General features: G+C 59.7%; 52 protein-coding genes and 1 tRNA gene (1 of these 53 cut by a window edge). 20 read left to right on the top strand and 33 right to left on the bottom strand.

All coding sequences use genetic code 11. From position 1 onward, the window contains the following. The 6 genes from ED655_RS07580 to ED655_RS07550 all read left to right on the top strand — a co-directional run. Window positions 1-1,280 carry the 3' portion of a carbohydrate porin gene (locus ED655_RS07580; protein WP_240993557.1) on the top strand. It extends 190 nt beyond the left edge of the window, so only the last 1,280 of its 1,470 coding nucleotides appear in the window; the start codon falls outside the window, past its left edge; the stop codon is at window positions 1,278-1,280. 50 nt (window positions 1,281-1,330) lie between these two features. Beyond that, a complete protein-coding gene (locus tag ED655_RS07575) occupies window positions 1,331-2,272 on the top strand; it encodes a LysR family transcriptional regulator (RefSeq protein ID WP_122049648.1) in 942 nt (313 codons plus the stop codon). A 94-nt stretch (window positions 2,273-2,366) separates the two neighbouring features. Then, window positions 2,367-3,356, top strand: coding sequence for a sugar phosphate isomerase/epimerase family protein (locus ED655_RS07570; RefSeq protein WP_122049647.1), 990 nt, complete (start codon window positions 2,367-2,369; stop codon window positions 3,354-3,356). Window positions 3,357-3,687: 331 nt separating this feature from the next. Next, on the top strand, window positions 3,688-4,449 hold the full coding sequence (locus ED655_RS07560) for an L-rhamnose 1-dehydrogenase Lra1 (RefSeq protein WP_122049645.1): 762 nt from the start codon (window positions 3,688-3,690) through the stop codon (window positions 4,447-4,449). 112 nt (window positions 4,450-4,561) lie between these two features. Continuing rightward, a complete protein-coding gene (locus ED655_RS07555) occupies window positions 4,562-5,158 on the top strand; it encodes a DedA family protein (protein WP_122049644.1) in 597 nt (198 codons plus the stop codon). Between the two features lie 61 nt (window positions 5,159-5,219). Continuing rightward, on the top strand, window positions 5,220-6,320 hold the full coding sequence (locus ED655_RS07550) for a D-alanine--D-alanine ligase (protein ID WP_122049699.1): 1,101 nt from the start codon (window positions 5,220-5,222) through the stop codon (window positions 6,318-6,320). 201 nt (window positions 6,321-6,521) lie between these two features. On the opposite strand, the gene ED655_RS07545 is transcribed toward ED655_RS07550, so the two are convergent. Continuing rightward, window positions 6,522-6,974, bottom strand: a complete 453-nt coding sequence (locus ED655_RS07545) for an MlaD family protein (protein ID WP_122049643.1) — start codon at window positions 6,972-6,974, stop codon at window positions 6,522-6,524. Window positions 6,975-7,102: 128 nt separating this feature from the next. Between ED655_RS07545 and ED655_RS07540 the strand changes: the two genes are divergently transcribed. Continuing rightward, the gene (locus ED655_RS07540) at window positions 7,103-7,948 is read left to right on the top strand and encodes an undecaprenyl-diphosphate phosphatase (RefSeq protein ID WP_023977273.1); all 846 of its coding nucleotides are present in this window, start codon (window positions 7,103-7,105) and stop codon (window positions 7,946-7,948) included. Window positions 7,949-8,147: 199 nt separating this feature from the next. Further along, complete coding sequence (locus tag ED655_RS07535; RefSeq protein WP_122049642.1) at window positions 8,148-9,566, top strand: amino acid permease; 1,419 nt, start codon at window positions 8,148-8,150, stop codon at window positions 9,564-9,566. Between the two features lie 209 nt (window positions 9,567-9,775). Here ED655_RS07535 and ED655_RS07530 read toward each other — a convergent pair whose 3' ends face one another. From ED655_RS07530 to ED655_RS07485, 10 genes are all read right to left on the bottom strand, one after another. Next, the gene (locus tag ED655_RS07530) at window positions 9,776-11,497 is read right to left on the bottom strand and encodes a dihydroxyacetone kinase family protein (protein WP_122049641.1); all 1,722 of its coding nucleotides are present in this window, start codon (window positions 11,495-11,497) and stop codon (window positions 9,776-9,778) included. 61 nt (window positions 11,498-11,558) lie between these two features. Further along, window positions 11,559-12,581, bottom strand: a complete 1,023-nt coding sequence (locus ED655_RS07525) for an ABC transporter permease (RefSeq protein WP_122049640.1) — start codon at window positions 12,579-12,581, stop codon at window positions 11,559-11,561. Further along, window positions 12,571-14,076, bottom strand: a complete 1,506-nt coding sequence (locus ED655_RS07520) for a sugar ABC transporter ATP-binding protein (protein WP_122049639.1) — start codon at window positions 14,074-14,076, stop codon at window positions 12,571-12,573. The genes ED655_RS07525 and ED655_RS07520 overlap by 11 nt, the downstream gene beginning before the upstream one ends. A 17-nt stretch (window positions 14,077-14,093) precedes the next feature. Then, window positions 14,094-15,020, bottom strand: coding sequence for a substrate-binding domain-containing protein (locus ED655_RS07515; protein ID WP_031239860.1), 927 nt, complete (start codon window positions 15,018-15,020; stop codon window positions 14,094-14,096). Between the two features lie 32 nt (window positions 15,021-15,052). Beyond that, entirely contained in the window at window positions 15,053-15,520 is a 468-nt protein-coding gene (locus ED655_RS07510; RefSeq protein ID WP_122049638.1) for an RpiB/LacA/LacB family sugar-phosphate isomerase, read from the bottom strand. A gap of 22 nt (window positions 15,521-15,542) precedes the next feature. Beyond that, window positions 15,543-16,370, bottom strand: a complete 828-nt coding sequence (locus ED655_RS07505; protein WP_122049637.1) for a DeoR/GlpR family DNA-binding transcription regulator — start codon at window positions 16,368-16,370, stop codon at window positions 15,543-15,545. Then, the gene (locus ED655_RS07500) at window positions 16,367-17,131 is read right to left on the bottom strand and encodes a triose-phosphate isomerase (protein WP_122049636.1); all 765 of its coding nucleotides are present in this window, start codon (window positions 17,129-17,131) and stop codon (window positions 16,367-16,369) included. The genes ED655_RS07505 and ED655_RS07500 overlap by 4 nt, the downstream gene beginning before the upstream one ends. 189 nt (window positions 17,132-17,320) lie before the next feature. Then, window positions 17,321-18,277, bottom strand: a complete 957-nt coding sequence (locus ED655_RS07495; RefSeq protein ID WP_122049635.1) for a hypothetical protein — start codon at window positions 18,275-18,277, stop codon at window positions 17,321-17,323. 38 nt (window positions 18,278-18,315) lie between these two features. Continuing rightward, a complete protein-coding gene (locus tag ED655_RS07490) occupies window positions 18,316-19,998 on the bottom strand; it encodes a glycerol-3-phosphate dehydrogenase/oxidase (RefSeq protein ID WP_122049634.1) in 1,683 nt (560 codons plus the stop codon). A gap of 73 nt (window positions 19,999-20,071) precedes the next feature. Beyond that, window positions 20,072-21,793 (bottom strand): FGGY-family carbohydrate kinase, encoded by a 1,722-nt coding sequence (locus ED655_RS07485; protein WP_122049633.1) that lies wholly within the window; start codon window positions 21,791-21,793, stop codon window positions 20,072-20,074. Between the two features lie 294 nt (window positions 21,794-22,087). Between ED655_RS07485 and ED655_RS07480 the strand changes: the two genes are divergently transcribed. Further along, window positions 22,088-22,903, top strand: a complete 816-nt coding sequence (locus tag ED655_RS07480; RefSeq protein WP_122049632.1) for a DeoR/GlpR family DNA-binding transcription regulator — start codon at window positions 22,088-22,090, stop codon at window positions 22,901-22,903. Between the two features lie 92 nt (window positions 22,904-22,995). Here the strand turns inward: ED655_RS07480 and ED655_RS07475 are convergent, their stop codons facing one another. The 8 genes from ED655_RS07475 to ED655_RS07440 form a co-directional block, all read right to left on the bottom strand. Further along, window positions 22,996-24,048 carry an NAD(P)-dependent alcohol dehydrogenase gene (locus ED655_RS07475; RefSeq protein ID WP_023977261.1) on the bottom strand — a complete coding sequence of 351 codons (1,053 nt, stop codon included), beginning with the start codon at window positions 24,046-24,048 and terminating at the stop codon, window positions 22,996-22,998. 143 nt (window positions 24,049-24,191) lie between these two features. Next, window positions 24,192-27,344 (bottom strand): efflux RND transporter permease subunit, encoded by a 3,153-nt coding sequence (locus ED655_RS07470; protein WP_122049631.1) that lies wholly within the window; start codon window positions 27,342-27,344, stop codon window positions 24,192-24,194. A gap of 2 nt (window positions 27,345-27,346) precedes the next feature. Beyond that, window positions 27,347-28,636, bottom strand: a complete 1,290-nt coding sequence (locus ED655_RS07465; protein WP_122049630.1) for an efflux RND transporter periplasmic adaptor subunit — start codon at window positions 28,634-28,636, stop codon at window positions 27,347-27,349. Beyond that, the gene (locus ED655_RS07460; protein WP_122049629.1) at window positions 28,633-29,919 is read right to left on the bottom strand and encodes a TolC family protein; all 1,287 of its coding nucleotides are present in this window, start codon (window positions 29,917-29,919) and stop codon (window positions 28,633-28,635) included. Before ED655_RS07460 ends, ED655_RS07465 begins: the two co-directional genes overlap by 4 nt. A gap of 185 nt (window positions 29,920-30,104) precedes the next feature. After that, window positions 30,105-30,386 carry a hypothetical protein gene (locus tag ED655_RS07455; protein WP_051395777.1) on the bottom strand — a complete coding sequence of 94 codons (282 nt, stop codon included), beginning with the start codon at window positions 30,384-30,386 and terminating at the stop codon, window positions 30,105-30,107. Between the two features lie 76 nt (window positions 30,387-30,462). After that, on the bottom strand, window positions 30,463-31,947 hold the full coding sequence (locus ED655_RS07450; protein ID WP_122049628.1) for an efflux transporter outer membrane subunit: 1,485 nt from the start codon (window positions 31,945-31,947) through the stop codon (window positions 30,463-30,465). Then, a complete protein-coding gene (locus ED655_RS07445; RefSeq protein ID WP_122049627.1) occupies window positions 31,944-35,099 on the bottom strand; it encodes an efflux RND transporter permease subunit in 3,156 nt (1,051 codons plus the stop codon). The genes ED655_RS07450 and ED655_RS07445 overlap by 4 nt, the downstream gene beginning before the upstream one ends. A 9-nt stretch (window positions 35,100-35,108) precedes the next feature. Then, window positions 35,109-36,344, bottom strand: coding sequence for an efflux RND transporter periplasmic adaptor subunit (locus ED655_RS07440; RefSeq protein WP_122049698.1), 1,236 nt, complete (start codon window positions 36,342-36,344; stop codon window positions 35,109-35,111). A gap of 170 nt (window positions 36,345-36,514) precedes the next feature. Here ED655_RS07440 and ED655_RS07435 point away from each other — a divergent pair, with 170 nt between their 5' ends. Beyond that, a complete protein-coding gene (locus tag ED655_RS07435) occupies window positions 36,515-37,207 on the top strand; it encodes a TetR/AcrR family transcriptional regulator (protein WP_122049626.1) in 693 nt (230 codons plus the stop codon). 18 nt (window positions 37,208-37,225) lie between these two features. Here the strand turns inward: ED655_RS07435 and purF are convergent, their stop codons facing one another. From purF to ED655_RS07405, 6 genes are all read right to left on the bottom strand, one after another. Beyond that, entirely contained in the window at window positions 37,226-38,656 is a 1,431-nt protein-coding gene (gene purF / locus ED655_RS07430) for an amidophosphoribosyltransferase (protein WP_122049625.1), read from the bottom strand. A gap of 105 nt (window positions 38,657-38,761) precedes the next feature. Next, a complete protein-coding gene (locus ED655_RS07425) occupies window positions 38,762-39,289 on the bottom strand; it encodes a CvpA family protein (RefSeq protein WP_122049624.1) in 528 nt (175 codons plus the stop codon). A gap of 22 nt (window positions 39,290-39,311) precedes the next feature. Then, window positions 39,312-39,794 carry a hypothetical protein gene (locus ED655_RS07420; protein WP_122049623.1) on the bottom strand — a complete coding sequence of 161 codons (483 nt, stop codon included), beginning with the start codon at window positions 39,792-39,794 and terminating at the stop codon, window positions 39,312-39,314. A 90-nt stretch (window positions 39,795-39,884) separates the two neighbouring features. Further along, window positions 39,885-40,214: a DMT family transporter gene (locus ED655_RS07415; RefSeq protein ID WP_122049622.1), complete on the bottom strand. Its 330-nt coding sequence runs from the start codon at window positions 40,212-40,214 to the stop codon at window positions 39,885-39,887. Between the two features lie 273 nt (window positions 40,215-40,487). After that, on the bottom strand, window positions 40,488-42,359 hold the full coding sequence (gene thiC / locus ED655_RS07410) for a phosphomethylpyrimidine synthase ThiC (protein ID WP_240993556.1): 1,872 nt from the start codon (window positions 42,357-42,359) through the stop codon (window positions 40,488-40,490). A 318-nt stretch (window positions 42,360-42,677) separates the two neighbouring features. Next, window positions 42,678-42,926 carry a hypothetical protein gene (locus tag ED655_RS07405; protein ID WP_023977247.1) on the bottom strand — a complete coding sequence of 83 codons (249 nt, stop codon included), beginning with the start codon at window positions 42,924-42,926 and terminating at the stop codon, window positions 42,678-42,680. Window positions 42,927-43,203: 277 nt separating this feature from the next. Here ED655_RS07405 and ED655_RS07400 point away from each other — a divergent pair, with 277 nt between their 5' ends. Further along, window positions 43,204-44,277, top strand: a complete 1,074-nt coding sequence (locus tag ED655_RS07400) for a quinone-dependent dihydroorotate dehydrogenase (RefSeq protein ID WP_122049621.1) — start codon at window positions 43,204-43,206, stop codon at window positions 44,275-44,277. A 90-nt stretch (window positions 44,278-44,367) separates the two neighbouring features. Next, window positions 44,368-46,734: a mechanosensitive ion channel domain-containing protein gene (locus ED655_RS07395; RefSeq protein ID WP_162993430.1), complete on the top strand. Its 2,367-nt coding sequence runs from the start codon at window positions 44,368-44,370 to the stop codon at window positions 46,732-46,734. A 97-nt stretch (window positions 46,735-46,831) separates the two neighbouring features. Here the strand turns inward: ED655_RS07395 and ubiM are convergent, their stop codons facing one another. Together ubiM and ED655_RS07385 are read right to left on the bottom strand one after the other, a co-directional pair. Beyond that, entirely contained in the window at window positions 46,832-48,070 is a 1,239-nt protein-coding gene (gene ubiM / locus ED655_RS07390; RefSeq protein WP_122049619.1) for a 5-demethoxyubiquinol-8 5-hydroxylase UbiM, read from the bottom strand. Next, window positions 48,067-48,675 (bottom strand): nitroreductase family protein, encoded by a 609-nt coding sequence (locus ED655_RS07385; RefSeq protein ID WP_062164548.1) that lies wholly within the window; start codon window positions 48,673-48,675, stop codon window positions 48,067-48,069. Before ED655_RS07385 ends, ubiM begins: the two co-directional genes overlap by 4 nt. 78 nt (window positions 48,676-48,753) lie before the next feature. On the opposite strand from ED655_RS07385, the gene hisB reads away from it, so the two are divergent. The 8 genes from hisB (at window position 48,754) to ED655_RS07345 (ending at window position 53,459) form a co-directional block, all read left to right on the top strand. Beyond that, the gene (gene hisB, locus ED655_RS07380) at window positions 48,754-49,350 is read left to right on the top strand and encodes an imidazoleglycerol-phosphate dehydratase HisB (protein ID WP_062165762.1); all 597 of its coding nucleotides are present in this window, start codon (window positions 48,754-48,756) and stop codon (window positions 49,348-49,350) included. After that, window positions 49,347-49,694 carry a hypothetical protein gene (locus ED655_RS07375; RefSeq protein ID WP_122049618.1) on the top strand — a complete coding sequence of 116 codons (348 nt, stop codon included), beginning with the start codon at window positions 49,347-49,349 and terminating at the stop codon, window positions 49,692-49,694. The genes hisB and ED655_RS07375 overlap by 4 nt, the downstream gene beginning before the upstream one ends. After that, window positions 49,691-50,332 (top strand): imidazole glycerol phosphate synthase subunit HisH, encoded by a 642-nt coding sequence (gene hisH, locus ED655_RS07370; RefSeq protein WP_122049617.1) that lies wholly within the window; start codon window positions 49,691-49,693, stop codon window positions 50,330-50,332. Before ED655_RS07375 ends, hisH begins: the two co-directional genes overlap by 4 nt. A 41-nt stretch (window positions 50,333-50,373) precedes the next feature. After that, window positions 50,374-51,669 carry a 1-(5-phosphoribosyl)-5-[(5-phosphoribosylamino)methylideneamino]imidazole-4-carboxamide isomerase gene (gene hisA / locus ED655_RS07365; RefSeq protein WP_240993564.1) on the top strand — a complete coding sequence of 432 codons (1,296 nt, stop codon included), beginning with the start codon at window positions 50,374-50,376 and terminating at the stop codon, window positions 51,667-51,669. Continuing rightward, a complete protein-coding gene (hisF, locus tag ED655_RS07360; protein ID WP_122049615.1) occupies window positions 51,663-52,424 on the top strand; it encodes an imidazole glycerol phosphate synthase subunit HisF in 762 nt (253 codons plus the stop codon). Before hisA ends, hisF begins: the two co-directional genes overlap by 7 nt. A 38-nt stretch (window positions 52,425-52,462) precedes the next feature. Beyond that, complete coding sequence (locus ED655_RS07355) at window positions 52,463-52,945, top strand: phosphoribosyl-ATP diphosphatase (protein WP_122049614.1); 483 nt, start codon at window positions 52,463-52,465, stop codon at window positions 52,943-52,945. Window positions 52,946-52,948: 3 nt separating this feature from the next. Further along, window positions 52,949-53,326 carry an HIT domain-containing protein gene (locus tag ED655_RS07350; protein ID WP_122049613.1) on the top strand — a complete coding sequence of 126 codons (378 nt, stop codon included), beginning with the start codon at window positions 52,949-52,951 and terminating at the stop codon, window positions 53,324-53,326. Window positions 53,327-53,383: 57 nt separating this feature from the next. Further along, window positions 53,384-53,459 (top strand) — tRNA-Glu (locus ED655_RS07345). 58 nt (window positions 53,460-53,517) lie between these two features. On the opposite strand, the gene ED655_RS07340 is transcribed toward ED655_RS07345, so the two are convergent. From ED655_RS07340 to ED655_RS07310, 6 genes are all read right to left on the bottom strand, one after another. Further along, a complete protein-coding gene (locus ED655_RS07340; RefSeq protein WP_162993429.1) occupies window positions 53,518-54,282 on the bottom strand; it encodes a tyrosine-type recombinase/integrase in 765 nt (254 codons plus the stop codon). A gap of 122 nt (window positions 54,283-54,404) precedes the next feature. Then, window positions 54,405-54,701 (bottom strand): helix-turn-helix domain-containing protein, encoded by a 297-nt coding sequence (locus ED655_RS16055; RefSeq protein WP_408735661.1) that lies wholly within the window; start codon window positions 54,699-54,701, stop codon window positions 54,405-54,407. A gap of 4 nt (window positions 54,702-54,705) precedes the next feature. Continuing rightward, entirely contained in the window at window positions 54,706-54,963 is a 258-nt protein-coding gene (locus ED655_RS07330) for a helix-turn-helix domain-containing protein (RefSeq protein WP_122049610.1), read from the bottom strand. Beyond that, window positions 54,956-55,816: a hypothetical protein gene (locus ED655_RS07325; RefSeq protein WP_122049609.1), complete on the bottom strand. Its 861-nt coding sequence runs from the start codon at window positions 55,814-55,816 to the stop codon at window positions 54,956-54,958. The genes ED655_RS07330 and ED655_RS07325 overlap by 8 nt, the downstream gene beginning before the upstream one ends. Window positions 55,817-55,819: 3 nt before the next feature. Beyond that, window positions 55,820-56,494, bottom strand: coding sequence for a YdhT family protein (locus tag ED655_RS07320; protein WP_162993427.1), 675 nt, complete (start codon window positions 56,492-56,494; stop codon window positions 55,820-55,822). Between the two features lie 210 nt (window positions 56,495-56,704). Further along, complete coding sequence (locus tag ED655_RS07310) at window positions 56,705-57,295, bottom strand: 3'-5' exonuclease (RefSeq protein ID WP_122049606.1); 591 nt, start codon at window positions 57,293-57,295, stop codon at window positions 56,705-56,707. Window positions 57,296-57,442 lie beyond the last annotated feature (147 nt).

The raw sequence follows: 57,442 nt of genomic DNA, 5'->3' as shown, positions 1-57,442 counted from the left end.
CTTCTTACGCCAATACGGCGTTTACGCCCCCGGTTGAAAGCGTGGTTCTGCCGTGGGAACGGCTGATCAAGCGCCTCAATCGCAAAGGCATTGGCATTGTAGCTGATTATACCAGCGAAAGTGCCATGGTGCTCAATGCCGGTCATGCGGGTGATGCGGGCTACGCCCATCAGATTGGCGTTGAGCTTGATCTCGACTGGTCCAGACTTGTTGGATGGAAAGGCTTCATTACTCATGCAGTCATCGTCAATCGTGCCGGGCATAATCTGGCGTCAGATCTTGGCGAACGTTCGTTAAACGGGTTTCAGGAAATCTATGGCGGCGGCGGCAATGTCGGGGTGCATCTTGTCTACGTCTATGGCACGCAGGATTTGCTGCACAACCGCATGCAGATTGCGCTGGGCAAGATGCCCGTCAATATCGACTTCGCCAATTCACCCCTGTTCTGCACCTTCATGAACAAATCCAATTGCGGCATTCCGAAATCGCTGACGCGCACAGCCGCAGGCTATGGCACCTATCCTGGCTCGACCTGGGGAACGCGTGTGCGTTACTGGCCGCTGCACGGCATTTATGTTCAGTCGGGGTTATACGGCGTCAATCCGTATCTCAATTCCAACCAGTATGACCGCACGGGTTTCCGGATGGGTACAGAGCTCTATACCGGCGTTTATGTGCCCACAGAGATCGGTCTGATCCCGTCTTTTGGCAAAAACCAGCTTGTCGGGCATTACAAGTTTGGCGTGGCCTATGATTCCTCGAACTATCGCGATCTCTATTACGATAACAATATGAATGCCGCTGCCGCAACGGGTCAGCCCTATAGATGGACCAATGGCAAGACGCAGATCTGGCTGCAAGGTGACCAGATGCTCATACGCAATGGCCATGGCCCTTTGCAGGGACTCTATGCGCTCGCGGGTGCAACGAAAAGCGAGGGCCAGAACAGTGTGTATGACTGGCAGGTTTATGCCGGGATTGTCGATCGCGGGATCATTCCGTCACGCCCGAAAGATACGTTTGGCCTCGAGTGGTCAGAGACCTTCGCCAGTCGCCAGCTTGTGGCGTCACAATGGATACGATATCGGCGCGGACTTTCCCTGCCGGGTTCTGCCACCTACCCGCAAAGCCATCTGATGACGTTCGAGGCGACCTACAGCATTCATGCTTTCCGTGGGCTTTCGATCCAGCCTGACTATCAGCATATCTGGCGCACCAATCTGCAGGCGGACAAACCGCAGGTCGATGCAATCGGCCTCAAGATTCATGCCGTGCTCTGACGGTAAGGTTGTGAGGTGACAGAGGGCAGCAAAGCCGTCACCCTCTGCTCATGATGGACGCGCTTATCTTCCGGCTGAAATTCAGGCAGCTCCTGCTTCTGCAGCAGATCAGCCTTGAGCCGTCTCTCAATCGTGCAGCGCGCTCACTCAACCTGTCACAGCCAACCGCATCGAAACTGTTGCAGGATATGGAGGATGACCTCGGGGCACAGCTCTTTGAGCGGCATTCCCACGGTCTGACCCCAACTGCCGCCGGACGGGTTGCGATACGTCACGCCGAGAAAATTCTGGCTGATCTCGGGCGCCTGCGCGAGGATCTCCATGCCGTCAAACGCGGGCTGACAGGGACTGTCAGTATCGGTGCGATTGGCGCCGCGCTCCATGAAATTGCGACCCCGGTTCTTGCGTCAACAACGCGTAGCCACCCCGAAATCAGTCTTACCCTCAGGGTGACCACCAGCGATGATCTCATGGCCCTTCTGCAATCGGGGCGGATCGATCTCGCCTTAGGCCGCCCGACGGAAGGCATCGGCCATGATCTCCTCACCATTGAGGAGATATCTGATGAGCCGCTCCTGGTAGTTGCAGGGTGCGGCAATATCCTGTTCCAGGCAGAGGCGCTCGACCTCGATGCGCTGATACAGCAGCGATGGATCGTGCAGATGCAGCCCAGCCCGCTCCGCCGTGCATTCGAGGGCATATTCACGATGGCGCGATTGCCCATGCCCCAGCGCCTGACCGAACTCTCCTCTGTTCTCGCGACAATCGACCTGCTTACGCAATCCGACATGGTCTCGGTCCTGCCCCGCTCGCTTTACAGGATGTTCGAAAAGACGGGCATGATTGGCGAATTACCGGTTTCGCTGCCTGATATCATCGGGCCCTATCATCTCATCCGGATGCGAGACCGTGCCCTGTCACCCGCAGCACAGTTCGTATGGGAGGCTCTAAAGGAGCGGGCTATCGGAAAAGCCGATAGCGGCATCGGATAACTCTGATCGACAAGGCCATCTGCACCGTCTTTGCTTGGCCGCGTCTGGTGCCGACTTTCAATGTGCCGGACGCATCGTTGCAAGGAATGTGATCATGTCCGCCCCGGTCGAGAACGCCCCCACCCCCCAATCCACAGCAACAGACAACAAATCAGAACACCGCTACAACGCGAAAAACTGGCCGATCGCCGCGGCCATGATCCAGTATCCCGCCGTTCTGGCAGATGGCAGCTCGGTGCAGGATCAATCCGCCGAGGGTTGGGCCAAGGCGATATCGGAAGTGTCCCGTGCAGGATTCACGGAAATCGACCCGACGGATAGCTGGCTGCGTGTGGCAGACCTGACGCCAGCACGCCGACGCGAGTTTCTGGCGCTCTGCACCAATGCCGGCCTGACCATCCCAGCAATCTCGACCTCGCGACGCTCAGTGATCGATCCTGACCCGACGAAAGCCGATGCCTATCTGGCCTATATCCATCGGGTGATCGATGTGGCGCCGGAGATGGGCGCAAGCGAAATCGCGGTTGGCTTCGCAACAGCACTGAACGATGCCCAGAAGAAGGCACTCTGGTTCTGGACCGCTCAGGGTCATCGTGACCCGGAAGATAAGGCTGTGTGGCAAAAGGCGGTTTCACGTATCCGCGAACTTGCCGACCATGCAGCAAGCGTGGGCGTGACGCTTTCACTCGAAATGTACGAGGACACCTATCTCGGGACGGCTGATTCCAGCGTTCGCTTTATTCAGGATGTCGATCACCCGGCCTGCGGGATCAATGCTGATATTGGCAACCTTGTGCGGCTGCATCGTCCGGTCGAGCACTGGCACAGCATGATGGTCAAGCTCGCCCCCTATCTGCGCTACTGGCATGTGAAGAACTACCTGCGTACCGAAGATGCGACGACCGGGATGATCGTTACCGCGCCAGCGCCGATGGAGCAGGGTGTGATCAGCTACCGGGCTGCCATCGCGATGGCTCTGGAATATGGGTACTCAAGCCCGTTCCTGGTCGAGCATTATGGCGGTGACGGCCTGAGTGTTGCGGCCCGTAACCGCGACTATCTGCGCCAGATCCTGCCGCTCTAGGTTTGGCACAGGGGAACTGGGCCGGTCGGGCGGTATGGCCCCTCTCCGGAGTAGCCAATGATCAGCATTGCTTTTCCCTTAAGAGTGTCGTGTCCATCGCCTTTGGGGCTCGCGCAGAGCTGAATTGAGCATGGTGCTTTGCCGCCGCTACAACGCGGTTTGAGGGAGCCCCCCGTCTGGCTCGCAAGGGCCAATCCAGAACCTGGTCCATCAAACGTAAGTCGGGGTTAAGGGGGGCATTGAGGTATGGTTGGGCCGCAGCGCGATTTGCTTCCGTCAAGGCCAGAGCGTGCAGGCTCAACATGCGACCGGATAGAAGGAGACGAAGCTCATGCTGCTTGAAGGTAAGGTATTCGCGATTACAGGTGGCGCTTCAGGCATCGGCAAGGCGGCGGCCCTGGAAGCAGCGCGGCAGGGCGCTGACGTCGCCATAACCGACATCGTGGCCCCCGAGACTGTTCGCAGTCTTCTCGATGAGATCGAGGTAACCGGGCGGCGCGCCTTGTACCTGCAGGGCGATGTGGCCGAGCCGGAAACGGCAGTCCGTTTCATGAGCGCTATCGAGTCACAACTGGGCGGTCTGGACGTTTTTGTCAGCAATGCCGGGATCTGCCCGTTCCACGCCTTTCTCGACCTGCCGCCGGACGTGTTGAAGAAGACAATCGGCGTCAATCTGCTCGGGGCCTATTTCATGGTGCAGGCTGCGGCCAATCAGATGGTCAGACAGGGGCGCGGCGGGGCGATCATTGCGGTGTCGTCCATCTCGGCTCTGGTTGGAGGGGAGTTCCAGACGCATTATACGCCTACCAAGGCGGGCGTTCACTCGCTCATGCAGTCCACAGCCATTGCTCTGGGGCCACATAACATTCGCTGCAATTCAGTGTTGCCCGGCACGATAAGGACGCCGATCAATCAGGAGGATCTGGCCGATGAAGGGAAGGCCAGCGCAATGATCGCGCGCATCCCGCTCGGCAGGCTGGGCGAGCCGGAAGATCTGGCAGGGCCAATCGTCTTTCTGGGCTCGTCACTTGCCAGCTATGTCACGGGTGCCGCCCTGCTGGTCGATGGCGGCTGCTTTGTAAATCTCCAATAGGTTACGGCGTCGTCGCTCCGCCTCAGGGCGTTACAATCGGATCCTGCAAGTCAGGAGCGATTCGCAATTGCCCTGTTGGCGTTTTGGGGTTTGCCGTGGCACATGATGCGCCATGTCCGATGGCACCCCTCTTCATACCAGTTCGCTCTACCACCTCCTCTCGATTGCCGGTGCGGCGTGGTGGTCCAAGGGACTGGCTGTCATCATCGGCACATTCATCCTTGAGGATGCCACGACCATGATTGCGGCCATGGCGGTGGATGATGGTCGTCTCAGCGTCGCGCTGGCGCTTGTCTCCCTTTATATCGGCGTGGCTGTGGGCGATCTCGGGCTCTACGGCCTGGGTGCCGTGGGCGCGAAATGGCCCCCTGCCCGGCGCTGGCTGACCATGCCGCGCCATGACAAGGGGCGCAGCTGGTTTCACCGTAACGTCGTACGCACCGTCGTGATAAGCCGTTTCATCCCGGGGGCCCGTCTGCCGCTCTATACGGCTTGCGGGTTTTTCCGGGCACCATTCGGCGCGTTTGCTGCCAGCGCGGTAGTCGCTACATTGATCTGGACCTCGCTCCTTTTCAGCGTGTCGTTGCATGTGGGTGGCTGGATGTCGGTCCATTTGGCGAGCTGGCGCTGGTTTGGGATCGCGGGGTTCATACTGACCATCCTTTTCGTCGGGCGTCTGATTGCCCGGTTTCAGACTTTCAGTGACTGAGTGGCAGATGCTTCAGACGACACACGGATTCCCCGACTCTTCCGATTGCGATGACACCGGCATGGGCGCAGAGACCGCAACCAGGCAAGGAGAAACAAAGAAGGAGCCGCATCCACTCTCGTTGTTCGAGTTTTGGCCCGGGTCGATTTTCTATACGCCGATCGTTCTGTACTGGATCGGTCTCGGTCTGCGATATGGCGATTTCAGCGTACCCAGTGCGGCGAACCCCCTGATCGAAACGGGCGGGCTCTGTGGCGAAAGCAAGAGCGGTATTCTCGATCTGGCCGGTCCGGTCGCTACACGCTGGATCGCGCCCTATGTCACGCAGATGTTGCGTAAGGGACGCCGCAAGGACGATGCGCGTGAACTGGTCGCCGCCATGAGGACGAAGGGCATCGATTTTCCAGCCGTGATCAAGCCGGATATCGGGTGCAACGGAACCGGGGTGAAGCTCGTCCAGAGTGAGGACGCGCTGCTCGGGGTGCTCGAGACGTTCCCTTCCAATGTGCGTATCATGGCGCAGGCACTCGCCACCGGGCCTGTCGAGGCCGGGCTGTTCTACATCCGTGAGCCGGGCGCTTCCTCAGGGCGCATCACCTCGATCACCTACAAGGAAGCGCCGATCGTTGAGGGAGATGGTGCTGCGACCATACGCGAGCTCATTGCGCGCGATACGCGAACCAATCTGCTGCCCGACATCTATCTGCCGCGCCTCAAGGATCGTCTTGATACGGTTCCTGCCAAGGGGGAGCCGGTGCAGCTTGTCTTTACCGGCAACCATTGCAAGGGCTCTATCTTCCGCAACGGTTGCGCCGATGCCACCCCCGCGCTCACACGTCGCCTTGACGAAATCATCGGCGATATCCGCGAATTCCATTTCGGTCGTATCGACGTCAAGGCGGCCTCGATCGAGGCTTTGCGACGCGGTGAGGATTTCGAGATCATCGAACTCAACGGCGTCGGATCCGAGGCCACACATATATGGGATTCACGCACGACGCTGTGGGAGGCGTATCGCGCGCAATTCTATCACTATCGCATGGCGTTTCGTGTCGGGGCGATGAACAGGGCACGAGGCTGGAAAACCTGTGGGGCCTATACGATGCTGCGCTACTGGCGCAAGCAAAGACGCCTTCTCGCACTCTACCCCCTTAACGACTAAGGGTATTCGACAGTATCGGGCGCAAATTGATGGCTGTCGTCCCGAGCGCCGCTCCAGCTAGATGGCGTTTTGCTGAAACCGCCTTGGTCGTCTGGCCGGACAATTTTTGCGGGTGCTATGGATACGTACACAAGCCTGCGCGCGGTGCCTCAGCCCCCCTGCCCGCCTTGTTGGATCACCCCCATTCAGGGGCGATGCGGCCTACTGAATGCCGGACCCGAAGATATAGTTGCTGACCTGCTGCTCAAGCGATGTGGGCGCCTGGGTGTTGGTGATGGTGCCATCTGAGGGCAAACGCTCGCGGGACGTGCCAGGCTCGATGGTCAGAGCGTTTTCCGAGGTCATCGTCGGCGCAGCGATGGTCAGGATCGTGTCTGAAGGCAGCGACAGATGGCGGTCGATGGAGAAATCGACCTGCGCCATCTGTGTGGCCGGGTCGAGGCTGATTTTCTGGACCGTACCGACACGGACGCCTGCCAGCACGACGGCAGCGCCTGCGTCCAGCCCATTGGCAGAAACGAAGCGGGCATGAAGCTTCTGGGTGTCTCCTGACGGGCCATGCCGCTGTGCCACGGCAAAGACAGCAAAGCCCGCTGCGATAGCCAGCACCATTGTGCTGGCCAGAATCGCGCCGCCCCGGTTTTTTGCTGCCATATCTGCGTCACCTGCCTGTTATATCAGCGGAACTCTTCGCCCGAGTTGCGGTGACGGTCAAGCGCGGGCTTGCGATCCGTGCCGCAGTAAGGCAGGAGATGGAAACATTTATTTCATACTGAGCTGACATGACGCTGCTTCAAGCACTGGTTCTGGCCATCGTCCAGGGACTGACCGAACTCTTCCCCGTGAGCAGTCTCGGCCATGCAGTCCTCCTTCCCGCCCTGCTTCACTGGAATCTGGACGAGCGGAGCGAGCTGTTTCTGCCTTTTCTGACGATGCTGCATTTTGGCACGCTGGTTGCGCTCTTCTGCTTCTTCTGGCGTGACTGGCTGGCCATTTTTACCGGTGCAATCGGGATGCATGGTGCGGCCCGCCGAGAGGAAGCCATCCGTATTCTGGTGCTTCTGGTTGTGGCCACCATTCCGGTGGTCATCTTCGGTGCGGCGTTCGAGCACAAGCTGAAGGTCATTTTCGGTACGCCTGCTGCTGTGGCGATCTTCCTGATCCTGAACGGTGTGATCCTGCTCGTTACCGAGTGGATGCGGTCTTACAAGGGGCGTATGCCCCAGCGTGCCATTGCCGACATGTCGGCCCGCGATGCGGTGGTCATCGGGCTATGGCAGTGTCTGGCACTCTTCCCCGGCATCTCGCGTTCGGGTTCGACCATCAATGCGGGGCTTGTCTGTGGGCTCAATCATGAGACAGCTGCCCGGTTCTCGCTGCTCATGGCGCAGCCTGCGGTTCTGGCGGCGACCGTGCATGAGGCATGGCAGCTCCGTCATATGAGTGTCAGCCCGGACATGATCCGCATTTCCATCATCGCGGCTATCGCGGCGGGTGTGACGGCGCTCATCAGTACGGCTGTTCTGCTGCGTTATTTCCGCAATCATGAGCGCTGGGCGTTGTCGCCTTTCGCCTTCTATTGCATGGGAGCCGGTGCCGTCTCCCTCGTCGCACTCGTTCTCTTTTGATAACGAAATAATTTCCACTTTGACAGCCGATCCGGCATGATCGGCTTTTCCACTATGGGCGATTAGTATCATTCCTGACCTGGCCGAACCTCCACCCTCCGCATCGAACTCCGCAAGCCGACGCAAGACGCTCGAACAGGTCACGGCTGATTACGAAACCAACGGGCTCAAGCGCTCGCTGACGGCCACGCAGCTTGTGATGCTCGGTGTCGGCTCCACGATCGGCGCTGGCATCTATGTCATGACCGGCACAGCTGCCGCCGAGTATGCGGGGCCGTCCATTCTTGTCTCGTTCATCATCGCGGCGCTGGCCTGTCTCTTTACGGCCTTCTCCTACGGCGAACTGTCCTCCAGCCTGCCTGTGTCGGGGTCGGCCTATTCCTACGCCTATGTGTCGATGGGTGAGAAGGCCGCCTGGACGGTCGGGTGGCTGCTACTGCTCGAATACGGCATCTCCTGTGCCGCTGTCGCGTCCGGCCTGTCAGGCTATGCCACGAGCCTGCTCTCAAGCTTCAATATGCATGTCCCGGCGGCACTGAGTCAGGCAACCTTCCAGACCGTGCCGGGAAGCGGCGGCATGGCCATCACCTCGGGCTGGCGCTTTGACCTTGTCGCAACGCTGGCCATTGCGGTGGTGACGGCCTGTCTGGTGCGCGGCGTACAAGAGTCAGCACGCGTCAACACGGTGATCGTATTCATCAAGGTCGGGGTGCTTTTCCTGTTTGTCGTGTGCGGTCTTTTTGCGCTGCATCCCTCCTATTGGCACCCCTTCATTCCTGAGTATCGCGGCGGGTTCCAATACGGCATCCCCGGCATGTTCCGTGCGGCCTCGATCATCTTCTTTGCCTATGTCGGGTTTGAGGCTGTCTCGACAGCATCGGCCGAGGCGCGCAACCCGCGTCGGGATGTGCCGATCGGGATTATCGGCAGCCTTGTGATCTGCACGATCGTTTATGTGTGTGTGGCGTCCATCCTGATCGGTATCGTGCCCTACCAGCAGCTCAATGTGGCCGATCCGCTCGCAATCGCCGTGCGCGCCATGCATCAGCCGTGGCTCGCCCTGTTCGTCAATCTCGGCGCCACGATCGGGCTTTGCTCGGTATTGCTGGGCCTGCTTTACGGACAGACACGCATCTTCTTTGCAATGAGCCGCGACGGGCTGCTCCCCCCGATCTTCGCGTATGTGCACAAGCGCTACCACACGCCTTGGACCGGGACGATCCTGCTAGGTATTCTGGTGGCTCTCGCCACGGCGACATTGCCAATTGACGTGATCAGCGATCTTGTCAGCATCGGGACGGCAGCCGCCTTCGGTATTGTGTGCTTCACGGTTATCTGGCAGCGCAACAAGCACCCTGATATGCCAAGAAGCTTCAGTGTTCCGCTGGGGGGCGTCACCATCAGGGGATGGTGGATTGGCGTCACCCCGACGCTGGGCATCCTGTTCTGCCTCGTGATGATTGCGCCGCTTTTTGCCGACATGGCCCGCGCCCTGATGCACGGCAATCCGGTCCCGGCCCTGTTGCTGATCGCTTATGCGGGGCTCGGATTTGCGACCTACTGGTTCTACTCCCGGCACAACTCCCGCTTTGCCACCGGAGGATCATCCTCTCCCTGAGGCATGACGTGCGGATGTCTGACGAGGGGCCGTTTTTCCGCCGCTCATGACGTTACCCACAGATTTGGTGGATGCGTTCGTGGGCAAGCTTGTGGATAAGCTGGGCATGGGACGTGAATAAGGGGGGCATGAGAGCCCCCCTTTCCAGCTTGCTTCAATTGGTCTTGAACGCAGTGGCCTGGTGAGCCGCCGAGTTTAACCTCGCGATGTTACTTCACAGCGAGCGAGGCAAGCGCCTCACCCACGACACGGGCACTAAGCGCCATGGAAATTGCACCAGCGTCAGGATAGCCTTTGCTGCGCTCGCCATGAGTGCGTGCGCGACCCAGTCGCGGCAGGAGGTCTTTCGTCGCCTCGGCTGCGGTGGTTGATGCCTTGGCGGCTTCGTTCCAGGCTTTCGAGACATTCTCTCCCTGGCGCAGGCCCTGCTCGAAGCGTTCCACGAGGGGGACCAGAGCATCCATAAGGGTCTTGTCACCCGGCTTCGCCTTGCCAAGGGCTGTAATCTTTTCCATTGCGCGACGCAGGCCGGTCGAAAGGCTCTGGGCATCGGGCACGGCAGAATCATCGAAGGCTGTGCTGAAGGCGAACAGCCCTGCCCCCCACAAGGCGCCCGATGTGCCGCCGGCACGATCCGCCCAGGCATCTGCTGCCGCTGCGAGCACTGTCGCAGGGCCCGCCCCGGCCTCAACAGCGGCCAGTGCGGCCTTGGCCGAAGCAGCCGCCCCACGGGCCATTCCTTGTCCGTGGTCGCCATCGCCCGCGTGAGCGTCGATTTGCCCAAGCTCGGCCTCGGCCTCTGTCAGGGCGTGTGAGAGCTTGACCATGATGGAGGCCACACAGCGACCGCCATCGCGTCCGGCATCGGTAAGGGATTTCATGTAAACGGCCGGGGCATCTGTCAGCACCGACAGGGCATGATCCTGCACGCGGGTCACCGCGTTGCGGCGGAATGCCGCGCTATCCACCGGGGCACACCAGAAACGCTCGAGCTCTTCATCGAGCCATGTGATGGTCAGTGAGCATCCGGCCATATCAAGGCTGGTGATGTATTCCCCGGCGATGGGTGCGACCAGGGTATATCCGGCATTTTCGAGATAGGGGATGATCGCTTCCCACAGCACGAAAAGCTCTTCATATTTCGTCCCGCCCAAGCCATTCAGCAGCGCCGTGATGCGCGATCCCGCCTTCGGGGGTGCTTCCTTCAGCAGACGCTCGCACAGGATGGCAGCCAGCGCTTCGGGGCGCATGAGATCCTGCTCATCAATGCCCTGCTCTCCATGAACACCAAGGCCGAGCGCAACACGGCCATTCGGGACATGGAAGAGCTTCTCGGTTTCACCAGGCAAGGTGCACCCGTCGAACGCCACACCGAAAGAACGGGTACGCGCATTGGCACGCTGGCCCACCGCCTCGACCTCGTCGAGGGAGAGACCTGCCTCGGCCGCAGCCCCCGTGATCTTGAAAACAGGTACGTCGCCTGCCGTGCCACGACGTCTGCTGGCCTCCTCGGCAGGGGCGCTTGCGATGTCGTCTGTCGTGGCGATCATCCGGGCATCGATCCCCTCGGCGCGAAGGCGTTCTGCGGCGATACTGAAGTTCAGCACGTCACCAGCGTAATTGCCGTAGCCGAGGACAACGCCGCCACCCAGATTGGCCTGCCGGGCGATGCGCAAAATGGCCTGCGTAGAGGGCGAAGCAAAGACGTCGCCCGCTACAGCGGCATCCGCAAAGCCGGTGCCGACATAGCCGTTGAAGGCCGGGAAATGCCCGGACCCGCCACCGACCACCAGAGCCACCTTGCCCTTGGCACCGGGCTGACTGCGCAGTACGCCGCCACGGACCGGCTGGACGATGTCGCGATAGAGGCTGGCAAAGCCACGCAGGGCCGATGTCGCGAAATTCTCGGCGTCACCACAGATCTTGGTCATGAAGATATCCTCGATAGGGTCCGCGATGAAGGCACTGGGTGACCCCCGCAGGGGCCCCCTGTCAGGCCTCGCGGTTGAAATAGCGTCTTGCGATTGAGTCGAAGGAAATGGCGGCAACGACGATCCCGCCGCTGACGATCGATTGCCAGTAGGGCGAAATGCCGAACAGCACGATGACGTTCTCGATAATGCCTATGATGACCGCGCCCAGCACGGCACCGAATGGGCTGCCAAGGCCGCCTGTCGTGGCGACACCGCCGATAACGGCCGCTGCAATGGGGGCAAGCACCCAGGTATCGCCAATGGAAGGCTGGGCTGTCCCGAGGCGGGCAACCATCACGATACCTGCCAGTGCGGAAAGGAAGCCTGCCGTTGCGAAAGCGCAGACGCGAATGGCGTCTACCCTGATGCCAAGCATCCGTGCAGCGGCATTATTGCTGCCAATGGCATAGACATAGCGCCCCAGCGGGGTGCGGATCATGACGAAGGACACGATCGCAAGGCAGACGAGCAGGATCACGAAGGGTACGGGCAGCCCGAACATCATGCCTCGGCCAAGGAAACCGATATCACTCGGGATCCCGGTAATGGCGACGCCCTTGGTGAGCACCAGATTGGCGCCTCCATAGACACCGGCCATGCCGATGGTCAGCACCAGGGAGTGCAGGCGCAGCCTGGTGATGAGCAGGCCATTGAGCAATCCGCACCCCGTTCCGAGCGCGAGGCAGAGAATGAGGGAAAGCCACGGGTCGAGGCCTGCCTGAACCATGAGCAGGCCACCTGCCACCCCGGCGAGGCCACCAATGGCACCGACGGAGAGGTCTAGCTCACCGAGGATCATCAATATGGCCTGACCGATCGTGACGAGCCCCACGAAAGCCAGCGAGCGCGCAATGATCTTCATGTTGAACGCGGTCAGGAAGTGAGATGACAGCGAGCAGGACAGCACAAAGATGACTACCAGCGCCACGATCACACCGCAGAGCGGGTTGGCCGCCAGAGCCTTGATGCGGGCGCCCGCGCCGGGGGCTGCCGCGACCGCTGCGCCATCGGGCTGGGGAAGCGTTGAGGGTTCATGCGACATGTCTGGTCTCCGGTGAGCCAATGATCGAGGCGACCAGCGTGCTGACATCCGTCTTGTCGTGCTCGAAGGAACCGTTGATACGGCCGGAATAGAGGGTGATGATGCGCGTGGCGCAACGCTGCAATTCGTTCATTTCGGACGAGACGAGAATGATCCCGACGCCCTCTTCCGCAAGGCGTTGCATGATCCGGTAGATCTGGAACTTGGTGCCGATATCAATGCCCTTCGTCGGCTCATCGAATATGAGCAGGCGAGGCTTGCGTGCCATGGCGCGGCCGATGATTGCTTTCTGCTGGTTGCCGCCAGAAAGAAACATGATCTTCTTCGCCGCTGACGAGGTGCGGACATCGAAACGCTGGATGATCTCACGGACGATCTCTTTCTCCCGCCTGGGGGAGATCAGCCCGCCCGTGGAGATGTCATCGGTGACAGCAAGCGCGATGTTTTCGCGCACACTGAGCATCGGGAAGATACCGTGATGCTTGCGTTCTTCAGAGAGGTAGATCATCCCGGCCTTGACGGCTTTATCGGGCCTGTTGGGGGCGATGACCTTTCCATCGAGCATCACCTGGCCGCTCCGGACTTTGCGGAAACCGAACATGGCCTGCATGATTTCGGAACGGCCTGCGCCAACCAGTCCCGCAAAGCCGAGGATTTCGCCTTTTTTCAATTCGAAGGAGATATCCTCGAACCCGGGCCCGCACAAATTCTCCACTTTGAGGATTGTCTCGCCCGTGCGAGAGGCCGGATCGGACTGGAATTGTTCGTCCAGCTTGACCGTACTGCCCGACATCAGGCGGATCAGTTCGTTTTCGGTCATGCCCTCCATCGGGAAACTGCCAACGCTGCGACCATTGCGCAGCACGGTGACCGTATCGCCCAGCGAGAAGATTTCCTCCATCTTGTGGGAGACGAACACGATGGCCACGCCCCGGTCGCGCAGATCACAGACGATACGGAAAAGCTGTTCTGTCTCACGGGCTGTCAGCGATGAGGTCGGCTCATCGAGGATCATGACCCCGAAATCTTCCTGTGTGGCCGCGCGGGCAATCTGCAAGAGCTGCTGATCGGGCACGCTGATTTCGGCGACCTTCTGATCGGGGCGCGCATGAATGCCAAAACGCGCGATATACTCGGCGGCCTTGGCCTCCATGGCTTTTTCGGAAACGGTGACTGTGCCGAAGCCCGAGCGGGCGAACGGCATGAACATGTTTTCCGCAACGGTCAGGTAGGGGAAGAGATTGAGTTCCTGGGGAACATAGGCCACCCGCCGGAAAAGCCTGTGGTCGTGAAGGGCATCGGCATCGTCAATCACCAATGTCCCTTCATCGGGTCTGACCAGGCCGGAAAGAGTCTTGATGAGGGTGGATTTGCCCGCCCCGTTTTCCCCGGCAAGGATATGCACCTTGCCGGGTTCCAGGGTCAGGTCGATATGGTCAAGCGCTACGACACCCGGATAGGTCTTTCGTATGCCTGTTGCCTTGAGAAGGACCATGGCCCTGCTCCCATCGCTTACTTGGAGAGAGTCGCTTTGGTGATGATGTCGATGCCCGTATCGATGTTCTTGGGCGTCTGCTGGCCCATCGCCTTCTGCCAGGCAGCGATTACGGCCCAGTAGCCCTGCATTTCAGGGCGGCTCGATGCGGAGGAATCCACCACGCCATCCTTGATGAGCTGGAGCATGTCACTCAGGTTATCGAGCCCGACTTCCTTGACCTTGCCCACCTTGTCGCTCTCGCGAATGGCCTGGCCGATACCCACGGGGCCGGCCGCATCACAGGCGACCCAGCCGCCAAGATTGGGGTGGGCCTGCATGATGGCCGAAGCCTGCTTCTGAGCCGTTTCAATGCTGTCATTGTCGATGCCCGTAGCAACGACCTTGATGTCGGGATATTTGGCAAAAACCTTGAGTTCACAACGGGCGCGCAAGGCATGATTGGGGGCGGTTGGAACACCCATCATGATGGCGACCTCGCCCTTGTGGTCAATCAGCTTGGCCAGCCGTTCGGCGGCCAGCGTGCCCTGCTCGCAGAAATCCGCCCCGACTGCCGTGATATCCATGCCTTCGGGAGGAAGGGAGTCGAACACCGTCATCGGGATCTTCTCGTCAACCGCTTCCTGCATGGTCGAGCGATTGCCCTTCTCATCGAGAAGATCGAGGATCAGGCCATCAGGATGTGTCGCAATGGCCCGTTCGATGATGTCGTTCTGGGTCGAGACATCGGCCGTTTGCGGTGCACGATATTCCACCGTGATGGTGCGCCCGGTTGCCTTGCTGAGCAGTTGGGCAGCCGACTGGGCACCATTATTGGCCTTGTCGAACCAGGGATGCACGGCTTTCGGTATCATGACAAAACGCATCGGCCCGTTCTCCGGGGCCGCATGAGCGGCCAACGGAGCGAGAAGGAGGGATGCGGTAGCGAGCAGGACTTTTTTCATGAAATCAGACCTTATGTGGTCGTGTTAATCCATTACTTGCAGGCGTTTGGCGAATACTTCTTGTCGAGAGCATCGATGCCATCGACGTTCTTCTTGGAAGCACTCGCCGGGTCGAATTCTTTTGCAAGGAAGGAATCGACAATCGTCTTGGCCAGCTCGGCCCCGACGACACGTGCGCCCAGTGTGATGATGTGGGCATTATTCGACAGGGCGGCGCGCTCGGCCGAATACGCATCGTGAGCCTGAGCTGCGCGGATACCAGGGATCTTGTTGGCTGAAATCGCAACCCCGATACCGGTGCCGCAGCACAGGATGCCGCGCTCATATTCGCCTGAGAGAATGGCGTGACCCACGCGCTCGCTCAGTTCGGAATAGAGTTCGCTTTTCGCATCGACGGGGCGCGAGAGATCGACCGCATCGACACCCTTGGCCTTGAGATGGGCCACGATCTGCTGGGCCAGACCTTCACCGGCGCTGTCGCCACCAACTGCAATTTTCATGATCGTTTTCCTTGATCGTGTTTCAGGGGGATGGAGAATGCGAGGTGGGCACTGCGTCATCCAGATGGGCGACATGCAGGTTGATGCCAGCATCAAGCATTCGGTTCTTCTGGCTTTCGGACACACCTGAATCGGTGATCACGACATCAAAGTCAGAAAGGCTGGCCAGACGGTTCAATGCGGTAACATCGAATTTCTGGCTGTCGATCATCAGGATGCGACGATCGACAATTTCCATGAGGGCCATCTTGCACTTGACGATCTCCTGCTCCTGATGGAACGCACCGAGATCGCGCACGGCAGAGACGGACATGAAGAGCGTGTTGGCCCTGAGTGATTTGGTCCCCTGCTCGCACAGGATGCCGAGAAAGGCATCGAAGCGGGGGTGATATTTGCCGCCCAACGATATCAGGCTGATATCGCGTGCACCCGCAATCTGCGTGGCAATTCCCATGCTGTTTGTCAGCACAGTGAGAGGCATGCCCGAGGGCAGGTTTTCAGACAGGATGCGCGAGGTGGTGGAATCATCGAGTGCGATGATATCGCCAGCCTTGATAAATCCTGCAGCAAGGCGGGCAATGGCCTGTTTCTCGCGCGAGGCGCGGCGCATGCGATGGACGACGCTCGTTTCCATTACACCGCTGGCCAGCATGGTGACACCGCCATGCACCTTGCGCACCAGGCCCTGCTCGGACAGGGCATGAAGGTCGCGATGGATGGTCATGCGGCTGGTCGAGAAACGATCCACCAGTTCCTCGATCTGCGCGCCACCGTTTTCGAGCACGTAGTCCAGAATCTCGCGTCGTCTGGCCGAGACGGCCTTGCTCTCGACCCCGGTCGCGCCGCTCATGACGCAACAGACCTGATGATGGCTTCGAGCCCCGAGGGATCCCAGGCCGAACGACCGATGAAGACACCATCCACATCGCTCAGTGCCGTGTAGCGGGCGGCGTTGTCGAGCGAGACACTCCCACCGTAGAGAAGCGGCACACGTCGCGCCTGCTCTTCTCCAACGAGTTCGATCAGCACCTGGCGCAGGCGCTTATGGGCGATATCGACGAAATCCGGCTCGGCCGCCCTGCCCTTCGCGCCGATTGCCCAGACGGGCTCATAGGCAAGAAGCACTGTGGCGATTTCATTCGATGTCAGGCCGTGAAGCGCCATCTTGGTCTGACGGGCCAGGGTTTCGTGCGTCACATTGAACTCATATTCCTCGGCGCTGTCGCCGATGCAGATGAGCGGCCGCAGGCCGTGACGGATGGCGGCGCGGACCTTCAGGTTGACCGTGATATCGGTCTCGCCGAAATGCTCCCGTCTTTCGGAATGGCCCAGCTCAATCAGGTCTGCCCCGCACTCGCGCACCATGCGAGGGGAAATTTCACCTGTCCATGCGCCCTCTTCCTCCCAGTGCATGTTCTGCGCACCGACATGCCAGGCCGTGTTTTGAAGACGCGATGCTACTGTTTCGAGAGAGGTGAACGGGGGAATGACGAAGGGGGTAATCCTGTCCGGCACTAACATGTCGGCAATTCGGGCAGCCGCGTCGCGGGCAGCCCCTGGCCCCTTGTTCATCTTCCAGCTTGTTCCGACCCAGAGCGACTTTTGGGGCATTGCTTCCTCTTTCTGCACAGCACGACGGCCGGTTCGTAACGTCTTGATGTTACTCTATGGGAGGCTTTAACATTTTTATAGAGAAAATATCACTTTGATCGTTCACATTGATATGAACGGATTGACCGAAAAGGCAGATTTTGGGAGTATATTGTATTGTTTCAGCGGTTTGACGATTTATGCCTGATGTTATCTTGAAAGCCGTAATTCTGTGATCTCACAATCGTCACGGACACAAAGACGCGGTGTCATCCCTCGTTCCGCGAGGCCCTGATGGTAGAATTCCACGGCCTGAGCAGGCGTTAGAACACCATCGGTCACGCTTCTCATCATGCCGAGCATCAGTACCGGGTCTTCGGCGTGCAGGATCTTGCGACCAAAAAGCGCGGCCCTTGCCCCTGCCTGTTGCGCCTGTCCGAGTAGCTCCAGGCAGTCGCGTGTGGTGCCGCTTCCGCCTCCCATGATGCCAATCACAATACGTGGGTCGAAGCGGCACAGGGACGACAGGCTCTCCGTCGTGTTGAACGGAATTTTCAGCAGATGCGGCATCTCGTCACGACGCATTCCTGCCAGACAGCGTGTGATCATGTCGGTGAGGAAATCGCCGAAATCGTCGGGATCGATATCCGTCTGGTTGGGATTGAAGACCTCCAGAAAATACTCGAAACCCGTTTCGCGTGCTTCCCTACGAAAGGTCCGGAACTGGTCCAGAACCATGACATCGTGGCTGGCCTCGCCATTGAAGGTGAGCGAATACAGGCCGAAATGGCAGAGTGCCTGATCGAGCGTAGCGGTCCTGAAAGGCAGCGATTTCTGGCTTTCATAGGTGCCGGCGCGGATGCGCCAGAGGTCCGAGCTGTCATTGGCGCGCACGGCAAGCTGTATGTCGCGCAGCGTTGTGACGTGCGACGCCAAAAGATCCTCATGGGTGGATACCGATACCAGAACCATGTCCACCAGGTCATGCGACACGACATTCTGGATATCCGCCAGAAACTCGGCCTTGGTCATCATCCCCTGACCGGGGCGGCAGAAGGCGGACATGCCGCCGGCCATATCCGCGTCACGTGCATCGACCAGAATAAAGTCGTCGCGTGTGTCACATTGGGCCCTCATACGGGCAAGCTTCTGGCGGAACCGGTTCATGAATGTCCTCTCAAGCCGCGCATCCTACCTCAGGCGGCCTACGCGGCGATCTGGCTGTCGGTCACCCCGTGCTGTTCGCGCGCAATATGCCAGCATGTTTCAGCCTGGGTGATGCGTTCAGCCTCCGACCAGCCAAGCGGGGTGGCGATAAGCGCGCATATCTCGTCGATGACAGCGCGATTAAGCGCACCGCGCAGGGCAATTGGCGTGCGTCGGTAAACAATATCGTTGACGCCGCGCACGAGTTCTTCGTTTGCCACATAGAGAATTTCGTTGCGTGTGTATTCGGGAAGGCTCGCGAGCGGCGCATCGGGCGTTCGCGCACAATATTCCGCCACCCGTTCCGCTGTAGTGCCATAGCGTTCGAACAGCAGGGCTGCACGAGCCTCGGTCAGGCCATGTCTGCTGGCAAGCTGACGCAGATAGGCAGCTTTCTTGCGCGCGGACGGATAATTCGTCCCCCCTCCGATAGGACGCTGACGCGAAGAGCACGCTCTCTTTTTGTGCAGCATGCAGAGCGTCTTGTCGGCCACTTCTTCCGCCAATCCACGGAATGTGGTCCATTTTCCGCCAACGAGCGACAGAACAGGGGTGATGCCTGCGTAATCCGTATGGATGATGTGATCGCGGCTGATTGCACCAGGGTCATCAGCATTGCTGGCGGGGAGCGGTCTGACCCCGCAATAGCGATAGATCACATCGCTTTCATTAATGGTGAATCCGGGAAACAGTTCGCACAGCATGCGCAGCATATAGGCTTGCTCGTCCTGTGAGCACCGCGCCGTATCAGGATCCTTGACGGGGATGTCGGTTGACCCGACCAGAACGTGTCCAAGAAAGGGGTAAGCCAGGCAGATACGTCCGTCGGCCGTGCCGAAATACACCATCTGCCCGTTGAGTTCTCGCAGCAGGCCCTCGTGACGGATGACGAGGTGGGACCCCTTGGTGCCACCGATATAGCGCGTCGTCAGCCCCAGCGCGGCGTTGACGCTGTCGATCCACGCGCCACCAGCATTTACAATAAGGTCGGTCCGTACCTGCTCCTTGCTGCCGGTCAGGCGGTCGCGCAAGGTCAGAGTGCCCTCACTGAATGCTTCGACCTCGCTATAGGTCTTGATGGCGCAACCAAGATTCAGCTTGAGCGCATCCTCTACACATTCAAATCCTAGCCGCTCAGGCTGGGAAATGGCGGCGTCGTAATAGCGCCCGGTTGCGATAACCTTACGGGTCATATGTGGCCAGTTCTGCCGGACTTTCTTTCCAAGCGTGAGCGAATGGCGGGGCATCACCCTGGCCCGTCGTCCCAGGAAATCATAGATCTGCATACCGATCTCGGTAATCAGGACCCCACGATCTGCAAGCTTGCTCTTGAGGCGGAAAAACCGCTTGATTGAAGGGATGATGCCGCCAAACCATGAGTGAATCGGGATCACCGTTGGCAGGGCGGTTACCAGATGCGGGGCATTGCGAAGCAGCAGGTTTCTCTCGAGCGTCGACTGCGCCACGAGACGAAATTCCCCTGTCTCAAGATATTTGATGCCACCATGAATGAGGCGCGAAGGAGCTGCAGAGGCTCCCGCACAGATATCCTCGCGTTCGATGAGCAGGACATTCACGCCCTGAAGGGCCAGTTCACGAAAGAGGCCGACCCCGTTGATGCCAGCACCGATGATCGTCACATCGAAATGGGCTGAGTCGAGATGTTCGGCAGAATGGGTCATGGGGTGTTCGGGTCCAGTATTGTCTTGAGCATTTTCATGGTTGAGCGAAAGCGGTCGTTCGTGATCGGGTGCGTCAGTGTTGCAGAGGCATCGAACCGATCTGGACAACAGGCGCTTGCGTCGCGGCGATTGCCGCGGTCATGGTCTGTGTGATGGTTGACGCTGTTGCTGCCCCCGAGAGAGGAGGCGCAATCTTTCCGCTCCCGGGCATTGCTGGTGAGTTCGTGGCGTCAGCCGCCAGATCTTCAGGCAGCTTTTCGTGCTGGGGCTCGGCCTTCGGGTAGTCATCGCCCTGATCGCTGTGCAGGGACGGCCAGAAGGGTTCGAGCACGCGGGCTATAGCGAGGTAGCGGCCATAAACGGCGTCGTAGTATCGCGCGAGCGCGGCATCGGGCTCGAAATGACGCGGCTGCATATTCAGCGCGTCCACGGCCTCTTCCAGTGAAGGGGAGAGACCACAGGCGACGGCAGCTGTCAGGGCCGCGCCCAGGGCACCGGCCTCTCTCACGGGAGACGTCATGACGGGGCGGCCGAGGATATCGGCAAAGAGCTGGCCAATTTCCGGGCGGCGGCTGCCTCCTCCCGAAATGCCGATCTGACGCACGCCTCCCGTTTGCAGCAGATCCTCCACGTGATGGCGGTGGTTGAATATCGTGCCCTCGATCATCGCACGGAAGAGATCGGCCCTGTCGTGCCAGGACTGGACGCCGAGGAAGGAAGCGGTGGCGGGCGTCTCGAAGGGGGAGCCAAACAGGTAGGGATGGTAGAGCGGTATCTGACGCTCGGTGCGGCCCGTCGCAAACTTCGCGATGGTCGCCTCGATGAGCCTTGCAGCAGCCTCGGGGTCGTCAGGTGCCACGTAACGTGCCATCCACTCCAGATTACTGGCCGACGCAGGCGAGATCGCCATGCAGTTCCACAAGCCCTTGCGATAGCCGGCGCGGCAGGCCCACTCGGTACCGATCACCGGGCGGTCACGCAGGACCTCGTTGATGGAGAACGTTCCGGCCGTGACGGTCATGTCACCAGGGCGAACCTGACCCAACCCGACAGCGGCCGCGATTACATCATGCAGGCCAGCGGAAACGGGCGTGCCCTCAGCAAGGCCTGTCAGGGCCGCCGCCTCGGCGCTTACCGTGCCTGCCAGGGCGCATGAATCGAGCATGGGTGGCAGGGCGTCGGATATTTCCGACAGACCGAGCGCAGAGAGGATATCGGGGCTATAGGTCTGGCTGTGCAGGTCTGTGAAGGCAGTGCTGGCCTCTGTGAGATCGGTGGCGATCCCTCCGGTCAGGCAGTAACGCAGCCAGTCCTTTGCAAAAAACACGGTTCCAATCGAAGCAAAACGCTCGGGTTCGTGGCGTTTGATCCAGGCAAGCAACGTGGTGGCGGAGTACGGATAAGGGCGCTGCCCGGCTACCGGCATCAGACGATCAAGCAGCCCTTCGCGCTTCCACCCGTCATGAATACCGTAGGCGCGGCTGTCCAGCGACATGATGCCGTGACCGAGTGGCTGCCGGTCGCGGTCGAGCAGGAAGAGCCCGTCACCATGCGCAGTGATCCCTACGCCAGCGATATCGGTACCTGTCAGCCCCGCATCGGCCAGCGCATCGCATATGGTACCCGCAACGATGCGCCAGGTAGCAGACATATCACGCTCGACATGGCGCGGCGTATCGGTGATCTGGGCGACGCGCGCCTGCCCGAGACCGACGATCCTGCCATCTGTTGCGAAAATCACAGATTTGGCGCTCGACGAACCGCAATCGATCCCGATCAGATATCCTGTGCTCATGACCAGGCTCCGTTCTGGCAAGAGGGGTGGTGATCTGACTACAAGACTTAAACTGCCCCTAAATGTTTCGATAATCACAATGTAGTGCTATATATGATACAGTTCATGTCACCGAGAAGCCGATCACTGCCTGTTGAGCGTGATGACAAGTTGTTGCCCTTGTTGGGAAAGCCACGCGCAGGGGCACACCCCTCTCTTGCTGGCATGAGATATTTGTGATATTTTTGTTATCTATCGATTGGTCTGCTTGGTCCATCGGAGCAAAGCAAAATCTGTCAAAGGCAGTTCTTCAAGATGAGTGATGACCCCAAGCCAGCAGCCGCGCTCGACGGTTTTTCCGGGATCAAGCGCCAGAACCTGAAATCACGTCAGCAGCAGATTCTCGATCTGCTGTTTGAGCAGGGTAATGCGAGCATCGAGTTTCTGGCGGAGCATTTCGATGTCAGCCGTATGACCATTCATCGTGATGCCCATGCGCTGGCAAGTCAGGGGCTGATTGACAAGATTCATGGCGGCATCACGCTCAAGAACCGTGCCCGTACCGAGAAAAACGTTGCCTATCGTCAGCATCGCGCCGCCAATCTGAAGAAGGCGATCATCCAGCGTGCCGTGTCGATGATTGAGCCCGGCCAGGTCATTATTCTAGATGACTCGACCACTGTTGCCGAGATGTTGCCGTTGCTGCCTGCCCGGGCACCGCTGACGGTCATTACCAATGCGGTCGGGGTCGTTCAGGCTCTGGCCCCTTTCCCCGGTATCAAGATTATCTGTCTTGGGGGTGATTACAGCAACTCACGCAACGCGTTCTTCGGGCTGGTGTGCGAGCAGGCTGCGCGCTCACTGCGCGGCAATATCATGTTCATGTCCACCTCCGTGATCTCGGGGGACACGGCCTTCCAGAACGATCAGGATGTCGTGAAGGTCAAGCGTGCCCTGATGGATATTGCGGATAAATGCGTGCTTCTGGTGGACAGCACCAAATTCAGGCAGGGCGGTCTGCATCGCCTGACGTCGTTGCAGGAATTTGACCGTATTCTCACAGACAGCCAGATCAAATCCGATACGCTGTCAGAACTTGAAGCCGCTGGTATTCCCGTCGAAATCTGCTGAACCAGCTCATCAGGCGGCGTGCCTGGTCGCTTCAGTGTAAACCAGTGATGAAGCCGGGCGGGTAGCATCCCCGGCCCGGCCCCTTACTACAATCAGGCGTTTTCGAGCGTCGCCATATCGATGACGAAGCGATACTTCACATCCGATTTGAGCATGCGTGAATAGGCATTTTCGATCTCGTCCATCGCAATCATCTCGATATCCGAGGTGATGCCATGCTCGCCGCAGAAATCCAGCATTTCCTGTGTCTCGGCGATGCCGCCAATCAGTGAGCCGGCAAAGTTGCGGCGCTTCATGATCAGGCTGAATACGCTGACTGGAAGCGGATTCTCGGGAGCGCCTACCTGAACCAGCGTTCCCTCGCGCTTAAGCAGGTTAAGATAGGCGTTGATGTCATGATCGGCCGCCACTGCATCGAGGATGAAGTCGAAGCGACCCGTTTCCTTCGCCATCGCTTCGGGGTCCTTGGAGAGCACAACTTCATGCGCGCCAAGGCGCAGGCCATCCTCGACCTTGCTTTGCGATGTCGTGAACAGAACGACCTCGGCACCAAACGCCCGCGCGAACTTAACAGCCATGTGGCCGAGCCCGCCAAGGCCGACAATACCCACGCGCTGGCCCGGGCCAACCTTCCAGTGCTTGAGCGGTGAGTAGGTCGTGATACCCGCGCAAAGCAGGGGCGCGACAGCCGCGAGTTCGAGGTTCTCCGGAACCTTGAGAACAAATCCCTGATCGACCACTACGGCCTTGGAGTAGCCGCCGAAGGTGATACCGCGCCCCTGACGGTCTTCACCATTATAGGTGCCAACAAAGCCGACCTCGCAATATTGCTCGAGACCTTCCTTGCAGCTGGCACATTCGCGGCAAGAATCAACCATGCAGCCTACGCCAACCAGATCGCCAACCTTGAACTTGCTGACAGACGCGCCAGCCTCGCTGACGCGACCAACAATTTCATGGCCGGGCACGCAGGGGTAGATGGTGTTGTGCCATTCATTGCGGGCCTGATGAATGTCGGAATGGCAAACGCCGCAATAGAGAATGTCTATACGGACATCGTCAGGACCGGTGTCGCGACGATCAAACTTGAAGGGAGCGAGGCGCTCAGAGGCGCCTTGTGCGCCATAACCGATACAGGAAAGCATCGAGATTCTCCATCCTGGCCCTGGGCAGAGGAACGTCAAACACCCCAAAGACGATCGCCGTCTCTGGGGTGTCTGCCAATAAGCCTTCGGTGTTAACGTCTCGTCAGGCTCGCGAGTTCATTTCCTGCTACTGCGCAGATTGTCTATTTAGCCGGGGCCGAACTGGCCTGGGTCCGGCGCTCACGCCAGGCTGAGAGCCTTATATAGAGGGTTGGCAGAACCAGAAGCGTAAGGGCCGTGCAGGAAATGAGCCCGCCAATCACCACACTCGCCAGCGGCTTCTCCACCTCGGCGCCCTCGCTCATGGAGAAGGCCATCGGGAAGAAGCCAAGACACGCCACCGTGGCTGTTGCCATGACAGGGCGGAAACGCTCCCGTGCCGAAGTCACGGCCGCGGTAACCGCATCGAATCCTGCAAGCCGCTTGTCTCGAATATAGGAAATTAGCACCACGCCATTAAGCGTGGCGACACCGAACAAGGCGATGAACCCGATACCAGCCGAGATGCTGAACGGCATACCACGAACCCACAGGGCTATGATGCCGCCTGTTGCGGCAAAAGGCAGGTTCACGAACACCAGAGCCGCCAGCCAGATATCGCCCAGGGCGAGGATGAGCAGGCAGAAAATAAGGACCAGTGTGATCGGGACGACAATTTCCAGACGCGCGACCGCGGTTTGCAGATTGCGAAACTGGCCGCTCCATTCGATCCTGTAACCCGGCGGAAGCTTGATCTGATTTTTGACCGCGCTCTGCGCTTCCTGAACGAAGGAGCTGAGGTCGCGGCCACGCACATTGGCCTGTACCATCATCCGGCGCTCCCCCTGGTTGCGCCGGATCGCTGCTGGACCATCACGCAAGGTGATGTCGGCCACCTGATCGAGCCTTACCGAGTGATCGTCGCGGGTCAGCACGGGCAGCAGGCGGATATCATTCATATCATCACGTGACTCTGCCATGATGCGCACTTCGGTGGGGATCAGCGCATCCTGAAGCGAGACTGGCGGGCCTACATGGCCGCCGATGGATTCCACGACATCGAGCACTTCGGATGTATCGACGTTCAGCCGCGCTGCGGCGGTACGATCCACATCGATGTGCAGATACGGGATCGTGCCGACATCCTGCGGGGCGACATCGGCAGCACCATTGACTGAATCCACCACGCGGGCCGTCTGGCTGGCGAGCTTCATCAGTGTGTCGATGTCTGGTCCATAGATGCCTATGGCGATCTGGGAGCGTACACCCGATTGCAGGTCATCCATGCGCATCTGGATTGGCTGGCTCCATGAATAGAGCGAGCCGGGATTGTTCTTGCGCAAGGCGGCATCGAAGGCGCGTATCAGGCCCTCCTGCGTTGTGGCGGTTTTCCACTCGCTGCGGGGCTTGAGCAGAACATAGGTATCAGACTGCTCGCCACCCTGAGGATCAGTCGGGATGGCGGAAGTGCCGCTATTGCTGACCAGCATCCGGATATCAGGGAATTGCCTGAGTGTTTTCTCGATCTGGGTGATGGCACGCAGCGAGGCGTCGAGCGAGATGCCAGGCAGACGCGTCGAGGTGACGATCAGATCACCTTCCTGCAATTGCGGGATGAATTCACCACCAAGCCGCGTGGTCAGCCCGAGCGATACCACCAGCACAAGCAGGGCGATGCCCATCACCATACGCCCATGATCCATGCACCAGCGCGAGGCCGGGGCAAAACCGCGGCGCAGAAATCGGATGAAGAAAGTGTCGTGCTCGGTCCCTGTCAGCGCCTCTGTACCAGCAGGATGCGCCTCGTCGTGGGTTTCGTGTTTGGGCGCATGATGAGGCTTGATCTTCATGATCAGCGCCGCAAAAGCAGGCACGGCGACCAGCGCGTAGATCAGCGAAGCGATGAGTGCGAGGATGACCGTCTGGGCCATGGGGCGGAACATTCGGCCCTCGACACCTTCCAGCGTGAGCACCGGCAGATAGACCATGATGATGATCAGAATGGCGAATATGACCGGTCGCGCCACCGAGCGCACCGTCTCGGCAATACGCTGTGAAAGCGGTACGTCGTCACCAGCCTGGCTGGAAAGCACGCTTTCGACAATCACGAGGGCGCTATCGACCACCATCCCGAAATCAATGGCGCCAAGGCTCAGCAGATTGGCGGAAATGCCGAGGTGGCGCATGCCCACCATTGCGGCCACAAGGGAAAACGGAATGACCGAAATGATCACGACCGACGCGCGCCAGTCGCCGATCACGACCAGAAGCACGACCAGTACGAGGATTGCGCCGAGGATAAGGTTTTCCTTGACGGTGTGAATGGTCACATCTGTCAAGGTGGCGCGGCTGTAATAGGGTTCGAGCGTCACGCCTTCAGGGAGTGAGGCAATGATCTGAGGCAGGGCGGCCTTAATGCGTGAGAGCGTGGCCTTGGCATTGGCCCCCTGCTGCAGCAGGACCACGGCATTGACGATTTCGCCTTCACCATCGCGCGTGACACCGCCGAGCCTCGGGAGGCGCCCCTCACGCACTGTGCCGACATCGCGCACATGGACCACGCCGCCATTAGGCATGCTGCGCACCTGCACCTCGCCCAGCTCATGCAGGCTGTCGATCAGCGAGCGCCCGACAATGATGTTCTGCTCGTCGTTATGCTCGATCCACGCGCCCCCGGCGGCCTCGTTGTCACGATCCACCGCGTTGAACACATCCGAGACCGAAACCTGGAACTGGCGAAGCGCCATGGGGTTGAGCGCGACCTGATAGGTCTGTGATGCGCCACCATTGATGTTGACATCGATCACACCGGGGATCAGACGCAGCTTGGGCACGACGTTCCACGTCATGATCCGGTTCAGCGCCGCCAGTGAGCGACCCTCGCCGTGAATCTGAAGTTGCAGGATCTCACCCATACCGGTGGCCATCGGCCCCATCGTGATGGCGAGATTGCGTACAGACACGGCAGCGCGGGCCTGATCTAGCCGCTGCGCTACGAGCTCGCGTGCCCGATAGATGTCGGTGCCGTCATTGAACTGCAGATAGAGCACGGAAACGCCGGTACGTGAGACCGAGCGCATGGAATCCACCCCGACGATACCGGACATGACGGTCTCTATGGGGAAAGTCACCAGACGCTCGACTTCTTCAGTCGGCAGGCCCGGTGCGCGCACCGAGATGAGCACCTGCCGCGGCGAGATATCCGGCACCGGCTCGACAGAGAGCGAACGCAGATCCGCGATCCCGGCGATCATGAGAAGGACGACCGCACCGAGTATGGCGGCGCGCCCCTTGAGGAGGGCGAGCATGAATCTCATGGTTACTGACCGCCCTCGCCGTGATTGGGTTCGGGGGCCAGGAGCGCCTGTGACTTCAGAACGAAGCTGCCATCCGTCACGACTGTTTCGCCGGGTTTCAGCCCCTGTGTGACGACAATCCGCCCGTCGAGATCAGGGCCGGTCATTACCTTGCGCGCCTGGTAATGTGTGTCATCCAGACGCACGAATACACAGGGCTGCGAGCCGATTTTCTGTATGGCACTGGCCGGGATCACGATGCCATGCACGGTTTCGGTCGAGAAGAGCCGTGTCTTGACGAGCATGTCGGGCCGAAGCTGCCTTTTGCTGTTATCCACGAGGCTGCGCACGAGCACGTGGCGTGTCATCGGGTCCACACTGCCCTCAATCAGGTCGATGCGTGACTCGATCGGTTTGGCGTCAGGAGCCGGCCAGGTCAGCTGTCTTCCACCCCGGCTCAGATGCGTGGCTTGCTGCTCACCAACCTGCGAGACCACCCAGACCCGGGAGAGATCGTCAATTTCGACGGCTGGCGCGGCACGGCCGGACACTTCCTCCCCCACACCCACTACAATCTTGTTCACGATGCCATCGATCGGGGAGATGACGGATGAATGGAGCCCCTCGGTCTTTTCAGACGATGAAGAGAACCGGGCCAGCCTTTCACGCTCATTCTGCGCAATGGCCTCGCTGCGTTTTACCGTGCCCTCAGCGTCCTGCAGGCGCGACCGGCGACGCTGGGCTTCACCCTGCGATATGGCGCCGCCCTGAAGGGCGCGGGCCCGATCATAGGACAGGCGGGCATCGTCGCGCAGGGCGCGGGCCTGCTGGACAGCAGCTTCGGCCGAAAGGAGGCGCTGATGGGCATCGCTCAGGCTGAAATCGTCATAGGTGAACAGCACCTGCCCTTTTTTGACGATCTCACCCGGCGTCACCAGAACACTCTGCACACGTCCCTGCCCCACTGGGTGAATCCGGGCACTGCGTCGGTCATCCTGATCGATATAGGCAGGCACATCGACATGCGGTGGCAAAGCCCCCTGACGCGTTACGGCGGTATGAATACCTTCCTGCCTGAGTGCCTCCCGCGAAATCGCAATGGGTGCGTTCGGCCAGTCTGCAGGGCTTTGTGAGCCGCTCTCTGCACTCGGGGCACTTGGCGCTGCCGGTGCGCTGACTGTGCCGGGGGGCGTTGAAACTGGCCCGGCCTGCGCGAACCCGATCTCGGGTACGAGCGCGAAAGACAGGCTGGTGAGGGCAAGGAGAGCGCAGCGATAACGTGCAGACAGGCGGCGCGCGGGGGTGATTATCATGGGTAGTTTCCGGCCATCAGGCTCATTCTGATCATTGCGGCGTGCCAGATGACATCGGCTTCGGCGTTTCTCTGACCGGCTTCGAGCGCCGCACGGCGTGCGCGAAGATATTCGATGACCGGCGTCTCACCGACGCTCCACGCATGTTCAAGGTCATGGGCGCGGGCATCAAGCGCCTGTCGCGCCGATGAGGCATTGCGCAGCATGGCCAGCGCTGAACTCAGGCTGGCGCGTGTCTGGCGGTACTCGGTCTTGACCTTGCGCTGCGCCAGTATGGCATCGCGCTCGGCCGCACCCATGGCCTTGACCTCTTTCATGACCATTGGCGTATTACGCGCCTCGCTCGGTAATGCCATCGAGAACTGGACACCCACCTGTGTGTCCCACGGGCTGCCATATTGCCCCTGCTTGACCACCTGCACGCCAAGCTGCGGGTTTGGCATGTAGGAGTGACGCGCCAGCGAATACGCTGCCTTGGCGCTGCGCGACACTGCCGCAGCCATCTCGATACGCGGATCACGGGTAGGGTCGAGTGTCAGGTTCTGCGTGCCCAGGATGCGACCGTCGAGCGACAGGATATCGGGGATCTCGTCAGTCCCGGTGAGAGCCTCAAGCTCGGCGCGATTGTTTTCGAGAGCCTGCTCTGACTGGGCGATCTGCGCATCGAAATCGCCCTTCTCGCCCACCACAGCATCGAAGTCGGCCGCTGCGATCTCACCGGCGCGCAGACCCTGATGGGAGCTCTGCACGACGCGTTCGAGGAGATCGCTGGTTGCGCGGAGATTGCCGATCTTCTTTTCGAGCAATGTGGCGGCACTGGCGAGATCGAGGATACGCACAGCGCTCAGAAGATGCTGAACCTTGATCCGGGCCTTGGCAACCGCTTCATCCGCCAGCGCGTTGCGTACGGTGGCCGTGCCCTGACCGGGGAGCCATAAGGGAACGCTGATACTGCCCTGATAGGTCGTGTAGCCAAGATTGGTGCCGATGAAATGGTCATCGAGATATTGCCCGGCAACGATCGGCCCCTCTGGAAACCATGACTGCGCGGCACGAGCATTCTTGTGTGACGCCGTGGCATCAATCGAAAAGAAATGGTTGGCCGGGTCACGGTCCCATGCAAGCTGGATGGCTTCGTGAAAGCTCTCCGCTCTTGCGCCGGGTGCGAGCCCAAGCGCTGCAACAGCAATTAGGGAGGATGCGAGAAAGCATCTGGCCTGCATTGGGCCGAGGAGAAGCTGACGGCGCCTTGAAGCCCGTTTTGGCCGAAGAATCACTGACATGATGGGTGATCTTAGGCGGATATGAGCATCGCTCCACGACAAAACTTGGCTGAACGATAAAATAAATAATAAATAGGCAACATGATGGAAAGGATCAGGTAATCCTGACCATCATGTTGCCGTCATGGGCAGGCATCACGCCGTAACGGCTTCAGCCCATTACCCGGTCGAGCGTCTGGCCCCGCTCACTCGTCGATGGGCTGGACGTGTGAAACCTTGCCGGCGCGATCGTAATAGATGATCGCATTGCCCCGGCGCTGGGCATAGCCGTCGGGCGTGCCGTCAGGGCGTTTGAACAGCATACGGTGGGCGTCGGCCTGCTCGATGACCTTGTCGCCAGGCGGGCGGTACTTGAACATGCTGAAATCAGCCTCCGCCTTGGGCAAGGCAGAGGAGCGGGCCAGCTGATGCATATCCGGCTTCTTCTTGTCGTCATCGTCATCCTGCGCCGTGGCAAGGGCGGGCATAAGCACCGCCCCTGCGCCAAGGGCGCAGAGGAAGAGACGAAGCGGCGCTGACTGTTTCATCAAAGCTATTCCTGTATCAACCTTGTTTTGCGGCACCGGGCATGGACTGAGCCTTTGCGACATCGCTGGCGCTCCAGCCACCACCGAGTGCCCGATAGAGCGTTACCAGATTCTGGTAACGGGCCAATTGCACATTGATGAGGTTTTGCTGCGCGTCATACAGGCTGCGCTGCTGCGTCAGGGTCGTAAGGTAGGGATCGATACCCGTGTTGTAGCGCATCATCGCCAGATCGAAGGCCTGCTGCGACGACTGTACGAGGGCCTTGAGGTGAGTATCCTGTGCGAGATAGGTCTCGCGCGCCGTCAGGGTATCAGACACTTCCTTGAAGGCTGTCTGGACCGTCTTCTCATAGGTGGCGATCTGGGCAAGGCGACGCGCCTTGCTGATCTTGAGGTTACCCTCGTTCTGACCCCAGGTGAAGATCGGGAAGGTGATGTTGGGCGAAACCGACCATGTCTGCGCGCCGGGCGTGAAGAGATGGCGGAACTGCAACGAGCTGACCCCCTCCTGCGCCGTGAGCGTGACCTTGGGGAAGAACGCCGCGCGTGCCGCACCGATATTGGCGTTCGCACCGATCAGATTGTGTTCCGCTGACTGGATGTCTGGGCGCTGGCCGATCAGGTCGGAAGGCAGGCCCGCAGGCAGATCGGCCATCAGGGTCTGCGTTCCGAAACGCTGTGGTGGCGGCAATGTGTCAGGCAGAGGCACGCCAACGAGCAACTGCAGCTGGTGCTCATCCTGCGCCATCTGACGCTCATACTGCGCCTTATTGCTGGCTGCCTGCTCAACCTGGGTCTGCGTCTGTGCCAGCGTTAGCGCATCGGCCTCGCCATGATCGTATTTCATACGCGTCAGACGCAGCGTATCGCTTTGCGATGTCAGGGTCTGGTCGGTCACGCGCACGAGTTCACGGTCCGCCAGCCATTGCAGATAGGTATTGGCCACCTGCGCTACCATGCTGATCAGCACGGATTGCGCGTTCATGCGCGAGCCCAGCAACTCCTCCGCCTGCTGGCGGGAAAGGTTGCGGATACGGCCGAACAGATCGACCTCGTAAGAGGAGAATCCGATATTGGCGCCGTAATAACGCAGCATGGACGTGCCGCGCCCCAGACCAGGGGCGAAGGAAAAGCCTGCCGTATCAGAGGGGGCGAAATACTGGCCCTGCCCTGTTACCCCGATGGGGGGGAACAGTGAGGCATGCTGCACTTCATAGCTGCCCTGAGCCTCCATGATCGCCGCCGCCTGACTACGCAGGTCACGGTTGTTGCGCAGGGCGAGTTCGATCAGCGCCCGCAGTCTCGCATCGGTAAAGAAGTGCTTCCAGCCGATATCCGAGGCTGCCTGACCGCGAAGGGCCTGCGTCGACCCAGAATCAGCAGGATAGGCATTCTGCACGGGCTGGGTCGGGCGCTGATATTTCGGGGCCAGATCGCATGAGGCGAGTATGGTGAACGCCAGCAGGGCGCCCACCGATCCGGTTTTGGTCAAAAGGCTCATGCGCCCTCTCCTCGCGCAGCTTCATTGCGGTGTTCGTACGGATCAACGCGATCCTTCATGCGTGTCACCTTGAACAGACGCAGGATCACCACGAAGAAGACCGGGACGAAATAGACGGCCAGAAGGGTCGCGGACAACATGCCGCCGACCACGCAGGTACCAATGGCCACACGAGCCGCCGATCCTGCGCCCGTCGCAATGGCCAGCGGGAAAACACCGCAGACGAAAGCGATAGAGGTCATCAGGATCGGGCGAAGACGCTCGCGACCCGCCTTGAGAACGGCATCTTCCAGAGAGTCACCCTGCTCGAAGAATTCTTTGGCGAATTCGACAATCAGAATGGCGTTCTTGACCGAAAGGCCGACCGTGGTCAGCAGTCCCACCTGAAAATACACGTCGTTGTCCAGACCACGCCAGAGCGTGGCACCAATCGCGCCGAGCACACCAAGGGGCAGCACCATCAGCACTGCAAGCGGAATGGCCCAGCTTTCATAAAGCGCGGCAAGGCAAAGCAGGATGACGATGGCCGCGAGTGCGTAGAGCGGGCCAGTCGAACCGCTGGATGCGACCTGTTCGTAGGAAATGCCGGTCCACTCATACCCGATACCCTTTGGCAGATGGGACAGGATCTTTTCCATCTCCTTCATGGCATCGCCCGAACTTGTGCCAGGTGCGCCCTGACCCTGCAGTTCGAAGGAGTTCAGACCGTTATAGTCCTCCACCTTCTGCGGGCCGACAATCCAGTTGCCCGTGGCAAAGGAATTGAATGGCACCATGTTGCCGGCGGTATTGCGCACATACCACTTATTGAGGTCCTCAGGCGTCATGCGCGCCCAGGCTTCACCTTCGATATAGACCTGTTTGACACGGTCGCTACGCATGAACTGGTTGACGTAGATCGAGCCAAACGCCCCCTGGATGGTGGTGTTGATCTCGGCATTCGTCACGCCCTGCGCATTGGCGCGCTCACGGTCGATATCCAGATGGAACTGGGGCTGATCCTCAAGGCCCATCGGACGCACAGCCATCAGGCGCGGGTTCTTGGCAGCCTCGCCCAGAACCTGGTTGCGGGCCGCAAGGAGGGCCTTGTGACCCAGATGCCCGTTATCCTCCAGTTCAAGATCGAAGCCGGCCGCGTTGCCGAGTTCCATCACAGCTGGGGGGTTGATGGCGAAGATGATGGCTTCCGGATCCATCCAGAAGTGCTTCATGATTTCGCCAGCCACCGACATGGTGGTGTTTTTATAACCCGGTCGTTCATCCCACGGCTTGAGACGGATGAAGAAGGCACCCGCACTTTGGCCCTGACCGGCAAAGTTGAAGCCATTCATGGCAAAGACGGACTGCGCGATATCACCGTATTTGTGCATCACGTAATCGGTGATCTTGCGGTTGACCGCCGCCGTCTGGGCATTATTGGCGCCCGGACGCATGGTGACCTGACCAAAGATAATGCCCTGATCTTCTTCCGGCAGGAAGCCGCCCGGAACGCGAAGGAACAGGAAGACCGCACCGAAAGCGAAGACGGCAAAGATGAGCATGCTCACCAGACGGCTGCGCACGAGGCGACGCACACCGTTCAGGTAACCATTGGTCATGCGATCAAAATTGCGGTTGAACCAGGCAATCGGTCCGGTCTTGTGTTCCTTGTGGGTAGGTTTGAGCATGGAGCCGCACAGTGCGGGGGTCATGATCGTGGCCACCAGCACCGAGAGCCACATGGCTGCGACAATGGTGATCGAGAACTGGCGATAGATCACGCCGGTCGAACCGCTGAACGCGGCCATAGGCAGGAACACGGCGGTCAGGACGAGCACGATACCCACGAGAGCACCGGTGATTTCGTCCATTGACTGACGTGAGGCTTCCTTGGGCGATAGTCCCTTCTCGCTCATCACGCGCTCGACGTTTTCCACCACCACGATCGCGTCATCGACGAGAAGGCCGACGGCGAGTACCATGGCCAGCATGGTCAGCGTGTTGATGGAAAAGCCAAGGGCCGAGAGCACACCGAAAGTGCCCAGAAGCACGACTGGAACGGCGATCGTCGGAATGAGCGTGGCACGGAAATTCTGCAGGAAAATTAGCATCACAACGAACACGAGCGCAATGGCTTCGAGAAGCGTAATGACAACTTCCTTGATCGACAGGGTGATGAACGGCTCGGTATCGAGCGGATAAACCGTCTTGAGGCCCTGCGGATAGAATTTCTCGAGCTCGGCCACCTTGGCGCGCACGGCCGTCTCGGTTGTCAGCTGGTTCGCACCCGGCGCGAGCTTGAGCGCCATACCGACCGTCGGCAGGTTGTTGTAGAACGAGGTCAGGTTGTAGTTCTGCGCACCCAGTTCGATACGGGCGACATCGCTGAGCAGAACCTGGGAACCGTCCTGCTGTACCTTGAGCACGATCTTCTTGAACTGTTCGGGCTCACTGAGTCGGGTCGGACCGATAATGGTCGCATCAAAGCCGATCTCCTTGGTGGAGGGCAGACCGCCCAGTTCACCTGAGGAAACCTGAATGTTCTGCTGCTGGATGGCTGCCTGAACATCGCTGACATTGAGCGAATATTTATAGAGCTTGTTGGGGTCCATCCATACGCGCATCGCGTACTCGGAACCGAACAGCGTATGGTCACCCACACCGGAAACGCGCGACAGCGGATCGGATACGTTCGAGGCCACGTAATCGGCAATATCCTGACCCGACATGCTGCTGTCGGTCGAGATAAAGGCGAGCACGAGCATGAAGTTCTTCACGGCTTTCGTGACGCTCAGGCCCTGGTTGACAACTTCTGTCGGCAGGCGCGGCTGTGCCAGCTGAAGCTTGTTCTGCACCTGGACCTGCGCGATGTCAGGGTTTGTCCCCTGCGCGAAGGTCAGGTCGATTTCCATATGGCCACTGCCATAGGATGACGCCGAGAGATATTCGAGGTGATCCAGGCCGAACATCTGCTGCAGGATCGGCCGGACAGTGGTGTTGTTCACCGTCTCGGCAGATGCACCAGGATAGTCAACCGTGATCGCAATCTGTGGCGGAGCAATGGACGGGTACTGGGCAATCGGCATGCTGAAGATGGCGACGCCACCCACCAGCATGATGATCAGCCCGATAACCCAGGCGAAGATCGGTCTGTCGATAAAGAAACGAGACATGGACTACTCTTATCCTGCGTGCGCGGGCTGGGCGTCGGCTGCCTTGCCGTCCGTGGCCTTGTCGTCCGCCGATTTCTCGACCGGCTTTACGACGGCACCCGGATGGGCCTTCTGCAATCCCTCGACGATGATGCGGTCGCCGTCATTGAGGCCACCCATCACAACCCAGTCGCCATCTAGGGCGCGGTCGAGCTGAACGAAGCGCATGGTCACCTTGTTGTCGCCATCGAGCGCATAGACGAAAGGATCGCCCTTCGAGTCACGCTGCAATGCCGGCTGCGGAATGGTGATGGCCTTGGGATCGACACCCTCGGCGACTTCGGCATGAACATACATGCCAGGCATCAGCAGGCGATCAGGGTTGGGGAATTCGGCGCGGACGACCATCGTACCCGTTGCGGGGTCAACCGTGACTTCGGTCAGGCGCAGCTGACCAGCCTTGTCGTAGCGGCTGCCATCCTCAAGCGTAAGCTCTACGGCTGCGGCATTGCCCGAGACCTTTTCGAGCTTGCCGCTGGCGAATTCGCGTCGCAGGCGCAGCATGTCCGAGGTGGCAAGGTTCACGTCCACATAGATCGGATCCATACGCGTGACCGTGGCGATGGCCGTGGTCTGACCTGCGGTGACGAGTGTGCCGGGGGTCACGAGCATACGCCCGATGCGCCCGTCGATGGGAGATCGCACCTGTGTCCAGTCCAGATTGACGGCTGCGCTGTCCACGTTGGCTTTCGCCTGCGCGATGTCAGCCTCTGCCTGACGGGAGGACGAAAGGGTATTATCGTAGTCCTGTTTGCTGACAGCATGAGCCGCGGCAAGCGGGCGATAACGCTCCAGCTGGGCGCGAATGCTCAATGCCGCCGCCTGGGCGTGAAGAAGCTGCGCCTTCGCCTGATCGTAAGTGGCCTTATAGGGAGCCGGGTTGATCACATAGAGGAGCTGACCGGCCTTGACGTCAGTGCCCTGTTCAAAAGCGCGCTTGAGGATCACGCCGCCGACCTGCGGACGGACCTGTGCCTGCTCGAACGCCTCGACACGGCCCGGCAGCGATGTCGCTGTCTTGAGCGGGTGAGGATGGACCGTGTAGATGCCCACCGTCTGCGGGGGTGGTTTGGGAGCGTCCGCCTTGTGTTTGCAGCCTGAGAGATCAAGCGTCAGCAGAGCCAGGGGGATGAGACGCAATGAAAGGCTGGTGGTGGCCTTGAGAGACCACGGCAAACGTGGCGTGTAAGACTGAAATGCTCGCATGCTGGCGCTATCCAAAATTACCGATGTTTGTGAAGGGTAACCGCAAACCATGCGCTCGCGCCAAAAAAGGTTTCGGAAACCCTTGAGTTTCTCTGGCATAGGGAACTATACGGTTTCCGAACCTCGGTCAACGGACCCTTTGAAGCTCTGGAGCGGTTTTTCGCAATACGATGTCAACTGTGCCCCTCACCATCAAAAGTCCCGCCCAAGACCCGGAGCCTGCTGCACTGCGCAAGCATTGTGGCCGGCCGCCCGTATTATGCGAGACCGAGAGGCGGGATAGAATATTCGACGCAGCAGAGATTGTATTGCAGGAGCATGGTTACTCGGGCGCGTCTATGGACCGTATTGCGCAATGCTCGAACATGTCCAAAAAGACGCTCTACCATATGTTTGCAAGCAAGCAGGAGATGGTCGAGTTACTGCTCAGGGATCGCCTTCTTCTGTCAGGTTTGCGTGATCTGGAGCTTTGCGGCGATACGGTGGAGGACAGGCTCGTTTACGGGCTCGAAAAGCTGGCCATTGCGATGATGACCGAGAAGCGTTTGAGCCTGATTCGTGTGGTCATTGCCGAAGTCTCGCGCAATCCGGAAGTCAGTCGCTTCGTTCGTGAATTCTTCTCCAGCGCTGCTGGCCCGTTTCCCCTGCGCGTGTGGCTCGAACGACTGGTCGATGAGGGGGCGCTTGTGGTCGACGATGTGGAGGAAGCGTCTGATCTGCTTTTCGGGGCCGCGCTCGCAACATCGATGCTGTGCGAGCTGAGCCATTGTCGCCAGCGCCAGCACTGGGATGAAACGCCACGTTATCTACGCCGCGTTGTGAGAATGTTTCTCTGCGGTCTCGAAAACGAAAAAGGGGCCTGAAAAGGCCCCTCCAATTCGTCAGGCAACCAGCCTGCCTTCCTTGTCCACCAGCTCGATCGGATAGTCACCGGTGAAGCAGGCATCGCAGTACCGTCCCTGCGCGCCGTTGCGCCCGTCATGTCCAAGCGCACGATACAGACCATCGAATGAGATGAAGGCAAGGCTATCCACGCCAATGGCCTCTGCCATTTTTTCGATGCTGTGTGTCGCAGCCAGAAGCTGGCTCTCTTCGGGCGTATCAATGCCATAGAAGCATGGATGCTTGGTGGGCGGGCTGCTGATGCGCATATGGACTTCGGTTGCTCCGGCAGCACGAACCATATCAACGATCTTGCGTGATGTCGTACCACGGACAATCGAGTCATCCACCAGCACGACCCGCTTGCCTTCGAGCACAGGCGTATTGGCCGAGTGTTTCATACGAACGCCCAGATTGCGGATCTGGTCTGTCGGCTCGATGAAAGTGCGCCCGACATAGTGGTTGCGGATGATGCCCATCTCGAACGGAATACCGCTCTCCGCAGCGAAACCCATTGCAGAGGGCACACCTGAATCGGGTACGGGCACGATCACATCGGCTTCCACACCGCTCTCGCGGGCAAGCTCGACGCCAATCTGCTTGCGCGCTTCATAGACCGAGTGATCTTCGAGGATCGAATCAGGGCGGGCGAAATAGATGTATTCGAAAACGCAGAAGCGCGGGCTGGTCTGCGCGAAGGGACGCATGGAGCGTATCCCGTCATTGTCGATGATCACCATCTCGCCAGGTTCGACATTGCGCACAAATTCGGCGCCCACGATATCCAGCGCGCAGGTCTCGCTGGCCAGCATCCAGCCGCCATCAGCCACGCGGCCGAGAATAAGCGGGCGTACGCCCAGCGGATCACGAAGCCCGATCAGGAAGTCGGGCGCCAGCGCTACCACCGAGTAGGCACCCTTCACCTGCTTCGCAGCATCCACCAGACGCTCCAGCACGGTGGCATAGAGCGAGATGGCGATAAGATGAACGAACACCTCCGTGTCGGTCGTCGACTGGAACAGACAGCCACGCTTCACGAGTGCCTGCCTTAGCGTCGCGGCATTGGTCAGATTGCCGTTATGCGCCACTGCCAGACCGCCGAACTCGAAATCGGCATAAAGCGGCTGGACGTTGCGCAGCAATGTACCGCCGGTCGTGGCATAGCGGTTATGCCCAATGGCCCCGCTGCCCTTGAGCGTGCTCATGACACGTGCATCGCTGAATACGTCGCCCACAAGGCCAAGGCCCTTGTGCTGGCAGAAACGCTCGCCATCATGGCTCACAATACCGGCGGCTTCCTGCCCGCGATGCTGAAGCGCGTGGAGACCGAGCGCAGCTAGGGCGGAGGCATCGGGGGCGCCCCAGATACCAACCACGCCGCATTCCTCATAAGGGCGGTTCGAGGTTTCGAGGGTGGCGGGATCAATCATCGGGCGGCGCTCCTGGGCATGGTCACGCTTGGGCGACCGGAAATGGGGCGATCGGTGATGCGGCGATCGGGCGATCTGAGATAGGCTGTTCCGGACCGGGGTCTGTCAGAAGGCAGCCTCATGACCTGTTGCGGGCGGCATGGCAAGATGAAGTTGCGGGAAATATGGCATTAGTTCCCGCACGAAATTCACGCCGTCGAGGATGTAGGGTCCGGATTTGCTTCCTGCAATAAGCGAATGCGCCATATCTGCGCCTGCCACAGAGACGCAGACCAGATAGAGGACCACCAGCAGGATATAGCCGCGCGCAACGCCGAACAGACAGCCAAGCAGCTTGTCCGTTCCCCCCACGAGAACACTGCGAAGCCCGGTAGCCAGTCGTTGTGCGACGGTCGACAGGATAAGGACCAGCACGATGAAAGAAACGATATAGGCAAGCGCCGTTGCGGCGAGCGGGTCGCTGACCTTCTGCGTGATCCAGGGAAGGATGAGAGGCGCGACCCGTGCCGCCAGCACGAAGCTGCCAAGCCAGGCTGCAAGGCTGAACACCTCACGTGCGAAGCCGCGTGCGCCGCCCCACAACGCTGAAACGAGAAGAACAAAGAGAACAGCGATGTCGGCAGAATTTTCCATGGGTGTTCTGGAACGGATCCGGTCAGGGGAGCTTGGTGGAGGATGGGCGCCAGAACCTGCGGGTGGTGTCGGTGCTGACGGGTATATCACGATTGATCTGGTTCAGCAGGTTCCCCAGTTGCACACGATGGTCGATCTCACGCCACACGGCTTTCGCGTCAATACCTCGCAGCGCCCAAAGGCGCAAAAGCGCCTCAAGGAAGGCGGCGCTTTGCTCAATCAGATCCTGGGGTTGTTCGAGAGAGTAGAAGGTGACGCATCGTACAGTGGCATGCGCGAGATCACGTCGCAGCGCGTCGTCAGAGAGCACGGCGGCGGACGGAGACTGTGGCGTCCCCCCCTTGGGATCCTTCCTGTTGCCAGCCTTAGAATGCGTCTTGACGGGAGCGCTCTGCCGCTTCTTGCCTCGTTTGGGCTTGGCGGTGGGAGGCAGGTTTTCGGGCTGGGCAGGTTTCGCCGGGCCAAGCCGGCCGAGCAAGACATCAAGAATATGCGGATCGTCCATAGGCACCTTCATCTTATCCGCATATGGATTTGCCACGGCAATCGTCAATTAAATGCGTGTATCTTCGGTTGTTTTGACGCGATTTGTCGATCAATGCCCAACCGAGCGCGAAAACACGTTAACGACAATGACCCCGATGATGATGAGCGAGAGCCCGATCAAGGCTGGCGTGTCGAGGGTCTGCCTGAACTTGATCCAGCTGATGGCAGAAATGAGCACGATCCCGACGCCGGACCAGATGGCATAGGCGATACCGGTGGGCATGGTACGCAGGGTGAAGGATAGCGCGTAAAATGAGATGATATAGCCCAGAACACTCAGCATGCCGGGCACTGCGCGCGTGAAGCTGTCCGACATCTTGAGCATGGTGGTGGCAAACACCTCCGAGCAGATCGCAATCAGAAGACAAAGATACGTCATGAAACCCCGGACCATGAAACCGGGGTTTTCTTATCGCAACCAGGCTAGGGTGTCACGTCGCCTGTGTTTCTTCAGGCGCTTATGCTGGTCATGTGCTTCAGGTAGTATGAGGCGCAGAAACGGATGGACGGGCCACCTGAAGAGAAGGTCACAGAGTTGTTGGGCTTCCCGGCAGAGCGACAAATCGGATAAGAGCTACATGCCCCTGCCCGTCTCGCATTATTGCCCAGCGAGGTGCCGACGGCCTTGGGAGGACCGCCGAACTTCCGGGGGTCAGGCTGGCTCGACCTCGTCTGTCCTCAGATAAAGCTTCCCGCCATGGGCCTTGAAGCTCTCTTTCATGTCTTCCATGCCCTGCTCACGTTCGGCATTGCGCCGGATGTCATGACTGATCTTCATTGAGCAGAATTTGGGCCCGCACATCGAGCAGAAATGGGCAGTCTTGTGCGCCTCTTTCGGCAGGGTCTCGTCGTGATAGGACCGCGCAGTATCCGGGTCGAGCGCCAGATTGAACTGGTCCTGCCACCGGAATTCGAAACGTGCACGCGAGATGGCATCATCACGGATCTGGGCGGCAGGGTGCCCCTTTGCGAGGTCAGCGGCATGGGCGGCGATCTTGTAGGTGATAACCCCCACCTTGACGTCGGACCGGTCTGGCAGCCCGAGATGCTCTTTTGGCGTGACATAACAGAGCATGGCGCAACCATACCAACCAATCATCGCTGCGCCGATGCCTGAGGTGATGTGGTCATAGCCGGGGGCAATATCGGTGGTGAGTGGTCCAAGCGTATAGAAAGGGGCTTCGCCACATTCGCGCAGCTGTTTGGTCATGTTGATCTTGATCTTGTGCATGGGGACATGGCCCGGCCCTTCGATCATGACCTGACATCCCTTCGCCCAGGCGATACGAGCGAGTTCGCCGAGCGTTTCGAGCTCGGCAAACTGGGCCGCGTCGTTTGCATCGGCGATTGAGCCAGGGCGCAGCCCGTCGCCCAGCGAGAACGAGATGTCGTAGCGACGCATGATGTCGCAGATCTCGTCGAAATGTTCGTACAGGAAATTCTCGCAGTGATGTGCGAGGCACCATGCGGCCATGATCGACCCGCCGCGTGAGACGATACCTGTGGTGCGTTGCGCCGTGAGCGGCACATGGGCGATGCGGACGCCTGCATGGATGGTGAAGTAATCCACCCCCTGCTCTGCCTGTTCGATCAGGGTGTCGCGATAGATTTCCCAGGTCAGGTCTTCGGCGACGCCGCCCACTTTCTCAAGCGCCTGATAGAGCGGCACGGTCCCGATCGGCACGGGCGAGTTGCGGAGGATCCAGTCGCGGATATTGTGAATATTGCGACCGGTTGAGAGATCCATCACCGTATCGGCGCCCCAGCGTATGGACCAGACCAGTTTTTCAACCTCCTCGGCAGCGGAGGAGGTCACTGCCGAATTGCCGATATTGGCGTTGATCTTCACCAGAAAGTTGCGCCCGATGATCATGGGCTCAAGTTCAGGATGGTTGATGTTGGCAGGGATGATTGCGCGACCGGCTGCAATTTCCGAGCGTACGAATTCTGGGGTGATGAAGCTCGGGATCTCAGCACCGAAATCCTCTCCATCGGCGCGGCGTGCCTCGGCACCCTCGACCATTTCGGCGCGCCCGAGATTTTCACGATGGGCGACGAAAATCATCTCCTCCGTGATGATCCCTGCACGGGCGAACTCGTATTGGGTCACAGGGTGGCCATCCTGCCCGCACAGAACGCTGTGGGGGGCCGGGCATTGGGGCACCGCATGATCACCCTTGGCGAAGCCGTTATCCTCGGGCTTGATCGCGCGGGTTTCGGTCACTTTCGTGAGGCCACGGCGCGACAGCCAATGGTCGCGCAGTCGGGGTAGACCAAGGGATACATCGGCATGATAGCCGGGGGCGGTATAGGGGCCGGATGTATCGTAAACCCTTACCGCGGGTTCGTTCGCGGTAGGTTCGAGATCAATCTCGCGAAATGGCACGGTGATATCCGGCCGGTCAGCCGGGCTCGAGATGATTTTGCGCGAGCCCGAGATGGGACCGGTTGTTACCGTGCCATGCGCGGGTGCGCGATCGAGCGTATTGACCTTGGTGGAATGAAGCGTTGAGTCGTCCATCATGTCTCCCCTTGCGGCGTGGAGTTATGTCCGACAGCGCAAGAGCAGAGTGAACGGAAGTCGCGTGTAGGGTGACCGGGCCGCTCACACCAATCCCTACGCCGGTACGAACCGGATCAGGTTCTTCGCCCACATGCCGGGGCGAAAGGGTCGCTGCGCTGCGGAAATCCCGCCATCAGCCTCTCAGCCTCTTGTCGAGGCCCCCCCTGGTATGGATGGGAGCATTGCGTGGTTAGGCACGCACTGTCAATCGAATTAACGATGCAGGATCAAGACCCCTGCAAGATTGTCCGGGTGGGTTGATAGCCCTCGCGTAGCCCGTCAGGCGCGTACATGGGAAGCCCGGGCGCTCATTGGCTTGAGTTGCCCTATTTCCTGATCATGGCGATTCATGCCCGCTGGCGTGATGTGGAAGCGCCCGTCGTCGCCGAGAGTCACAAAGCCCATTTCCTGCAGGCGTTCCAGACAAGGCTGGTCGCGCAAATCCTGCGGACGCCCTATGCCCTCGCAAAGAAGCACACGATGCAGCGTCGAGCGACAGCACGTTTCGAGATAGGGTTCATCCCACATGATGCTGTCTCCATATTGTGCCCGATTGGGTGGCGTGGCGCTTCGCATAACAGGTCGTGCCCGGCCTTTCCACGGTCCATCGCATCTTCCGGTCACGTTTTGCTCGTTTTCAGGCAGTCAGGGATACCCCTGTCCGAATACTGCGCCAGCGCAGGAAACGGGTTGGGTGGCGACATCGGGTTTTGTGAGTGGCGAGGCAAATCAACCTGGAAAGGGGTCGACCCGTCCTGTCACCACGTTATAGAGAGGCCCACAGAAATTACCTGCAGGATATGTCATGGCGCGCGCGTTTCTATCCACACTCTCGACCCGGATGTTCCACGGCCTCGACCCGGAGACGGCGCATGAGGCGGCCATTGAGGCGCTTGCTCTGGGTCTTGGGCCGAGCGCCGCGAAGGATGTGCCGGCGCTGGCTACTCGCTGTATGGGGCTGCGTTTTCCCAATCCGATCGGCCTTGCCGCGGGATTTGACAAGAATGCCCGCGCCCCGCTTGCTCTGGCCCGCATGGGTTTTGGTCATGTCGAATGTGGGACCGTGACGCCGCGCCCGCAGGAGGGCAACCCCAAGCCGCGTCTTTTTCGTCTGACTGAAGATCGGGCAATCATCAACCGCATGGGCTTCAACGGCGATGGCATTGACGCCTTTGTCCAGCGGCTTGAACGGTTCCGCGTCCTGCAAGCGGGGCGCAATGCTGCCCTTAGGGCGGTGCCGGTCGGGGCCAATCTGGGCATCAACAAGCTCGGCGCCCGCCCTCTGGAAGATTATCCCTATCTCGTCTCGCGCGTCGCTCCTCTGGCAGATTACATCACCATCAATCTTTCTTCCCCAAACACGCCGGGATTGCGTGACCTACAGAGCGCAGGCACGCTCCTCGACATTCTCAAGGCCGTAAAGCGTCACAATGCGGAGCACCCGCCCCTTGTTGTCAAGCTGGCGCCTGATCTCGACCCTGACGCGCTGCCGGAAATTGTCGAGGCAGCTATCGAAGGCGGGGCGGCGGGCATCATCGTGAATAATACCACGATCAGTCGCCCCCCTTCCCTGCGATCTGGTTTTGCGCATGAGACCGGTGGATTGTCGGGCCGCCCTCTGGCGCAGCTGGCGGTGGGGATGCTTCATCGCATTGTGCCACTGGTTGGGGGCCGTATCGCCGTGATTTCCTGCGGCGGCATTGAAAGTGGTTTTGACGTTTTTGAACGTCTGCGGGCTGGTGCCGATATGGTGCAGGTTTATAGCGCCCTGATCTATCACGGTCCCTATCTGGTGCAGCGCATCAAGAGAGAGCTGCTGCAGGAGCTCTCCCGTGAGGGCTATGAGTCGGTTGGCGACCTAAAGTCATCACGAGGCTGAGCCGCCGGTAAACTCTGGATGCGAACGTAATGCCCCCCCGACCGTTTGCATCCTCATCATTCCGAACAAACACTGGAGGCGATCATCGAAATGTTTGCTTTGAAAAGGCGGTCGGCCCTGCAAATCCTCTACGGGCTCTTCCTTGTCTTTGCCCTTTCGGTATCGACTTTTCCGGCTCTGGCTGCACCGGGGGATAGCGCGCCGGTTGCGCCACCGCTGGTCCCATCGGCCGCTGATGGCTATGGCTGGACGACCGTATCCGCTACGCTCAACCGGCAAATCACGACGGCGCAGGGTCGGCTCAAATATATATACGGTCAGCTGAACCGCACCGATATCGTGCTTGGCAGCGAGACGCTCTCGGATCTGTCCGACCAGATTGACGACATCACGACTGTCGCCCAGTCCATCCAGACTCAGGCAACCTCCTATCAGACGGTATATCAGAGCTACCTTGAGATCATCGGCGCGAAAGCGGATGGTGAGAGCCAGGCAATCGTTGCGCAGCGCGCGCATCTGCAATCCGTGCTGCAGGATATCAAATCCACCGTCACTCAGGGCAAGCTGCTGGGTTTGCAGGCGAAACAGGTGCAACTGGAGGTTCAACGTCGCGGCAGTGTGAGCCAGCAAGCGCTCCTGTCGGAGCGTATTGCGTCTCCGCTTACCCTCTCGTTCTGGCGTGATCTGCGCGATGAGGGGCCGGAACTCAAACTGACTTTCGCACCGCCGCTCAATAACGGTTATGCCGGGGTGCTATATAACTGGCCCTGGATGCTGGGCGCTCTTGTCGGGGTCTTCGTCCTGACGGCCCTGCTTTCACGCCCGATCTACCGACTGTTTCGTGGCGTCGAGAGCAACATAGCCCAGCGCTTTACCGGCGAGCCGCTTCCAGAGAGTCATCAATCTTTCATTCCGGTTGCGCTGAGCGGGCTGGCCTGCGGACTTCTCATGTTTGTGCTTTGGGAGATCACTTCAGGTGTTCTCTCTCTGGGGGCCGGGCGTAGTCCTCTTTTTGTCGCCGGTCTTGCTGGTATCATGCCCCTTTGCGGCTTTATCCTCGGGGCTGGTCTGCCCGCACTCAGCCGCGCTACAGCCGTCGACGGTGTCTCCCAGCACGTAACACGCGCCTTATGGGGTGTGGATTGGGGTGCTGCAGTCCTCGTGCTCCTGCAGACCCTCTTTCTCATCGTTGGTGAGGAAAACGCGTTCCCGACCACGGCCCGGCGCCTGATTGAGGCCCTGTTCACCATCGTCGTGAGCCTTCTTTTTGTCGGTCTGTGCCGTAAGCTGACGGGGCGTACGGATGCCCGGATGGCGCCTGCGTTTTATGGCATGGCCTGGTTAGTGCTTCTCGTCAGTTGGGCTGCCATCGCCCTCGGCTATCTGGCTTTCGCCTTCGCCGTGGCGATCTGGGCGCTGACGCTTTCGGTCAGCTTGCTGACCCTGCTTCTCCTCTCGATTGCCGTGAAAGAATTCACCGCTCGCACCTTTTCTGTGGGGTCGGTTATATCCCGGCGCCTCTCACGCCTTGGGGTTCATTCCAACCGTGTGGCCCAGTTCGGGGTGATTCTTTCCGGTGCCGTGAATATCGGGCTGATTATCGTTTTCGTTGCCGTCTGCCTGTCGCAAGGCAAACTCGATGTGCCGGTAATAGCTGATAATGTCCGCGGACTTTTCGTCGGCCAGACCATCAACGGCGTGCAGTTCTCACTGAATACCGCCGTGCTCTGTCTGGTCATACTCGTCGTGTCCTATTACGCCATCGGTGCCTTCAGTCAGTGGCTCGAGGCACGGCTCTTCCCCACGACCAATCTCGATATCGGCGCCCGCACGTCCATCCTCAACATCTTCAAATATGTTGCATGGATCGCGGTCTTCCTGATGGTGCTCTCGGAAGCCGGTGTGACGGTCAAGAATTTGACCTGGGTCGTGAGCGCCCTGTCTGTCGGTATCGGCTTTGGCCTTCAGGCCATTGTGCAGAACTTCGTTTCAGGCGTGATCCTGTTGGCGGAGCGGCCGATCCGCGTCGGTGACCTGATTGAACTTGGTTCCATCAAGGGGGATGTCAAACGCATCAGTGTTCGTTCGACCGAGATCGGGCTGGGTGACGGCTCGACCATGATTGTCCCGAACTCGCAGTTCATCACCTCTGCCGTTCGCAATGCGACGCTCGGTACAGCGCTGAGCGCCGCTTCCGCAACCGTCACGATTTCTCCGCGTGCCGATGCGACAAAGGCTCAGGCGGCGTTGATGGACATGATGACCAACCGCGAAGATATCCTTCAGAACCCGGCACCCGGCGTGGCCATCTCGGCAATTACCGATACCGGTATAACGCTCGCGCTTTCCGCGAAAGTCGCCTCGGTGCGCGATGTTGGGGGCGTAACCAATGCCATCATGCTGGATGCTTACCGCGTGTTGCAGGAAGCCGGGGTTGAGCTCGGCAAGCCAGCCTGAGGTCACAGCGATCGGCTTTGAAGCGGAAAAGGGGGCGGGAGATCAATCTCCCGCCCCCTTGTTTTACCAATCGCCCTACGCCTTCGTAGAAGACGGGTCAGGCTGCATGGTCACGGTCCATCAAGAAACCTGTGACGAGTGATTTGAACGGTGTCAGACGCTCGGCAAGCGCCAGCCCCGCCCTGCGCAACGCCAGAACAGGTTTGGCGTCATGAGTGTACAGTGAGGCAATACCATTTGTTGCGGCAAACAAGGGTGCCGTGGCCCGTCGAAGACGGCGCTCGAAGCGTCGCAGCACATCAGCAGCGCCCGGATCGGCATCACCCAAGGCGATTTCCTCACTCAGGATACTCTGGCCTTTGAGCCCAAGATTGAAGCCATGGGCTGTAATCGGATGCATGCCCACAGCGGCATCACCGATCAAGGCAAGGCGCGGGGCCTGAAAGCGATGGGCGAAAACGGTCTTGAGGGGGTAGGTACAGCGCGCGCTTTCCAGGCTCATCGGGCCCAGTCGCCCTTGTGTCCTGCGCGTGATGTCCTCATCAAAGGCAGCTTTATCGAGCTGCTTGAGCGCCGCAATTTCGCCAGGGTCAAGGGTCAGCACGAGTGATGACAAATGACCGGGCTGATCGTCATCTGCTACCGGTAGGAGGGCAATTGTCTGCCCTTCATCGAACCACTGCAGCGCCACGCCGTCATGCGGCTCGGGGTGGCGCATGCGGCAGACCATGATGACCTTGCCAAAATCATGCACGATTGCGCCAATCCCGCGAGATTGTCTGATGCGTGAGAACCGTCCATCCGCTGCGACCAGAAGAGCGCTTTCAATGAGACTGCCATCATCAAGCAAGACCGTCGCGACATCGCTGGTGCCGGCGCTTCTGGCAACAGAGCGACCCGACAGGATCGATACCTTGCCCTGCTCCTGAACCGCGCGATGCAGCGCGGTGCGGATCGCGTGATTGGGAACGAGATAACCCAGCGCCTCAGTCGCGTCGCCGAGATCCTGCCCCGCCGGTGCCCGAAACAGCAAAGCCCCCGAGGGATGATCCGGCGCTTCCTGGCCGGTTTCAATGCGGGCAGTTTTCAAGGGCGAAACACACTCGGACGGGATGTGACGCCAGACATCATGCGTCTGCAGCCAGCTGCGCGAGTGATGGGTCAGGGCGATCTCACGACCATCGAACGACGGTGCGCTGAGGACCGCATCGGGTGCCGGATCGATAACGCCGACGCGCCAACCGCTCTCGGCAAGAGAGAGCGCGCAGGCCAGCCCTGCCGGGCCGGCCCCGGCAATCGTGATATCGAAACCGAGCGTTGAGCCTGTGCGCGTCACTTGTCCGCCTCGAAGCTCACGGGTTCGCCCTTCCAGAACGCCATATACTCGGCAATGTCAGGGCGTTTGCTGCCATGGACGGGTTTGTCCGGCGTGCCCACGAAAAGGAACCCTGCGAGGCGCTGGGAATCCCGAAGGCCCAGAGCCTCACGGAAACAAGGCTGCTCAGCAAAGTCGCTCGATACCCAGAAGCCGCCGAAACCCTCGGCATGAAGCGCATTCAGCACGTTCATGGCCCCTGCACCGATCGACAGTTCCTGCTCCGAGACGGGAATCTTGCCGCGGGAGTCGATGTCCATGACGAGGGCTATGGTCATGGGCATCTCGCCGAAACGCTGACGGCGCTTGTCGATCTTCTTTTGCGGCACCTCGGGGTCGGCTGCGCTCATGGCCTTGACGACCTGCTCGGCAAACTCTGCGCGATGCTTGCCCTTGATCACGATGTAACGCCAGGGCCGCATCTTCCCATGATCCGGCGCTCGCAGTCCGGCAGAGAGGATGCGGGCGATCTGCTCCTTGTCGGGAGCGGGCGCGCTCAGGTGATCGGTCGAGGCCCTGGATAGCAGGACATCAAGGGCGGGGGATGATGCGGGAGAGCTGCTCATGCTGGATAGATGGCAAGTTCCCGCGTGCTCGCCAAGAGGCCATCGCGTATTCGCGTCGAATAGTTTATGGAGGGAAACATGACAGACGCCCGACAGTCCCGCATCCACCGCAAGACCGGTGAGACCGATATCTCCGTTGCGATCAATCTTGATGGCAGCGGGCAGGCCGAACTCGATAGCGGCATAGGGTTTTTCGACCATATGTTGACCGCGCTCGCCAAGCATGGCGGATTCGACCTCGATGTGCGCTGTCACGGTGACCTTCATGTAGATGGCCATCATACCGTCGAGGATATTGGCATCGCCCTTGGCAAGGCCTTTGCCCAAGCGCTGGGTGACAAGAAGGGCATCACCCGCTTCGGACACGCGCTGGTACCGCTGGATGAGGCGCTGTGCGAGGTGGTCGTGGATATCTCGGGCCGGCCCTACCTTGCCTGGAATGTAACCTTCGAGCGCGAGCGTATCGGCGAGATGGATACGGATCTGTTCGAGGAATTCTATCGCGCCTTTGCCATGGCATCGTCGATTGCGCTTCATGTGACCTGCAAGGCCGGGCGCAACGCTCATCATATTGCAGAGAGCGGATTCAAGGCATTTGCCCGCGCCCTGCGAATGGCGGTTGCGCATGATCCGCGAGCGCTTGGCATGATTCCATCGACGAAGGGGGTCTTGTGAACGACTATCTTGCCTATCGCACCGACGGCAATGTTGAGCCGATCATGGTCAAGCACGGTTTTCACTGGTCCCTGCTCGTTTTCGGTCCGCTCGCATTGCTGGCCAGCAGACGCTGGATTGCCTTCGCCCTGACGGCGCTGATCAGCGTGGTTCTCTTGCGTTATGGCGGGGGTGCCGGGCTGCTGCTTTCATGGGTCTTCAATCTAGTGTTGGCAGTATTCGGGGCCGAAGTGATTGGCTGGGAGGCCCGGCTCAAGGGCTATGCCAGCAACGGGCTCTGGATGGGGCGCTCGGCTGATGAGGCTCGACTCAGGCTGATGGACAAGGATCGCGCTGCCTCATGAGACGCGTTGTAGTCATAGATTACGATGGTGGAAATCTGGCCTCAGCAGCACAAACGGCGCGCCACGTCGTTGCGGAACGCGGGCTGGACGCCGAGGTGCAGATATCGGCCGACCCTGAAACTGTTCTGAAGGCTGACCACATCATCCTGCCCGGACAGGGTGCGTTTGCTCACTGCGCCTCCGGGCTGCGGGGTGGCCTTCGCGAAGCACTGGTTGAGGCGACGGATCGCGGCACGCCTTTTCTGGGCATCTGTGTGGGCATGCAGCTTATGGCAGAATGGGGTCTTGAGCATGGACGCACGCCGGGGCTCGGCTGGATAGAGGGCAGTATCGCAAAAATGGAGTTCGCGCTTGAGGCGGGGCTCTGTCTGCCACACATGGGCTGGAACGTTCTGGAGTTCGAATCCGGCGCCCACAGGCTGACTGCGGGTCTGGAACAGGGCGACCATGGTTATTTCGTGCACTCCTATGCCCTGACAGGATGGAACCCGGCTGACATCGTCGCCACTGCAAGCTACGGCGGCGCCGTGCCGGCAATCGTCGCGCGGGACAACCGATGTGGGACTCAATTCCATGTCGAGAAGAGCCAGAAGACTGGACTGACAATCATGGCGAATTTTCTGAGCTGGATGCCGTGACCCGTATCGCCGAGCGCCTGTCGCGCATCGATGACAGTGATATGGCCGCCCTGTGCGAGATCACGACGGCGGCGATCATTGACGGGGGCGGTCTAGGCTGGCTCACGCCGCCCGGGCGCGCCGTACTTGAGCGCTATTTCAGCGGGCTCCTGCTCGTGCCGGAAACCCGTTTTTTCGTGGTGCGCGATGAAACGGGGCAGATACAGGGTTGCGCGCAGCTTGTGCGGCCTTCACGCAATAATGAGGCTCAGGCGCAGACGGCACAGATCAGGGGCTATTTCGTAGCACCCTATATGCGTGGTCGTGGGCTGGGCTATGTCCTGGCCGATGCCGTAATTGCGGCCGCCAGAGCGCTGGGTTGCCGCGTGCTGAACTGCGAGGTTCCGGAGACACAGGCCTCTGCGTTGTCCATGTTCCGCTCGCTTGGTTTCGAGCCTTGGGGCACGCACCCCCTTTATGCCCGCAATCATGACGGGGTGGTGCGGGGCGTCTTCATGACCCTGCCCCTCTCTCCCGAAGGTAGTGGCGCGAAATACAAGAAACATTCCGGGAAGGATCATATCTTGGCCAGTACGGACAGCACCCCCCATCGTGCCCTCACCCTCTATCCGGCCATCGATCTGAAGGACGGCGCCTGCGTACGCCTCCGACGCGGCGAGATGGACGACGCCACCGTCTATTCCGATAATCCCGCTGCACAGGCGCGTTCTTTCGCCGACGCCGGGTGTTCGCGCCTGCATGTGGTCGATCTCAATGGGGCCTTCGCCGGGAAATCGGCAAACGGTGCCGCGGTAGAGGCGATTATCGCTGCGACTGATCTGCCAGTGCAGCTTGGTGGTGGCATTCGTGATATGGCGGGCATCACGCGTTGGCTGGAAGCCGGGCTGGATCGGGTCATTCTTGGTTCGGTTGCAGTGAAGAATCCCGAGCTCGTGCGCGAGGCCTGCAAGGCTTTTCCAGGGCGGATTGTCGCGGGCATTGATGCGCGTCAGGGACGCGTCGCGACCGAAGGGTGGGCCGAAGTCTCCGAGCTCAATGCGCGCGATCTCGCCCTGCGCATGCAGGATGCTGGCGTGTCTGCCGTGATCTTCACCGAGATTACACGCGACGGCATGCTTGAAGGGCTGGACCTGGAACAGACGGCTGATCTGGCGCGCGTATTGTCCATCCCTGTCATTGCCAGCGGCGGCGTAGGTTCAGCGCAGCATCTGCGTGATTTCCGTGCGATTGCCCAGGAGGTTCCGGGGCTTGAGGGCGTGATTGTAGGGCGCGCGCTTTATGACGGGCGTATATCGCTTGGGGAAGCGCTCAGCATTGTCGAGGGGGCCACATGCTGAAGCTGAGGGTTATCCCCTGCCTCGACGTCAAAGATGGCCGCGTGGTCAAGGGCGTCAATTTCGTATCGCTGCGTGATGCAGGCGATCCGGTGGAGCAGGCCGTTGTCTATGACGCGGCAGGGGCCGATGAACTGACTTTTCTGGACATCACGGCAAGTGTCGAGAACCGCGACACGATTTACGATGTGGTCCGTCGCACCGCCGAGCGTGTCTTCTTGCCCCTGACTGTTGGTGGTGGTGTGCGTGCGCCTGAGGATATGCGCAAACTGCTCCTTGCCGGTGCCGACAAATGTGCCGTGAACTCGGCAGCAGTCTTGAACCCGGACCTCATCAATGAGTCAGCCAATCGGTTCGGTAGCCAATGTGTTGTGGTCGCGATTGATGCGCGTTCCAATGGCAAAGGCGGTTGGGAAGTTTATACCAAGGGCGGCAGAGAGCCGACTGGTATAGATGCGGTCGCCTGGGCGCAGGAGGCGCAGGCGCGGGGTGCGGGTGAGATTTTGCTGACAAGCATGGACCGCGATGGAACAGGCAAGGGTTTCGACCTTGACCTCCTGCGTGAGGTTTGCGGCAAGATCACCATACCGGTCGTCGCATCCGGTGGCGTGGGAGAGCTCGAGCACTTTGTGGAAGGCGCCAAGGCCGGAGCGAGCGGCCTTCTGGCGGCCAGCGTCTTCCATTTTGGCACATTTGGTATAGCGGGGGTCAAGGCAGCGCTTGAAGCTGCGGGACTGCCTGTGAGGCCAGCCAACTAACGCATTCTTTTCACCTCGTTTTCAGACGGATGACGATCATGGCGCTTGCCACAAAACGGACGACCCGCAAGACAGAAGGAGGCGCCGGAAAGAAGGGCGTCAAGAACGCTGCGCCCAAGAGTGAGAGCACGAAGAAAGCGCAGGGCAAGAAAAACGCCGTCAAGAAGCCCGAGGCTGATTTGACCCCGATCGACGCACAGGTTCTTGATCGTCTGTTTTCAACTGTTGAATCCCGTCGAGGTACTGATCCGTCGCTGAGCCATTCGGCTCGACTTCTTTCGCGTGGCCGCAAGAAGATTGCCCAGAAATTTGGTGAAGAAGCTGTCGAGTGTCTTATCGAGGCGGTCGCCGGCAAGCCATCAGAGCTCGTCAGTGAAAGTGCGGATGTGCTCTACCATCTCATTGTGATGTGGGTGGACGCTGGCGTGACGCCGCATGACGTATGGCAGGAGTTACGCCGCCGGGAGGCTATGAGCGGTGTTGAGGAAAAGGCCTCGCGCCCCGTCGAGCCAAGAGTCTGACCGATGGCTGTCGATCTGCGCCTTCCATACGACCCGCAAAACATCTTCGCGAAGATCTTGCGTGGGGAGATTCCGGTCAAGCCCATCTACGAAGATGACTTTGCCCTCGCCTTCCCGGATATCGCGCCACAAGCCCCCGTCCATGCGCTGATTATTCCCAAGGGACAATACGTCAGTGCACAGGATTTCGGCTTGCATGCATCCATTGCGGAGATTGCCGGTTTTGCTCGGGCAATCTCGAAAGTCGCAGAAGCACTTGATGTCACCGAGACGGGGTATCGTTTGATCAGTAACGCTGGCGGCGATGCGGGGCAGGAAGTGCCGCATTATCATGTCCATCTTTTGGCCGGCGAGAAGCTCAGCGCGAAATTAGTTCGCTAGATGTGCATTTTTCCTCTTGCGGGGTTCCGTTCGGTATCATAGAACGCACCTCGCCTCGTCCCATTCGTCTAGAGGCCTAGGACACCGCCCTCTCACGGCGGCAACAGGGGTTCGAATCCCCTATGGGACGCCATTGTTAACATTGAGTTTTCTCTGTTATCCACAGGCATGGTAGCGGTCCACATGGACCACTACAGCTTAAAGCCCTCCGCAATATTCTTCAGGTATGACGGGTCGAACTTCCGATAGACGCGGCGTAATGTCTGCGGATCGGTGGCAAGCCAGTCAGACGTTTGATCAATCGGCACGCCGTCCATCGCGAACCATGACGCCAGAGAGTGCTTCAGGTGATGGGGTGTTGGCTTCCATGTCAGCCCTGCCCTTTCGCAAGCCTTGTTGAAGGACCAGCGCAGCCCGGTCGGGATCGGCTTGCCATGCCAGTTCACAACATAGTCGCCATTCCGCTCTTCGAATGCAGCTTCCATCTCCTCACGTAGGGCCTTGGTCATCGGTACGGTTGCTCGGCGCTTGCGCGTCAAGGCGCGGCCCGGTTCCTGAAAGTCGATCATGTTCGTGGTCCAATGGACCCGGTCCCAGGTGAGCGCCAGAATCGAGCCTTTGCGCGCACCGGTGTAGATGGCCAAGGCCATGAACAGCCGAACATGCGGGGTCTGCGCAGCGTCTATCAAGCGTCGGGCTTCCTCCTTGGTCAGGAATTGGTCACGCGGGGCGCTGTCACGTGGCGGCTCGATCTCGGGTGGTCTTACGAGATAACCGTCTTTCCATGCCCGGCGCAGCGCAGCCCGCAAGACGTTAAACTCACGGCGCAGTGTTCCGGGTGAGATCGGGACATTTGCCTCTCCACGTTTCTTGCACCGACCTGCGGCGAACGCGTCCCAACGCTTCTGGTCGATCTGGTCAATGCGGAGATGGCCCATTGCCTCTTCGAGTGGCACGGTGGCTTCTTCAAGACGCTTCAGTGCTGATACCTTACCCCTTCTGCTTTCGACATATCGAGACAAACACTCAGACACAGCCATCTTGAGGGGCGCCTTTTCCAGCGCTCCCTCGAAGTCCGCTAGCGCTTGACGAGCGCGTTTCTCGTCCTCTGTGCCAGTCGAAAGTCGTTTTCTCTGTCCTTCTTCCCACCAGACGATCGCCCATTTGCCGCGACGTAATTCCAGGTGGGGCTTATCATTTCTGATGCGGGGCAATGGTAGGTGTCCATATAGGCTTGAAGGTCAGTTGTTGACACGCGGTATCCGCCGGGCCTGCGATAGGCTGCGAGCTTTCCAGCCCGGATGGCCCGGCGAACCGTCTCAGGACAAACGTCGATCTCGGAGGCTGCTTTCTTGACGGTTAGCAGCCGTGGCATTCCCTCACCCATCCGCCCTCTCCTTCCGATGCTCCACAAAGTCAGCATAGATCGCGCTCAGATCCTCTCCCGTGGCCTCCACCTCGTGCAGGATCGCAAGCAGCGTCTCGACCTTCACAACATGGCCGCGCACGATCCGGCTGACCGTATGCGGCCCCATACCGGCGGCGAAGGAGATGGCCTCCATTGAGCGCCCGTCTTTCTCGACCAGCCGCCGCACCCGCTCGCCCAGGAGGCGGTTGAAGGGGGTGGGGTCAGTCATGCTCGCCTCCCTCGCGGATGGCTGCACGCAACGTTTCGAGAGCGTGCTCGCAATCCTCTGTGACCTCGCTGTGGATGATATCAGCGCGTTCACCGTCACTCATCTGGAGAGAGACAAACTTACCGTTGCGGGCATTGTATCCGCCGCGCTCCCCGTCCTTTACCCGCTCGAGCGCGTATGCGGCTTCTTTCAAAGCTCCCTCCAATTCCTTCACCCGATCCTCGAGAATGGCCGCATGAGCGTTCCATTCTGACGATATGATTGAGCTCAACTCCTCCACCGTGACCGTTGTCGTCATCACGCCTTCCTCATCGTCCAGAGACGTGCGACCGGGCAACTTGGAGAAAGCGCGGGCAATCGCGTCAGCCGTAAATGCGGCGACGTTGGTGGGGCGGCCATAGACTGGCTCTGCCCGCTCGGGAAAGGCGCACTGCTCTAATTTGCGAACCGCGTAGGGCGCACATGCAGAGCCAGGGCGATGGTCGATGTAATATGCAACCTCGACCGCATCCTTCTTGTCTCGCCACTCAGCATATTCAGTGACGACCTCAATCAGCGAGGGCAGGAAGAATTGCTTTTGATCTTCCTGCCATTGCCGCACGTCCTCACGTTGTGGCGTCCGGTCAGCGGCTTCCTTTTCACGTAGGCAAAAAAGCTGCGCCTTCGATAACTCCGCATCCTTCCGGCGCTGCTCTGCCGCGCCTCGGGCCTCGGCTTCGGACAGTTCCGCATCAGCCAACGCCTCTGCATATAACTGGCCCATCCCCTCATCTTGCCACGCCTGCGCAAAGCTCCGCCTATGAGCCTCCCGCGTCCGAAACTCCGCGCTCTCCTGCTTCTGTTCGTGGCTCATGCCTCAGCCCTCCGCATTGACACGAACGGGTTTCCCGGCTTCGTTCAGTCGATACACAACGCCCGCCTCGATCCCATTTTCACCGACATACAGTTGGGTGAACCGAGTGCGTTTTCCATCATGCCAGGCGAGAGAGGCGCAGCCGCCTTCACCAAGAGCGACGATCGCCCCAAGTCCTGCGGACGCAACAACCGCGTCCTTCCCCTCGCATGTGATCTGGGCGCAGGCTCCGCTGCTCCCGATCCGGGCATAGTATCCGCTGCTACCGATCCGGGCATCGTCTCCGCTACTCCCAATCCGTGCGATGTATCCGCTGCTCCCAATCCAAGCGTCGTCTCCGCTACTCCCGATCTGCGCGTAGGCTCCGCTGCTTCCGATCTGCGCGTAGGCTCCGCTGCTTCCGATCCGAGCGTAGGCTCCGCGTTCGTCTTTATCCCGCGTTACGGACTGCACCGCAGCGATTTCGCTTCGCACTAATGCGGATACATTTACAGCCTCAGAAAACGCCTTGGCCGTTAGCCACGATATCTCTTCGAAGCGGCGATCTTCGTGGAGGGCGGTCATAACGGCACCGTAGTCACCGCCCTGCGGGAATTTCTCCTGGAACCAGTCGCGCCCATCACTGCACGCTCCCCATTCACGAATACGAAGAAGCGTGATCATTGCTGCGTTGGTCATGTTCTTTGTTCCCCTGCGCTCCGGCCCTTCACGGCCTCCTGCGCTTGTCCCTGCGCCGCTATCCGGTCGCGTATTGTATCCTGTGCCGCCTGCTCTCTCGTCAGGCGGTCCGATATTTCCTCGTCGCCGGGGTGGGTCATCGCCTCCACCTCCAGCCGTGGCCCGTTGTCCCGTCGCGCCACCAGGACGCGAGGCGGCGTAGGAAGTCGCTCATGCGGGCACCTGTTCGAGCATCTCGAAATAGATCCGCTTGCAGGCCCGAACATCGACAAGCGCGTCATGGGCGCCATCCAGTTCTTCGCCATAGAAATGGCGGATGCACTCGGCCAGGCTCGGCGCTTTGGGCTTGTCGCCATACCCTGCAGCAATCATCCGCTCGGTCGGAGGCAGGTTCACGATCGGTGCCGCGTTCATCATCGTGCAGGCCTGCCGCTCGGGCAGCTTCCAGCCTCGCCCAGCGCGCGCAAACATCGTGCCGACAATCTGCCGGTCAAACTTGATGTTGTGCGCTACGATCGTGTCGGCAGCGCAGCACAGATCATACATCGCTCCGGCGGCCACTACCTCGCGGATACCGTATCGGCTCGCCTTCTCTGTCGTGATGCCATGCACCTTGGCTGCACCTTCGGGGATCACCCAGCCGTCAGGCTTGATGATGACGCTCAACTGCGCCTGCTCTTCGCCTCGCTCATCCGTCAGGATGGCCGCAAGCTGAACGACATGCGGCTGGTCCTCGTGATTGGTGGGGAGGCCATAATTCGGCAGGCCTGTGGTTTCGGTATCGAAAAAGAGGATGCTCATGCTGCGGCCTCTTCCAATCCACCTGTTTCCTCCAGAACTACCCCATCATCGTCATGCTCAAGCGCGTCGAGCTTGGAAGGCGCTTCCGCCTCAACCCGGATCGTCGGCGCAGCGGTATCCTGTGCGTCGTTCTCGTCGTCCCGGCGC

The sequence above is a fragment of the Asaia bogorensis genome (genome assembly GCF_900465345.1).
GTDB classification, from domain to species: Bacteria; Pseudomonadota; Alphaproteobacteria; order Acetobacterales; family Acetobacteraceae; genus Asaia; species Asaia bogorensis_A.
The sequence above is the reverse complement of the archived record's forward strand: the minus strand, read 5'-3'. Positions and strand labels throughout refer to the sequence as shown.

Bases quoted from the DNA above. Each gene is read 5' to 3' on its own strand.
- ED655_RS07575 (WP_122049648.1), top strand. From the start codon at position 1,331: ATGATGGACGCGCTTATCTTCCGGCTGAAATTCAGGCAGCTCCTGCTT.
- ED655_RS07570 (WP_122049647.1), top strand. From the start codon at position 2,367: ATGTCCGCCCCGGTCGAGAACGCCCCCACCCCCCAATCCACAGCAACA.
- ED655_RS07560 (WP_122049645.1), top strand. From the start codon at position 3,688: ATGCTGCTTGAAGGTAAGGTATTCGCGATTACAGGTGGCGCTTCAGGC.
- ED655_RS07555 (WP_122049644.1), top strand. From the start codon at position 4,562: ATGTCCGATGGCACCCCTCTTCATACCAGTTCGCTCTACCACCTCCTC.
- ED655_RS07550 (WP_122049699.1), top strand. From the start codon at position 5,220: ATGGGCGCAGAGACCGCAACCAGGCAAGGAGAAACAAAGAAGGAGCCG.
- ED655_RS07545 (WP_122049643.1), bottom strand. From the start codon at position 6,974: ATGGCAGCAAAAAACCGGGGCGGCGCGATTCTGGCCAGCACAATGGTG.
- ED655_RS07540 (WP_023977273.1), top strand. From the start codon at position 7,103: ATGACGCTGCTTCAAGCACTGGTTCTGGCCATCGTCCAGGGACTGACC.
- ED655_RS07535 (WP_122049642.1), top strand. From the start codon at position 8,148: ATGCTCGGTGTCGGCTCCACGATCGGCGCTGGCATCTATGTCATGACC.
- ED655_RS07530 (WP_122049641.1), bottom strand. From the start codon at position 11,497: ATGACCAAGATCTGTGGTGACGCCGAGAATTTCGCGACATCGGCCCTG.
- ED655_RS07525 (WP_122049640.1), bottom strand. From the start codon at position 12,581: ATGTCGCATGAACCCTCAACGCTTCCCCAGCCCGATGGCGCAGCGGTC.
- ED655_RS07520 (WP_122049639.1), bottom strand. From the start codon at position 14,076: ATGGTCCTTCTCAAGGCAACAGGCATACGAAAGACCTATCCGGGTGTC.
- ED655_RS07515 (WP_031239860.1), bottom strand. From the start codon at position 15,020: ATGAAAAAAGTCCTGCTCGCTACCGCATCCCTCCTTCTCGCTCCGTTG.
- ED655_RS07510 (WP_122049638.1), bottom strand. From the start codon at position 15,520: ATGAAAATTGCAGTTGGTGGCGACAGCGCCGGTGAAGGTCTGGCCCAG.
- ED655_RS07505 (WP_122049637.1), bottom strand. From the start codon at position 16,370: ATGAGCGGCGCGACCGGGGTCGAGAGCAAGGCCGTCTCGGCCAGACGA.
- ED655_RS07500 (WP_122049636.1), bottom strand. From the start codon at position 17,131: ATGCCCCAAAAGTCGCTCTGGGTCGGAACAAGCTGGAAGATGAACAAG.
- ED655_RS07495 (WP_122049635.1), bottom strand. From the start codon at position 18,277: ATGAACCGGTTCCGCCAGAAGCTTGCCCGTATGAGGGCCCAATGTGAC.
- ED655_RS07490 (WP_122049634.1), bottom strand. From the start codon at position 19,998: ATGACCCATTCTGCCGAACATCTCGACTCAGCCCATTTCGATGTGACG.
- ED655_RS07485 (WP_122049633.1), bottom strand. From the start codon at position 21,793: ATGAGCACAGGATATCTGATCGGGATCGATTGCGGTTCGTCGAGCGCC.
- ED655_RS07480 (WP_122049632.1), top strand. From the start codon at position 22,088: ATGAGTGATGACCCCAAGCCAGCAGCCGCGCTCGACGGTTTTTCCGGG.
- ED655_RS07475 (WP_023977261.1), bottom strand. From the start codon at position 24,048: ATGCTTTCCTGTATCGGTTATGGCGCACAAGGCGCCTCTGAGCGCCTC.
- ED655_RS07470 (WP_122049631.1), bottom strand. From the start codon at position 27,344: ATGAGATTCATGCTCGCCCTCCTCAAGGGGCGCGCCGCCATACTCGGT.
- ED655_RS07465 (WP_122049630.1), bottom strand. From the start codon at position 28,636: ATGATAATCACCCCCGCGCGCCGCCTGTCTGCACGTTATCGCTGCGCT.
- ED655_RS07460 (WP_122049629.1), bottom strand. From the start codon at position 29,919: ATGTCAGTGATTCTTCGGCCAAAACGGGCTTCAAGGCGCCGTCAGCTT.
- ED655_RS07455 (WP_051395777.1), bottom strand. From the start codon at position 30,386: ATGCCCGCCCTTGCCACGGCGCAGGATGACGATGACGACAAGAAGAAG.
- ED655_RS07450 (WP_122049628.1), bottom strand. From the start codon at position 31,947: ATGAGCCTTTTGACCAAAACCGGATCGGTGGGCGCCCTGCTGGCGTTC.
- ED655_RS07445 (WP_122049627.1), bottom strand. From the start codon at position 35,099: ATGTCTCGTTTCTTTATCGACAGACCGATCTTCGCCTGGGTTATCGGG.
- ED655_RS07440 (WP_122049698.1), bottom strand. From the start codon at position 36,344: ATGCGAGCATTTCAGTCTTACACGCCACGTTTGCCGTGGTCTCTCAAG.
- ED655_RS07435 (WP_122049626.1), top strand. From the start codon at position 36,515: ATGTCAACTGTGCCCCTCACCATCAAAAGTCCCGCCCAAGACCCGGAG.
- purF (WP_122049625.1), bottom strand. From the start codon at position 38,656: ATGATTGATCCCGCCACCCTCGAAACCTCGAACCGCCCTTATGAGGAA.
- ED655_RS07425 (WP_122049624.1), bottom strand. From the start codon at position 39,289: ATGGAAAATTCTGCCGACATCGCTGTTCTCTTTGTTCTTCTCGTTTCA.
- ED655_RS07420 (WP_122049623.1), bottom strand. From the start codon at position 39,794: ATGGACGATCCGCATATTCTTGATGTCTTGCTCGGCCGGCTTGGCCCG.
- ED655_RS07415 (WP_122049622.1), bottom strand. From the start codon at position 40,214: ATGACGTATCTTTGTCTTCTGATTGCGATCTGCTCGGAGGTGTTTGCC.
- thiC (WP_240993556.1), bottom strand. From the start codon at position 42,359: ATGATGGACGACTCAACGCTTCATTCCACCAAGGTCAATACGCTCGAT.
- ED655_RS07405 (WP_023977247.1), bottom strand. From the start codon at position 42,926: ATGTGGGATGAACCCTATCTCGAAACGTGCTGTCGCTCGACGCTGCAT.
- ED655_RS07400 (WP_122049621.1), top strand. From the start codon at position 43,204: ATGGCGCGCGCGTTTCTATCCACACTCTCGACCCGGATGTTCCACGGC.
- ED655_RS07395 (WP_162993430.1), top strand. From the start codon at position 44,368: ATGTTTGCTTTGAAAAGGCGGTCGGCCCTGCAAATCCTCTACGGGCTC.
- ED655_RS07385 (WP_062164548.1), bottom strand. From the start codon at position 48,675: ATGAGCAGCTCTCCCGCATCATCCCCCGCCCTTGATGTCCTGCTATCC.
- hisB (WP_062165762.1), top strand. From the start codon at position 48,754: ATGACAGACGCCCGACAGTCCCGCATCCACCGCAAGACCGGTGAGACC.
- hisH (WP_122049617.1), top strand. From the start codon at position 49,691: ATGAGACGCGTTGTAGTCATAGATTACGATGGTGGAAATCTGGCCTCA.
- hisA (WP_240993564.1), top strand. From the start codon at position 50,374: ATGGCCGCCCTGTGCGAGATCACGACGGCGGCGATCATTGACGGGGGC.
- hisF (WP_122049615.1), top strand. From the start codon at position 51,663: ATGCTGAAGCTGAGGGTTATCCCCTGCCTCGACGTCAAAGATGGCCGC.
- ED655_RS07355 (WP_122049614.1), top strand. From the start codon at position 52,463: ATGGCGCTTGCCACAAAACGGACGACCCGCAAGACAGAAGGAGGCGCC.
- ED655_RS07350 (WP_122049613.1), top strand. From the start codon at position 52,949: ATGGCTGTCGATCTGCGCCTTCCATACGACCCGCAAAACATCTTCGCG.
- ED655_RS16055 (WP_408735661.1), bottom strand. From the start codon at position 54,701: ATGCCACGGCTGCTAACCGTCAAGAAAGCAGCCTCCGAGATCGACGTT.
- ED655_RS07330 (WP_122049610.1), bottom strand. From the start codon at position 54,963: ATGACTGACCCCACCCCCTTCAACCGCCTCCTGGGCGAGCGGGTGCGG.
- ED655_RS07325 (WP_122049609.1), bottom strand. From the start codon at position 55,816: ATGAGCCACGAACAGAAGCAGGAGAGCGCGGAGTTTCGGACGCGGGAG.
- ED655_RS07320 (WP_162993427.1), bottom strand. From the start codon at position 56,494: ATGACCAACGCAGCAATGATCACGCTTCTTCGTATTCGTGAATGGGGA.
- ED655_RS07310 (WP_122049606.1), bottom strand. From the start codon at position 57,295: ATGAGCATCCTCTTTTTCGATACCGAAACCACAGGCCTGCCGAATTAT.